A 42,151-nucleotide genomic window follows, 5' to 3' on the forward strand; every position below is an offset into this window, starting at 1 on the left:
GCCGGCCGCGCCGATCTGGTGGCGCTGGCACGGCCGCATCTCGCCGATCCCTATTGGACGCTGCATGCCGCGGTTACGCTCGGCGACCGTGGCGTCAAATGGCCGGATCCCTATCTGCCCGGACGCGACCAGCTCTACCGGCTGGCCGAGCGTGATGCTGCCGCGGGGCTAAAAGTATGAGTGCTTTTCGCTTGCTACGTCGACGCTGTACCCCCACCCCTAGCCCCTCCCCACAAGGGGGAGGGGGACTATGTTGCGTTCGACCCAGCGGAAACCGCATAAGTTTGCGATCGATAGGTGCTGCCTTCTCTCTCCCCCTTGTGGGGAGGGTTAGGGGTCGAGGTACTTGGCGCCAAGTTTCGAGGATTGGCACATGATCGCGGGCAAGCATGCGCTGGTCACTGGCGGCGGCTCCGGCCTTGGCCGGGCCATCGCGCTAGCGCTGGCGGATGCCGGCATCGACGTCACCATCTGTGGCCGGCGCGAGGCGGAACTCGCCAAGGTGGCCGGCGAAAGCGACCGCATTTTCGGCACTGCCGCCGATGTCACCGATGAGGCGGCAATGGCGTCGCTTTACGAGACAGCGCAAGCCGCACGAGGGCCCTTCGACATCGTCGTCGCCAATGCCGGCATGGCCGGCAGCACGCCGGCGCACAAGACAACGCTTGCCGACTGGCAGCGGACGCTCGACGTCAATCTGACCGGCGCCTTCCTGACGGTGAAGCCGGCGCTGGCCGGGATGGCCGCGCGCAAGGCGGGCCGCATCGTTTTCATCGCCTCGACGGCCGGACTCAAGGGCTATCCGTATGTCGCGGCTTACGTCGCGGCCAAGCATGGCGTCGTCGGCCTGATGCGGGCGCTGGCGGCGGAGACTGCGAAATCCGGCGTCACCGTCAATGCCGTGTGCCCGGGTTTTGTGGAAACCGAGATGCTGGAGGAGTCCATCCAACGCATCATCGAAAAGACCGGCCGCTCGGCCGAGCAGGCGCGGTCGAGCCTCGCCTCGACCAACCCCCAGGGCCGCTTCATCCAGCCGCGAGAGGTCGCCGCCGCCGTGCTGTGGCTGTGTGGCGACGCCGCCCAATCGATCACCGGACAGGCAATTTCCATCTCAGGAGGCGAAACATGGTAGCCGGCCCCCTGCCCGCGCCGTCGGGACCCGGCAAGGACCGCTTGCGTCTGTGGATCAGGCTGCTGCGTGCCTCGCGCACGATCGAGGCCGAGCTGCGCGAGCGCCTGAAGAAGGAATTCAACACGACGCTGCCGCGCTTCGATGTGATGGCGGCCCTTTATCGGGTGCCGGAAGGCATGCTGATGAGCGACCTGTCGCGCTTCCTGCTGGTCTCCAACGGCAACGTCACGGGCATTGTCGACCGGCTGGTTTCGGAAGGGCTGGTGGCACGCGCGAGGCGCAATGGCGACCGCCGCACGTCGATGGTGCGGCTGACCGAGGAAGGCACGCAGGCCTTTGCCACCATCGCCGCGGCGCATGAAGGCTGGATCGGCGAATTGCTGGGCAAGGTCAGCGAGGACGACGCGCGCCGGCTGACCGGTATGCTGACCTCGTTCCGCAGCAATTGGGAGGGACGCGAATGACCGAAATGGCCGGGCGCAAGCCGAAGCATTTCATCTGGGAGGTCGAGGGCAGGATCGCAAAGGTCCGGCTCGACCGGCCTGAACGCAAGAACCCGCTGACCTTCGACAGCTATGCGGAGTTGCGCGACACGTTCCGCGACCTCGTCTATGCCGACGACGTCGACGCAGTGGTGTTCCTCTCCAATGGCGGCAATTTCTGCTCCGGCGGCGATGTCCATGACATCATCGGCCCGCTGGTCAAGATGGACATGAAGCAGCTTCTTGCCTTCACCCGCATGACCGGCGATTTCGTCAAGGCGATGCTGAATTGCGGCAAGCCGATCATTGCGGCGGTCGATGGCGTCGCGGTTGGCGCCGGCGCCATCATTGCAATGAGTTCCGATATCCGCATCGCCACGCCGGAAGCCAAGACCGCGTTCCTGTTCACCCGCGTCGGCCTTGCCGGCTGCGACATGGGCGCCTGCGCGATCCTGCCGCGCATCATCGGCCAGGGCCGCGCCGCCGAACTGCTCTACACCGGCCGCACCATGACGGCGGCGGAAGGCGAACGTTGGGGCTTCTACAACAGGCTGGTCGATGCCGCGGCGCTCGAGGCCGACGCGCTCGACATGGCGGCGCGCATCGTCTCCGGCCCGACCTTCGCCCACGGCATCACCAAGACGCAGCTCAACCAGGAATGGTCGATGGGCCTCGACCAGGCGATCGAGGCGGAAGCACAGGCGCAAGCGATCTGCATGCAGACCCGCGATTTCGAGCGCGCCTACAAGGCGTTCGTGGCCAAGGAAAAGCCGGTGTTCGAGGGGGATTGATGACGGTAGGTTTGCGCCCAGGCACCCCCCTCTGTCCTGCCGGACATCTCCTCCGACAGGGGGGAGATCGGCTGCACGTTTTATTTTCGCCAATCTCCAACATTGTCAGGTCGAAGCCGTCGGCAAGGCTGCCAATCTCCCCCCTTGCGGGGGAGATGCCCGGCAGGGCAGAGGGGGGTGCGACGGATCGCGACGAAAACCGAGGGCGCACCAATGCCTGACCGCTCCTTCCTCTCCTGGCCGTTCTTCGAGGATCGCCATCGCGAACTGGCCGAACGTCTCGAGACATGGTGCTCAAAAAACCTGCCGGTCGATCACCATGATGTAGATGCCGCCTGCCGCGAGCTGGTCACTAAGCTTGGCCGGGACGGCTGGCTGAGGCCTACGGCTCTCGACACCGACAATCCGGGACCACTCGACGTCCGCACTTTGTGCATCACCCGCGAGACGCTCGCCCGCCATGACGGGCTGGCCGATTTCGCCTTTGCCATGCAAGGGCTCGGCACCGGCGCGCTCAGCCTGTTCGGCACGCCGCAGCAGCAGCAGTGGCTGGCAAAGACACGCGCCGGCAAGGCGATCTCAGCCTTTGCCCTGTCGGAGCCGCGCTCTGGGTCGGACGTCGCCAATACGGAAATGACGGCGACCCGTGACGGCGAAAGCTATGTTCTCTCCGGCGAAAAGACCTGGATCTCCAATGGCGGCATCGCCGATCTCTATGTCGTCTTTGCCCGCACCGGCGAGGCGCCGGGCGCCAAGGGGCTCTCCGCCTTCCTCGTGCCGGGCGACGTCAAGGGTCTTGGCATTGCCGAGCGGCTGGAAGTGATCGCGCCGCATCCGCTGGCGCGGCTGTCTTTCGACCAGGTTCGCCTGCCCGCCTCGGCGCTGATCGGCAGACCAGGCGACGGCTTCCGCATCGCCATGTCGGTGCTCGACGTGTTCCGCTCGACCGTCGGTGCGGCGGCACTCGGCTTTGCCCGCCGTGCGCTGGATGAAAGCATCAAGCGCGTGGGCGAACGCAAACTGTTCGGCGCCCCGATGGCCGAACTGCAGATGGTGCAGGGCCATATCGCCGACATGGCGCTCGACGTCGATGCAGCAGCCCTTTTGGTCTATCGCGCCGCCTGGACCAAGGACATGGGGGCCGCGCGGGTGACGCGCGAGGCGGCCATGGCGAAACTATACGCGACGGACCACGCCCAAAGCGTCATCGACAGGGCAGTGCAGCTGCATGGCGGCGACGGTGTCCGCAAAGGCCATATCGTCGAAAGCCTGTATCGCGAGATCCGCGCGCTGCGCATCTATGAGGGTGCCTCCGACGTGCAGAAAGTGGTGATTGCGCGGCAGGTGATGGGCGCGGCCTGACGGTAGGAAATTGACGAGCGATTTCGAGACTTGGTTTTTGGGTACCGGGAGGTTTTGAATGCACACGATTCTGCAGCCGGAAGGCTGGGCAAAACCCGTCGGCTACGCCAATGGCGTCGCGGCACGCGGGCGGCTCGTCTTCGTTGGCGGACAGGTCGGCTGGAACGGCCAATGCCAGTTCGAGACCGACGATTTTGTCGGCCAGGTGAAGCAGACACTTCACAACATCGTGGCGGTGCTGGCGGAAGCCGGCGCGGGGCCGCGGCACATCACCTCGATGACCTGGTATTTCACCGACAAGGCCGAATACCTCGCCAACCTACGGGGGATCGGCGAGGCCTATCGCGAGGTGATCGGCCGGCACTTTCCGGCGATGGCCGCCATGCAGGTAGTGGCACTGGTCGAGGACCGCGCCAAGGTGGAGATTCAGGCGACCGCCGTTATCCCGGAGTAAACGCTCATCACTTCGTCATCCACGGGCGGCGCAGGAGCGAAGCTCCGTCGCGGAGACCCTGGGATGACGACGTCGGGAAGGCTTCGGCTAAATCCGAATGTTCGCGATAATCATCGAAGCTGACGATGAAATCCTGGCTGCCACAGGGTAGCTGATCCCTGAGCACCACCACTATTCGCGCAGGCCCGCCTGTCTCAATATCGGCAGCACGTGATCGCAGAAATAGGGCAGCTCCTGCGTGTAGTTGACGAAGGACAGCGCAATGCCCTGATAGCCGTGTCCGGCAATGGCGACCATGTCGGCGGCGATCGTCTCCGGCGTTCCAATCAGCGGGTAGGTGCCGGCGCCGCCGGCGAAACGCTGTCGGTAGCGGTCATACGCATGCGGGTCATGCGATTGCGAGAATTCCTTCTTGCTCGCCATATGGGCATCGACCGCAGCATGGTCGGCCATCTCAACCGCGTAGCGCGTATAGTAGGCCTGCGCCTCTTCCATCGTCGGGCGGCAGACGACATGCGCCACGGTGTAGACGCCGACATCCCGGCCCGCCTTGTCGGCCCGCTCGCTGATATCGGCGACATGCTTGCCGGCATCGCTCATCTCGGAAAAGGTCGTGAAGAGATAGTCGCATCGGGCGGCGGCGAAATCCCGGCCCGGTCCGCCGAAAGCGGCGTTCATCGTCACCGGGCGCGGAACCTGCAGGCTGGCCGGCCGGCTGACGGCTTCCTTGAGGCGATAATAGGTGCCTTCATAGTCGAGCGGCTCGGCCGAGGCATAAAGCTTTTCGAGGATCTCGATCCATTCGGCCGCTTGGTCGTAGCCCTTCTCGACCAGGGGCGTACCGAACATGCCGAATTCCTTCGGGTTCCAGCCGCAGACGATGTTCAAGCCGGCGCGGCCCTGGCTGATATGGTCGACCGTCGCCAGCGCCTTGGCGGCATAGAGCGGATGCACCAGCGGCACGTGCACGGTCATAAACAGGCCGATCCGATCGGTGGCCATGGCAAGGGCCGCCGCCCAGGTGAAGGTCTCGAACGACCATTCGCGCACCTTGTTGCGGCCGCCGAAGCCGCGCCAGCGCGCGATCGGCAGCATGAACTCCAGCCCGGCACGGTCGGCAATCCGCGCCGCCGCCAGATTGTCCTGCCAACTCGCCGTCCAGCGTTCCGGCACATCGGTGATGGCAAGGCCGCCGTCGGCATTGGTCGAAAACACGCCGAGCTTCAGCCTGTTCGGGCCGTGCAAGGGATGTGGTTTGTTCATGTCGCGACCTCCCGGCGAAGATCGCACGCTACGGCTCCGCAAAAATATTTCAAGCATGAAATAGCTTCGCCTTGCGATGGTTTGCGGATATTGATTTGGACAGGACGAAAAAGGGCATGGGCGTTCTCGAGGCTGGTGCGGCCGAAGGTTCTTTCTACGACGCGTAGCCGAACTTGCGCGACACAAGCACGGCCAAGGGCGTATCGGCCGGGCAACAATCCGGTCAAACTTTTTAAGCTTAAAACTTTCGCCTTGAAAACCGCGGCACTTTGGATAAGCATTCCAAAATCGATGGCGATTGCCGTGCCGGAGGGGCTTGCTTGCCAGTCCATCGTGGTGGGAGGGGTTTCAGTCCTTGTCGTTCATAGTGCCCCAGTCATCGTCTAGCGCGCGCTATGCCTTCGATGGTGCGCGCGCCCAGATCCGCGACCTGCACACCGAGAACATCGCCACGGCCTTCCTGCGGATGTGCGTCTGCCGTGAACGTGACCAGATAGCGACCGCGCTCGACCGCATGGTCGCTGCCATGAATTGACGCCCTGCCTGAAGCGGGGCGGCAAAAAACCGTGCGGGAGCAACCCGCCCGATCAACAACAGAGGGAACACAGATGAGCTTCACTCGCCGCAAATTGCTTCTTCTCGCCGCCGCAATCGGCATCGCCGCCAGCCCCGCCACCGCCTATGCCGCCGATGTGCTGAATGTCGGCGCCTACCCGACCAATCCGCCGTTCGAATACAAGAACGAGAGCGGCACCTTCGAGGGCTTTGAAGTCGACATCGTCAACGAAGCGGCCAAGCGCATCGGCATGACCACCGACATCGCCGATCTCGGCTTCCAGGCGCTGTTCGCCGCCACCACGTCGAAGCGCATCGATGTCGCCATCTCGTCGATCACCATCACGGCGGAGCGGCTGAAGTCGCAGTCGTTCACCCAGCCCTATTATGATTCAGACATGGGCATCGCCACCAAGACCGACAGCGCGATTAAGGCCGAAGCCGACCTCAAGGGCAAGATCGTCGGCGTGCTGTCCGGCTCGACAGGCGAGACCTGGGTCAAGGCGCATCAGGAAGCCGACGGCTTCAGCGACGTAAAGGGTTATGATACGCAGCAGAACCTGCTGCTCGACCTCAGCGCCGGACGCGTCGATGCCGCCGTCAGCGACATTCCGGGCATGGAATATTCCTTCACCAAGATGAAGGACCTGGTCGTCAAGGAACGCATCAAGACCGGCGAACAATACGGCCTGATGCTGACCAAGGACCACCCGCTGCTCGACAAGCTGAACGACGCGCTGACCGCGATGAAGAAGGACGGCACGCTGGCCGCGATCCACAAGAAGTGGTTCGGCAGCGACGCGCCCGCCGACTCTTCGACCATGAAGGAAATGCCGCTGCCGAAGGCCTGAGCGGCAATGCATTGACATCGTGCCGGCTTTCCAGGCCGGCACGATTCATTTCACGCCCTGGCGCCGGCTTCCGCCGCAGACACCCCGCCGTCGGTGAGGTCAATTGATTTTAACGCGAGCATTCTTTGCTCTGGGGTTCGGGAACGCTCCTATGTCGCTGCTCGACACCTTCTTCAACCCCGATGTCATCATGTCCAGCCTGCCGGCGCTGCTGCGCGGCTTCCTGAACACGCTGCTGCTCGGCATTCTGAGCATCGGCATCGGCATCCCCATCGGCCTGGTGATCAGCCTGGTGCGACTCTATGCGCCGAAGCCGCTGCGCTGGCTCGCGGTCGGCTACACCGACATCTTCCGCGCCCTGCCGGTGCTGGTCGTGCTGATCCTGATCTACTACGCGCTGCCCTTCCTCGGCATCCGCCTGTCGTCCTGGGCATCGGCGGTGACTGCCTTCGCCTTCATCATGTCGGCCTATTCGGCGGAAGTGTTCCGTTCCGGCATCGAAAGCATTCCGCGTGGCCAGTTCGAGGCGTCGCAGGCGCTTGGCCTGCCGTTCCTGCTGACCTTGCGCAAGGTGGTGCTGCCGCAGGCGATCCGCGTCGTCATCCCGCCGATGACCAGCAACTGCGTCTCGATGTTCAAGGACACCTCGCTCGCCTCCACCGTGGCGCTGCCGGAACTGCTCAAGGAAGCGACCAACGCGCAGTCGCTCTATGCCAACCCCTCGCCGCTGATCGGCGCGGCGCTTGTCTATCTCATCTTCCTCTGGCCGATGGTCCGCCTCGTCAGCCTGCTTGAAGAGCGCTTCAAGACCGAAAAGAAGCGCTGACCTCGCCAACCGATCCCTCCAAGTCCTTCGCAGGAGCCTACCCGTGAACAAGCACCAGACCGACAATGCGAGCGCAACCGCGTTTCCCGTCCACACCATCCGCGCCATGTTCCCCGCCTTGCAACGGGCCGGCGATTTCATCTTCTTGGATAATGCCGCAGGCGCCCAGATCCCGCAGAGCGTACTCGACGCGGTGACCAACCATCTGGTTTCGCACAATGTGCAGCGCGGCGGCCGCTATGGCCGCAGCGTCACCGTCGACCAGTCGGTCGCAGATGCCCGGACAAGCGTCGCGCTGCTGATCAACGCTTACAGCCCAGCGGAAATCTGCTTCGGCATGAACGCCACTTCGTTCATCCGCCTGGTCAGCCTCGGCATCGGCCAGATGCTTCAAGAGCGCGACGAGATCGTCATCACCGACATGGACCACGACGCCAACATCGCGACATGGCTGGCGCTGGAGTCCGCTGGCGCGAAATTCAAATGGTGGCGGATGCGCGAGGACGGCAATCTGCATGTCGACGATCTGCGCCCGCTCGTTTCCGACCGCACCCGTCTGGTCGCGTGCACGGTGACCGCGCACTCGATCGGCTCGATCGTCGATGTCGCCGAGGTGGCCAGGATCGCGCACGCGGCCGGTGCCGAGGTGTTCCTCGACTGCGTGCATTACGGGCCGCACGGGCTGATCGACGTGCAGGCCTGGGACTGCGACTATCTCGTCTGCTCCGGCTACAAGAATTTCTCGCCGCATATGGGCTTCCTGTGGGGCCGTTTCGAAACGCTGAAGCGGCTGCCGACCTTCCGCGAGGATTTCATCCCCGACGAGCCGCCCTACAAGGTCGAGGCGGGCACGTTCATCTACGAGAACGTCTCCGGCATGGATGCGGCCGTGCAGTATCTGGAACTGATCGGCCGCAATCTTGCGCCCTCCAACAACCGCTCGCGGCGCGACAACATCGTTGCCGGCATGAGCGCCATCCGCGACTACGAGCTGGTGCTGGCGCGCGAGATGCTTGCTGTGCTGAAAGGTTGCGGCGCGACCATCTATGGCGTTGCCGACGAGGCCCGCATTGTGGAACGGGTGCCGACCTTCTGCTTCAACATCGGCAAACTGTCGCCGCAGCGGATCGTCGAGGAAATGGCCGAGATGCAGATCGGCATCCGCGACGGCCACATGTACGCGCCGCGACTGATGAAGCGCCTCAATCTCTCGATGGACAGCGGCGCCATCCGCGCCTCGCTGGTCCACTACAACACGGTCGATGAGATCCACCGCTTCGGCGAAGCGCTGCGCACCATCATCGCCAAGCTGTCGTGAGGCGGCCACTCCAGCGTCGTCATCCTGAAGCGAAGCGACGCGGCGAAGGCCCTGGGACGACGAAGAGACGTCAAGCCGCCTTCTTCTTCGCCAACCTCGCCTTGATCGATGCGACGTCGGCGCGCGGCGTGGCCGCGAATAGCGTCCGGGTATAGCTGTGCTTGGGGTCGGCGAAGACCTCGTCGCGCGATCCGTATTCGACCGCTTCGCCGAAATACATCACCATCACATCGTCGGCGATGTAACGCACCACGGACAGGTCGTGGCTGATGAAGACATAGGTCAGCTGGAATTCGTCCTGGAGGTCGGCGAGCAGATTGAGCACCTGCGCCTGCACCGAAAGGTCGAGCGCGGAGACCGGCTCGTCCAGCACCAGCAGGCTCGGGTTGAGCATCAGCGCGCGGGCAATGGCGATGCGCTGGCGCTGGCCGCCGGAGAACATGTGCGGATAACGATTGTAGTGCTCGTGTCCGAGGCCGACCTTCTTCAGCATCTTCATCGCCAGGTCGCGACGCTCGGCGGCCGGCTTGTCGGTGTTGATCAGCAGCGGCTCGCCCAGCACGTCACCGATCTTCTGGCGCGGATTGAGCGATCCGTACGGATTCTGGAAGACGATCTGCACCTTGCGGCGCATCTCCTTCGTCAATGCGTTCCTGGCGATGTCGACCTTGTTGCCGTCGATGAACAGTTCGCCCGCCGTCGCCGGATCGATCAGCGTGATGATGCGGGCAAGCGTTGACTTGCCGCAGCCGCTTTCGCCGACGATGGCCAGCGTCTTGCCCTTGTCCACCTTGAAGGAGACGCCCTTGACCGCATGGACCGTGCGCGGCCCGGTGAACAGGCCACCACCGATGTGGTAGTCGCGAACGATGTTCTTGCCTTCGAGAACGGTGATGCTCATGAGGCGGCTCCCGCAGCCGACGGCGCCGGCTCGAACATCATGTCGGACACGGTCGGCAACCGGTCGCCGACGGCGTTCTCCGGCAAGGCCGACAGCAAGGCCCGCGTGTAATTGCTCTTCGGCGACTCGAACAGCGACAGCACGTCGGCCTCTTCCATCTTGCGGCCCTTGTACTGGACGATAACGCGGTCGGCGGTCTCGGCGACCACGCCCATATTGTGGGTGATCATGATCAGGCCCATGCCGTATTTGGCCTGCAGCGAAACCAGCAGATCGAGGATCTGTTTCTGGATGGTCACGTCGAGCGCGGTGGTCGGCTCGTCGGCGATCAGGAGTTTCGGATTGCAGGCAATGGCGATGGCGATCATGACGCGCTGGCACTGGCCGCCCGACATCTGGTGCGGGAACGAGCTCAGTCGCTCCTCCGGGTCGGCGATGCCGACCAGCTTCATCAGTTCGATGGCACGCGCCCGGCGCTGGGCGCGATCCATGCCCATGTGGAAGCGCAGCACCTCCTCGATCTGGAAGCCGACCGTGAAGCATGGGTTGAGGCTGGCGATCGGCTCCTGGAAGATCATCGAAATGTCCTTGCCGACGATCTTGCGGCGTTCGGACGGGCTGAGCTCCAAAAGATCGACGCCGTCGAAGGCCATGCGGTCGGCCTTGACCGTTGCCGTGTCGGGCAACAGGCCCATTACCGCCAGCATCGCCACCGACTTGCCGGAGCCGGACTCGCCGACGATCGCCAGCACTTCGCGCGGCTCGATCGCGAGATCGATGCCTTGCACGGCCATGAACGGTCCGGCCGCCGTATCGAAGGAAACAGTAAGGTTCTTGATCTCGAGCAGAGGCATGCTCACGACCTCTTCAGCTTGGGGTCGAGCGCGTCGCGCAGGCCGTCGCCGATAAGGTTGATGGCGAAGACGGTGATCAGGATGGCGAGGCCCGGGAAGGTCACCACCCACCAGGCGCGCAGGATGAACTCGCGGGCTTCGGCCAGCATGGTGCCCCATTCCGGCGTCGGAGGCTGCGCGCCCATGCCGAGGAAGCCAAGGGCGGCCGCCTCAAGAATGGCGTTGGAGAAGGACAGCGTCGCCTGCACGATCAGCGGCGCGATGCAGTTGGGCAGGATGGTGACCAGCATCAGCCTCAGATGACTGGCGCCGGCGACCTTGGCCGAGATGACGTATTCGCGAGTCTTCTCGGCCATCACGGCGGCGCGGGTGAGCCGGGCGAAATGCGGCTGCAGCACAAAGGCGATGGCGATCATGGCGTTGACAAGGCCGGGGCCGAGGACCGCGACCAGTACCAGGGCCAAGAGCAGCGACGGGAAGGCCAGGATAATGTCCATGATGCGCATGATCAACGTGTCGACCCAGCCGCGGCAGTAGCCGGCTAGCAGGCCGAGGATCACGCCCGAGATCAGCGCTGAAGTGACGACGACGAAGCCGATGGCGAGCGAGAAGCGCGAGCCGTAGATCAGCCGCGACAGCATATCGCGACCGACGGCGTCGGTGCCGAGCAGGAACTGTGCGTTGCCGCCCTCCTGCCAGGCCGGCGGCGTCAGGAAGAAGTCGCGGAACTGATCGTCGGGCGAATGCGGCGCCAGCAGCGGCGCGAAGATGGCGATCAGGATCAGCAGTGCAAAGACGAAGAGCCCGATCACCGCGCCCTTGTTGACGGAGAAGTAGTGCCAGAACTCGCCGAACATCTGCAGCCTTGCGTCCTGCTGCTTGACGACGGTCACGGCTTCAATGGTGGCTGGGCCTTCGTTGCTCATGTCAGTTGGCCCGGATGCGTGGGTTGATGACGGCGTAGAGCACGTCGACGATGAGGTTCACCGACATGACGATCAACGCGATCAAAAGCAACCCGCCCTGCACGGTGAAATAGTCGCGCTTGGAAATGGCGTCGATCATCCATTTGCCGATGCCGGGCCAGGAGAAGATGCTCTCGGTCAGGATGGCGCCGGTCAAAAGCGTGCCGACCTGCAGGCCGATGGTGGTGACGACCGGAATCAGCGCGTTGCGGAAGGCATGCAGCCCGATGACGCGGCGCGGTGCCAGGCCCTTGGCGCGCGCGGTGCGTACATAGTCCTCGCCGAGCACTTCAAGCATCGCCGACCGCGTCTGCCTGGCGATGACGGCCAGCGGAATGGTGCCGAGCACGACGGTGGGAAGGATGAGGTGCGACAGCGCCGAACGGAAGGCGCCCTTCTGCCCCGAGATCAGCGAGTCGATGGTCATGAAGCCGGTCACCGGCTTGAAGAAATAGAGAAGATCGATGCGGCCGGAAACCGGCGTCCAGTGCAGCGTGCCGGAAAACACGATGATCAGCAGCAGACCCCACCAGAAGATCGGCATGGAATAGCCTGCCAGCGCGGTGCCCATGGTCAGCTGATCGAACCAGGATCCACGGCGGATGGCGGCGAAGATGCCGGCGGCGACCCCCAGGACTACGGCAAAGATCATCGCGAAAATGGCGAGCTCGACCGTTGCCGGGAAGCGCACCAGGAAATCCTTGAGCACCGGCGTCTTGGTGGAAAACGAGGTGCCGAAATCGCCGCTCAGGATGTTGGTCAAATAGGTCAGGTATTGTTGCCATATCGGCAGATCGAAGCCGAATTGGTGCATCAGCGCCGTGTGGCGTTCGGGCGACAGGCCGCGTTCGCCCGCAAGCACCAGCACCGGATCACCGGGCAGGATGCGCACGAAGCCAAAGGCGAGGATGGTTATCCCAATGAAGGTCGGGATGATGAGGGCGAGCTTGCCGAGGATATAACGCAGCATGGCGGGCGAGTGGGGGCGCCACCATGCGGTGACGCCCCCGTTTCGCAACCTTATTCGGCGATATCGACGCCGTCGAAGCGATGGATACCGAGCGGATCCATCGCAAAGCCGGTGACGGTCTTCTGCATCGGCATGAACACCTTGGAGTGAGCGAGCGTCGCCCAGGGTGCCTGTTCCTTGAAGATGACCTGTGCCTTTTCGTACAGCTTGGTGCGCTCGGCCTGATCCGAAACGGTCTTGGCCTTGTTGATGAGCGCGTCGAAGTCCTTGTTGCACCATTCCGCGCGGTTGTTCGAACCGACGGAAGCGCAGCTCAGGAGCACGCCGAGGAAGTTGTCCGGATCGCCATTGTCGCCGGTCCAGCCGACGATGACGGCGCCGTCGTGATCGACCGCGGAAGCGCGCTTGAGGTATTCACCCCAATCGTAGCTGACGATGTTGACGGTGACGCCGACCTTGGCGAAGTCCGACTGGATCAATTCAGCGGTGCGGCGCGCGTTCGGCATGTAAGGGCGCGACACCGGCATGGCCCAGACGTTCATCTTGAGGTCCTTGACGCCGGCCTCTTCGAGCAGCTTCTTGGACGCTTCCGGATCGTACGGATCGTCTTTCACTTCCTTGTTGTACGACCACATGGTCGGCGGGATCGGATTGATCGCCACCTGGCCGGCACCCTGGAAGACGGCGTCGATGATGGCCTTCTTGTTGATGGCCATGTTGAGCGCCTTGCGGACGCGCACGTCGTCGAACGGCTTCTGCTGGGTGTTGTACATCAGCGCGCCGACATTGAGGCCTTCCTGCTCGTCGACCTTCAGGCTCGGTTCAGCCTGCAGGCCGGCGATGTCGGCCGGTGCCGGGTATGACATGATGTTGCATTCGCCGGCCTTCAGCTTCTGCGCGCGCACCGCCGGGTCGGTGGTGATGGCGAAGACCAGATCGTCGATCTTCTGCTTGCCGCCCCAATAGTCCGGGTTGGCCTTGTAGCGGATGGCCGCGTCGGTCTGGTAATCGACGAAGATGAACGGGCCGGTGCCGATCGGCTTCTGGTTGAACAGCTCGGGCGTCTTGTCCGCCTGCAGCTTGTCGGCATATTCCTTGGAGACGATCGAGGCGAAGTCCATGCCCAGCGTCGGAATGAAGGTGATTGCCGGTTCCTTGAGGGTGAACTTCACCGTCAGGTCATCGACCTTCTCGACCTTGGTGATGTTGTCGCCGAACTGGTCATTGTAATACTGATAGGCAATACCCGGGATGTACTGGAACCACGGGCCGTTCTTGTCGACCTGACGTTCGAAAGAGAACACCACGTCGTCGGCGTTGAAGTCGCGCGTTGGGGTGAAATAGTCGGTGGCGGCGAACTTGACGCCCTTGCGCAGCTTGAAGACATATTCCTTGCCATCGTCGGAGATCGTCCAGCTTTCAGCCAGGCCCGGCGAGGTCGTTGTCTTGCCGTGATCGAACTCGACAAGGCGGTTGAAGACGGTGCGCGACGACGCGTCGAAGGTCTGGCCGGCGGTATACGGCGCCGGGTCGAAACCCTCCGGCGAAGCTTCCGCGCAATAGACCAGAGTTTTCGCGTTGGCCACGCCGCCCAGGACGCTTGCAGCCAGCAACGCGGCTGCAAAAGTCAGTTTCTTCTTCATTGAGCACTCCCTGATGTTCTTCCAAGCCCCTCTATCAGGCTCGCGAAGCGCGCATATAAGCACCGTTTTTCCGGCTTTGGAACACCCCGTTTGCTTACCCCTTGGGAAGCAGGAAAAAAATCCGCGATTTTACTAAATGACAGAAAAAATTAGCAGTTTCTTCCATTCACGGGATTATTAACGATCGCATTTTTTTATTGATCACCGATCTGACGATAATCGATGCCGCGCGCGCCTCCGAGCGGCCGAGAGTGCGGCGGGACAGCGGTTGGGAGTGCTGGCGGCAGGAAAGATTTTCGACGGCAAATCTTTCCAGCCTTGCCGCAGGGGCAAGACTTGCACGGTCGCCAATGGAGGCAATACATAGGTGCATAGCGGCGGCAGCGGAGGACGTCTCTGTCAATTCAGGGGCGAGCGCGGCGCGGACGAACAAGAATTGTCGAGGGAGGAACGGGTGGCAAAAGCATCAAGGAAAACGGCGCCGGCGAAAGCGGCAGCCAAGGCGGCTCCAAAAGCAGCCGGCGGCAGAGCCAAGCCGAAAGCACCCGCTGCCAAAGCCGCCGCGGCCAAGCCGAAGGCAGCCACCGTGCCGGCGAAGGCAAGCACAAAGCCGGCAGCCAAAGCCTCGACCAAGAAAGCCTCGAACAAGACTGTTGCCGGAAAGACAGTGTCCGCGGCAACGCCGGCAGCTGCCAAGCCGGTGGCGAAGGCTGCTGCGGCCAAGGCCCCGCCGGCAGCGAAGCCTGCCGCCGCCAAGCGATTGCCGAATGCACTGACGGCGCTTGCCGCCGGCCTGCCGGAAAAGCCGTGGCTCAAGAGCTATCCGAAAAACGTCCCGGCCGAAATCGGCGCCCTGCCATACAGCTCGATCGGCGATTTCCTCGTCGCTGCCTGCAAGCAGTTTTCGGCCCAGCCCGCCTTCACCTGCATGGACAAGTCCATCAGCTACACCGATGTCGAGCGGCTGTCGGCGGCCTTCGGCGCCTATCTGCAATCGAAAGGCCTCCAGAAGGGCGCGCGCGTCGCGCTGATGATGCCGAACGTGCTGCAATATCCGGTGGCGATGATGGCCGTCCTGCGCGCCGGTTATGTCGTGGTGAACATCAACCCGCTCTACACGCCGCGCGAGCTCGAACATCAGCTCAAGGACTCCGGTGCGCAAGCCATCGTCATCCTGGAGAACTTCGCCAACACCTTGCAGGCGGTGATCGCCAGGACGGCGGTCAAGCATGTCGTGGTCGCTTCGATGGGCGACATGCTCGGCAGCCTGAAAGGCACCATCGTCAATTTCATCGTTCGCCGCGTGAAGAAGATGGTCCCGGCATGGTCGCTGCCCGGCCATGTCAAGTTCAATGCCGCAATGAAGGCCGGCGCCGGTATGGGTTTTAAGCCGGCCAAGGTGGCAGCCGACGATGTCGCGTTCCTGCAATATACGGGCGGCACGACGGGCGTCTCGAAGGGAGCCACGCTGCTGCACAGCAATGTGCTCGCCAACGTCGCGCAGAACGCGCAATGGATGGAGGACGCCTATACGATCAAGCCGAAACCCGCGCACCCCAACTTCATCTGCGCGCTGCCGCTCTACCATATCTTCGCACTGACGGTGAACGCGCTGATGGGCATGCAGCAAGGCGCCCGCAATGTGCTCATTCCCAACCCGCGCGACATTCCCGGCTTCGTCAAGGAGTTGCAGAAGTACCCCGTGCACATCTTTCCGGGCCTCAACACGCTGTTCAACGCACTGCTCAACAATGAGGATTTCCGCAAGCTCGACTTCAAGCCGCTGATCCTGACGCTGGGCGGCGGCATGGCGGTGCAGAAGGGCGTCGCGGAACGCTGGAGAACGCTGACCGGTTGTTCGGTCACCGAAGGCTACGGCCTTTCGGAAACCTCGCCGGTGGCCACAGCCAACAAGTTCACCTCCGGCGACTTCACCGGCACGATCGGCCTGCCGTTGCCCTCGACCGAGATCGCCATCCGCGACGATGACGGCAACAACTTGCCGCTCGGCGAGGTCGGCGAAATCTGCATCCGCGGGCCGCAGGTGATGGCGGGCTACTGGAACCGGCCCGATGAGACCGCCAAGGTGATGACCAAGGACGGCTACTTCAAATCCGGCGACATGGGCTTCATGAACGAGCGCGGCTACACCAAGATCGTCGACCGCAAGAAGGACATGATCCTGGTCTCGGGCTTCAACGTCTATCCGAACGAGCTCGAGGAAGTCGTGGCGATGCATCCGGGCGTGCTCGAAGTGGCGGCGATCGGCGTGCCGGACGAGCATTCCGGCGAAGTGCCGAAGCTGTTCGTGGTCAAGAAGGATCCCGCTCTCACCGCCGAGGCGCTCACCGCCTTTTGCCGCGAGAACCTGACCGGCTACAAGCGGCCCAAATACATCGAATTCCGCACCGAGCTGCCGAAGACACCGGTCGGCAAGATCCTGCGGCGAGCGCTGCGCGAATGACGGCAGCCGACGGCCCTGAGGCCGTGAATGCACCCTGCAGTCCAGACCCGGCAGAGTTTATCAGGGCGAACATGCGCATCGCCCCGGTGCCATCGCTCCCCGAGATCCGGCTCTATACGCCGCATCCGGCCAGTGGCCTGAGGCGGCTTACCGATCCGCACCAAAGCTCCGACGCCGATGACGACACGATCGAGGCGGACGACGATGGACCCGAGCCGCGGCCGCCCTACTGGGCCTATGCCTGGGCCGGCGGCGCGGTGCTTGCGCGCCACATATTGGACCACCCGCAAATGGTGGCCGGTCGCCGCGTGCTCGACCTCGGCGCGGGTTCCGGCCTTGTCGGCATTGCCGCCGCCAAGGCTGGCGCGCGCGAAGTTATCGCCGCGGAGATCGACCGCAACGGTGTTGCTGCGCTCGCCCTCAACGCGGCGGCCAACGGCGTCGCCATCACCGTGATCGGAGACGATGTCACCAGGGGTTCGCCACCCATGGTCGACCTCGTGCTTGCCGGCGATGTCTTCTATGGACAGGACGTCGCCGATCGAGTCATGCCTTTTCTCGAACGCTGCCTGAATGCCGGCATCGAGGTCCTAGTCGGCGACCCCGGCCGCGCCTATTTGCCACGATCACGGCTGCACCTGCTCGCCGAATACAAGGTGCCGGATTTCGGCCAGACGAAAGACAGCGCGCTGGAGCCGAGCGGTGTGTTTTCCTTTGAAGCGGATGACCGCTGTCGCTGAGATCAAAACCCAGTCACTCGGAATGACCGAGTTCGACCTCAACGCAGACGATCATCCAATCAAAGGCACGTTCAGAAAGCGGTCGTGACGGCGCTAACTTCTAAGCTCAGCGTCCCCTAATTCGCCACTGTACTTTTCGCCATACAGATGTATCCGCTCAAGTCGCTCGAAGCAGCTCTCCGCGAGCAGAGCGCGCCGTCGCCCGCTCAATAACGTCGCCTACGTCACGGTCGTCCTCACGCGCCATGCCAAGTCTAACAGATGCGGTTGCGCCGACGATCTTCTTGCCACGGGCCTCTATCGCACCACCGCTGATCTGCTGGCGTAGGCGCCCCCCAAAAGGAGGTTTTCCGTGATGGCCCGCGGTAACCGGAGTAGGAATCTATGCTCTCAAACCAGCATCGACTGCTGAGCGGAGATACCCGCCGTCGCGCCGTGCGATGTTGCCGTAGTGACCGAGGCCATGAGGGGGTTTGCGAGGTCGCCGGCGGCGTAGATGCCGGGCATGCTGGTTTCGCGGCGCTCGTCGACCTTGAGGGCGATGCCGAGGGGTGTATTGACCGTGGCGAGGCCCAGTGATTCATGCAGGCTTGCGGACGGCTTGTTGCGCGGATGCGCGAACAGGATGTCGACCGCGACATTGGGGCCGGTATCGAGCTTGACGGTGGCGCTATGGGCCCCGTGTTGGGCGATCCCGGTGATCCGGCCATCGACGACGGGTATGTTGCGGCGCGCCAGATCGGCCCGGATATCGGGCGGAATGTCATGACCATCGGCGAAGAGCGTCAACGTGTCGGTCCAATCGTGGAACAGCCTGACCTGATTCATCGACTGTGGGCCGGACCAGACGAGGCCCCAATGCTGGCCGGCGACTTCAAAGCCATCGCAATAGGGGCAGGGCACGATGGATGTGCCCCAGCCTTCGGCAAAGCCTGGAACATCAGGCATTTGGTCGGCAACGCCATAACTCAGGATCAGGCGGCGCGCGCCGAGGCTTTCGCCATCGCCAGTGAGGACGGTGAAATCGTCGATGGCGCCGGAGATGCTGTCGGCCCGGGCATTGACCAGCTTGATCGTGGGATAGCGCGCCAGCTGCTGCCGCGCCTCGGCCAGGATGTCCAGCGGTGGCTTGTGATCGTGGCCGAGCAGACCATGCGAGTGGCCGGCGAAGCGGTTGCGCGGCAGGCCGGTATCGAGAACGGTGACCTTGCGGCGGGCACGGCCGAGCTGCAGGGCGCCGGCGAGACCGGCAAAGCTGCCGCCGATGATGATGACGTCATCCATGGTGATAAGCTCCGTGTCTTGGATGGAGGGGGTTGGGCTGGGCTTGGCGCGAAATAGCGTCCAGCGATACGCGCTCAAGACAGGCAGCGAGCAGGGCTACGGCATCGCCGAGACAGTCGCCCATCACTGTGTTGACCGGCCGGACGATGCCGCATTCGATATCTCTGGGCGGCCTCGGGAAACTTGATTTGGAGGACAGCGTAAAATCCAATCTTTGGCTTGCATATTTCTGAAACTGCGTGGTATCGTAATTCAAGAATTACGATACTGTCAAGGACTGTAATCGCCATGACCGAAAACAGCCAGGCCCGGCGCGGCCGGCCCGCCAACGAGGCGCTTGGCCAAACGATAGTCGACGCCGCGTGCGAACTCTTTGTGGAATTGGGTTTTCAAGCGACGACATTGGACAAGGTCGCCCAACGGGCGAAGATATCCAAGCTCAGCATCTATCGGCACTTCGAGAACAAGGAGGCGCTGTTTAGCGCGGCCATCGCGGCCCACTGCCATCAGTTTGCACCACTGGCTCTTTCTGAAGGCGTCGACGGTTCGGCCGAAGATCAGCTCATGGCGATGGGATCATCCCTGCTTCGCACGCTGTTGAGCCCGGACGCCCGCAGTGTCGAAGCCATGATCATGGCCGACAAGACGAATCAAAAGTCGTTAAGCAAGCTCCATTACGAAGCCGGCCCAGCCCATGTCATCGCCCAAATCGAGGCCCTGTTGCGTCAGTTGCACTCGAAGGCGGTTCTGAACGTGCCCGATCCTCTCCGGTCCGCCCGCTTGTTTGCCGCGCTTATCAAAGGATCCGATCTCCTGATTATCGCACGCTTCGATGAGGCGAGAGCAGAGGACGACAACGAAATCGAATCCTATTGCCGGTCGGCCGTCGCCATGTTCATCGCCGCGCACGGTGGCAACGACCACGCAGGATACTAATCCCGCACATCTTATGTCGCGGGGTGAAGTGAGGAACGGCAGCTAACCGTCGGTTTCGACTAACTGCAGACGTTCGGCTCACCACCCCATCTCAGCCGTTGGCGGGAAAGTCCAAGTTGATTTGCCAAGTCTAGCCCGGTCAGATCGTTTCCTTGACCCGTGCCGAAAGAAAGTCGGGCAGATCGGCAACCGAATCAAGAACAATGTCGGCAATCCCGGCCAGCGATTCGCGGGTGCCGGTGCCGGAGAGCACGCCGACCGCCAGCCCGCAGCCGCCGGCCCGCGCCATTTCGAGGTCGTGCCTATTATCGCCGACCATGGCGATTTCCGCCGGCTTCAGCCCGGTGAGATCGCTGAAGGCCAGGATGGTGTCGGGCGCCGGCTTCGGGTTGGCCACCGCGTCGTAGCCATAGGCCGCGTCGAACAGCTGGGCGACGCCGAGCGTGACCAGCGTCTTTTCCGCGCCGCTGGTCGAATCGTTGGTAGCGACGCCAAGCCGGTAGGATTTCCTGTGCAATGCCGTCAGCGTGTCGACGATGCCCGGCAGCGCCACCGCCATCGCCGAGCCCTGCACCGAGGTGATCTCGTTGAAGCGGGCAACCGCAAGCATCTGGTCCTCGTTGGACAGGCGCGGGAACCACAATTCGACGACGTCGAGATTGGTGCCGGACGCAAAGATGGAATCAGGTTTGAAGCGCTTGTTGGCGAAATCGAAGCCGGCGGCGGCCAGCAGTCTGTCGGCTTTCCAGCGATCGCCTTCCGACGCATCCATGGCCATAAAATCGGCGACGCCGAGCCAGGTCGCGTTGAAGTCGACAAGCGTTCCATCCTTGTCGAACAATATTCCCTTGATGTCTGCCAAACTTTTCACTCCGAGCCACGCAAATGGTGGATGAATCCCACAAGGCCAGCGGTCGATGCGTCCCGGTTAGCGGCGCTTTCCTTGCCCTCCACGACAGGCAAAAGGCCGGTGGCCAGTTCCTTGCCGAGCTCGACGCCCCATTGGTCGAAGGAGTTGATGTTGAAGAGCGTCCCCTCGACGAAGACGCGGTGCTCGTAGAGCGCGATCAGCCGGCCGAAGGTGCGCGGGTCGAGTTTGCGGTAGAGAATGGTCACCGAGGGTCGGTTGCCGGAGAAGACACGATGCGGGGCGATCTTGTCGACCTCGGCCGGCTTCATGCCCTTGGCCAGCATCTGGGCGCGGGCCTCGTCCAGCGTGCGGCCCCTCATCAGCGCTTCCGACTGGGCCAGGCAGTTGGCGAGCAGCAGATCGTGCTGATGCTTGAGATCGGGCTCGTGACCGACGGCCGCCGCCAGGAACTCGACCGGGATGAAATCGGTGCCCTGGTGCAGTAGCTGAAAGAAGGCATGCTGGCCGTTGGTGCCGGGCTCGCCCCAGACCAGCGGCCCGGTCGGCGTCGCCGCCGCCGTGCCTTCGAGGGTGACGCTCTTGCCGTTCGATTCCATGTCGAGCTGCTGCAGATAGGCCGGCAGCCTGGATAGGCGCTGATCATAAGGGATGACGGCGCGCGCTGGATATCCGCAGACCACCCGATGCCACCAGCCGACCAGCCCCAAAAGGGTCGGCAGGTTCTCCTGCACGGGCGCGGTGCGGAAATGCTCATCCATCTCGTGCGCGCCATCGAGGAAGGCGCGAAAATTCCGCGGGCCAACAGCGATCATCACCGGCAGGCCGATCGCGCCCCAGAGCGAATAGCGGCCACCGACCCAGTCCCAGAAGCCGAAGACACGATCCGGCGCGATGCCGAACTTGGCCACCAGGTCGAGCGCGGTCGAGACAGCGGCGAAATGCTTGCCGACCGCTTCCTTGCCGAGCGCCTCTTGGACCCATTTGCGCGCCGTCTGCGCATTGGTCATCGTCTCGACGGTGGTGAAGGTCTTGGAGGCGATGATGAACAGCGTGGTTTCGGCGGACAGGCCCTTCAGCGTGTCGTGGATATGGGCGCCGTCGATGTTGGAGACGTAATGCGCGCGCAGCCCGTCATGATAAGGCGCCAGCGCCAGCGTCGCCATGGCCGGGCCGAGATCGGAACCACCGATGCCGATGTTGACGATGTCGGTGATCTTCTTGCCGGTGGCGCCGGCCGCCTTGCCCGAGCGTACGGCATCGGCAAAGGCGCTCATGGCATCAAGCACGGCCATGACGTCCGCCTTGACGTCCTGGCCGTCAACGGTGACGCCCTTGCCGGTCAGGTTGCGCAGTGCCGTGTGCAGCACGGCGCGGTCCTCGGTGAGGTTGATCTTCTTGCCGGCGAACATGGCGTCGCGACGGCCTTCGAGATCGGCCGCCTTGGCGAGCTTTTCCAGCAAGTCCATGGTGAGCGCGTCGACCGCGCATTTCGACCAGTCGAGCAGAAGGTCGCCGTCGGTGGCGGAGAATGTAACGAAGCGCTTGGGATCGGCGGCGAAGGCCTGGCGCATGCTGGCGGGCGCCGCCGCGCGATGATCGCGTAACGCGGCGAGCTGTTTTTGAAAGGACGATTGATCCACTGCCAAACTCCGAGACCTAGAGCCATCATTACGGACCGGATGTTTCCGGCGCGTGTCGTCGCGACAATCTATCGAGCCTAATTCCAGCCATTTCAATGCGCAGCGATGACGCACGAAGTCATCGCCGGGATGAGGCGCCGCGTCACCCCGCGATGGTGCAGCGCAGCATCAAAATGGCGTGAAGGATCACTGGCATAAATCCCAACGATCAGAAAAATTGATTGGCGCAACCCCTTGTGCCACGGTTACGTTCGGCTGGTCCAGCCAAGCGAAAAAGGCTGGCCATCGAGGAACATCTCCCATGCCACAGCGTAACGACACGGCCATATGGTCCGGCCTGTTCCGGATTTCGGCGGAATCGGGCCAGACCCTGCAGGCACAGATCCGCCAAGCCATCGTGGCCGCCATTCTCGACCGCCAGATCGCCGCTTCGATGCCGCTTCCTTCGTGCCGTATCCTGGCCGAAAAACTCGGCGTGGCGCGCGGAACCGTGGTGCTGGCGTTCCAGCAGCTGGTCGACCAGGGCTTCCTGGTGGCGCGCGAGCGGCGTGGTCATTTCGTCAATCCCGATGTGCTGGCAACGCCTGCCAAGCCACACCAGAAGGCGCCCGATCAGGCCAACGAGATCGACTGGAAGGCACGCCGCAAGATCGCCGCCAGCGACATGCCGCCGCCGGCCAAGCACGAGAACTGGATCAAGTCGTCCTACCCCTTCGTCTACGGCCAGTTCGACCCGGCGCTGTTCCCGACCGCCGAGTGGCGCGAGTGCAACCGCATGGCGCTGGCCGTGCTCGAGATCCGCAACTGGGCGTCCGATATGGTCGACCGCGACGATCCGCTGCTGATCGAGCAGATCCAGGCGCGGCTGCTGCCGCGACGCGGCATCTTCGCCAATCCCGACGAGATCATCGTCACGCTGGGCGCCCAGAACGCACTCTACATGCTGGCGACGCTGCTGATGTCCAAGGGCTCCAAGGTGGCGATGGAGGATCCCGGCTACCCCGACGCACGCTCGATCTTCCGCCTTGCGGGCGCCGAGATAGAGCCGGTGCCAGTCGACCAGTCCGGCATCGTAACCGCTTCTATTCCCAATGATTCCGGTTTCGTCTTCGTCACGCCCAGCCATCATTGCCCGACCATGGTGCCGCTGTCGGCGGAACGGCGACAGGATCTTCTGGCGCGGGCCAACCGCTACAACCAGATCATCATCGAGGACGGCTATGACAGCCAGCTTCTCGACGAAGCACCGCAGCAGGCTCTGAAGAGCCTCGATCGCTCAGGCCGTGTCGTCTATGTCGGCTCGATGTCGAAGACGCTGGCTCCCGGCTTGCGGCTTGGCTACATCGTGGCGTCTGCCGGCCTGATCTCCGAGCTCAGGGCGCTGCGCCGCTTCATGCTGCGTCATCCGCCGGCCAACAACCAGCGCGCCGTAGCGCTCTTCCTGTCGCTCGGCCATCACGAGGCCCTTGTGCGGCGGCTGTCGTCGGCCTTCGACGAGCGCCGCAAGCGTCTGGTCCATGCGATTTCCGCCTTCCTGCCGGAATGGCGCTCGACCGATTCGGCCGGCGGCACATCGCTGTGGCTCGAAGGGCCGCGTGGCACCGATGCGCGCGGACTGGCCGAGGCAGCAGCCTCGCGCAGCGTCATCATAGAACCGGGCGACCGTTTCTTCGATCGCACTGACAAGCCTTCGCGTTTCATGCGGCTGGGCATCTCATCGATAGCGCTGCAGCACATCGAGCCGGGCATCCGCGAACTGGCCACCGCCGCCGGACGCAGGCCTGCGGCCGCCTGATCCATCGCCATCTCCCTGGGGCCGCGCAGGCGCGGCTCCGACTCCATTAGCTCTGGCATATGCAACCGGACCGACTGGCCCATAGTCTGGGCCAATGCCGGCGGCATAGTCGGAGACATAAGGGGAAGAAGCAGCCGATGGTGGACCAACCGCCGCGCCCTGCTTCTCGGAAAGGTGGAGTGTCTCCATGTCAGTTCTTGAAAAGCGGGAAGCGGCGGCGGATCAACGTTCGCGGCGCTCCGGCGGGCGCGAAGCGCGCCGCGCCATGCGGGCAGCGCCCTTGGCCGACGACATCAAGCCAGTGCGCGCCGGCCTCGAAGGCGGCAGTTACGGACCGCTGACCCAGAACGACCAGGAACGCATCCACGAAGCGGTGCTGACGCTCCTGGAAACGGTCGGTTTCGCCAATGCCATTCCCTCCTGCATCGAAGCCTTGACCGAGGCCGGCGCCACCTATGGCGACGATGGCCGCATCCGCTTCCCGCGCGGGCTCGTGCTCGAGACGATCAAGAAGGCGGCACGGCATTTCACCCTGCACGGCCAGGATCCCAAGCACGACATGCTGATCAAGGGCAAGCGCGTGCATTACGGCACGGCCGGAGCCGCCGTGCATCTGGTCGATGTCGAAAAGCGCGAATACCGAGAGTCGCTGCTGCAGGACATCTATGACGCCGCCCGCCTCGTCGAAGGGCTCGACAACATCCATTTCTTCCAGCGCCCGATGGTGCCGCGCGACATTCCAGATCCACTCGAAATGGACTTCAACACGCTCTATGCCTGCGTGATGGGCACGTCGAAGCATGTCGGCACCTCGTTTACGGTGCGCGAGAATGTGCAGCCGGCGCTGGAGATGCTTTATGCCATTGCCGGCGGCGAGGAAAACTTCCGCGCCCGGCCGTTCGTGTCGAACTCCAACTGCTTCGTCGTGCCGCCGATGAAGTTCGCCGAGGACGCCTGCGGCGTGCTCGAGGCCTGTGTCGAGGGCGGCATCCCGATCCTCCTGCTCTCGGCCGGCCAGGCAGGCGCCACGGCGCCGGCGGCGATTGCGGGTGCCGTGGTGCAGGCGGTAGCCGAAGTGCTGGCTGGTCTCGTCTATGTCAACGCCATCAAGCCGGGCCATCCGGCGATTTTCGGCACATGGCCGTTCGTGTCGGATCTGCGCACCGGCGCCATGTCCGGCGGTTCGGCCGAGCAGGCGGTGCTGACCGCGGCCTGCGCGCAGATGGCGCAATACTACGATTTGCCTGGCGGTTCGGCCGCCGGCATGACTGATTCGAAACTGCCCGATATCCAGTCCGGCTACGAAAAGGGCATCACCGACGTGATGGCCGGTCTCGCCGGGCTCAACCTTGTCTACGAATCGGCCGGCATGCATGCCTCTCTGCTCGGCTTCTGCCTGGAAAGCCTGATCATCGACAACGACATGCTCGGCCATTGCCTGCGCTGCGTGCGCGGCATCGAGGTGACCGACGAAGCGCTGTCGATCGATACCATCGCCGATGTCTGCCTGAAGGGTCCAGGCCACTATCTCGGCAACGAACAGACGCTGCGGCTAATGCAGACGGAGTATTTTTATCCCGCCGTCGGCGATCGCTTTTCTCCCAAGGAATGGAACGAGAAGGGCCGGCCCGACATCCTGCAGCGGGCGATCATCGAGAAGAAGCGCGTGCTTGCCGAGCGCTTTCCGCGCCATGTGCCGAAGCAGATCGACGACCGGCTGCGCGCCCGCTTTGGCGAGATGATCAAGCTGCCGCGCGGCAGCATGGGCGGGTAAGGAACGCTCGCCGGAACAGTTATTCGGCGCTCAGCCCGTAGCGCTCGACGACCTCGGCATCGATCAGCTTGGCGTGCAGCGCCATCAGCACGATTTGCGCATCGAAGCTGTCGCCGGCCTGCACCGCGGCCTCGACCCGGCGCTCCACGTCCTGCCGTTGCTCCAAGCCGTGGGAGCTTTCGAAGATTTCGGGCCCGGCAACGCAATAGCTGAACAATTGCGCCACTTCCGCATAGGCCTGGCTGGGCGGCTCGTCGGACCAGCGATCCTTCATCAGATTGACGATGGTCAGTTTCACGCCTTCCGGCACGAGGGCAGGATGCAGGTCGGCGCCACGCAATGCGACGTCGAGCTGCCTCAAGTCGCTCGAGCGGCCGAACATTCCGAGGAAGCCGAGAGAAGAGCGCCGTCCCGCCATGGTTCCAATCCGTTTCCAACCAATTAGGTGGTTCGCAAGCGGATTACAAAAGGGGATGGCATTATCCCCCCGCCGCCAGCAACAAGACACCGGCAAGAGCAGACGCGGCAAGCGTCGGCAGCATTCCGAGTTTCAGTTTCAGGATGGCGATCATAGCGGCAACGGAAAGCAGTGCCGCGCGCCAGTCGATCGACGAAAGCACCGGCACATTCATGCCAAGGCCGATGTTGCGGACTTCGTGGAAGATGACATGCAAGGCAAACCATAGAGCGAGATTCATGATGACGCCGACAACAGCGGCGGTGATCGCGCCCAGTGCGGCCGACAAGGCCTTGTTGCCGCGCAGGGCCTCGATATAGGGCGCGCCGAGGAATATCCAGAAGAAGCAGGGCGTGAACGTTACCCACAGGGTGAGCAACGCCCCCAGCGATCCGGCAAGCAACGGGTCCAGCGACCCGGCGTGGCGGAACGCGGCGATGAAGCCGACAAACTGCAACACCAGGATGAGCGGACCTGGCGTCGTTTCGGCAAGCCCAAGACCATCGACCATTTCACCGGGGGCGAGCCAGCCGAAGGACTGGACGGCTGCCTGTGCGACATAGGCGAGGACCGCATAGGCGCCACCGAAGGTGACGACAGCCATCAGGCTGAAGAACCCCCCTATCTCGGTCCAGACGCTTGCAGAGCCGGTGAACCACCAGATCACAAGAACGGGCCCAAGCCACAGCGGCAGCCAGATCGCGACGGTGCGCGGTGCATGCCATCTGGTCGGCTCGACATGGGCCAGTTCGCCGCGTTCGAACATCAGGTCGACCGCTCCCTTGAAGTCGCCAACATCGCCCTTGCCATGGGCGGAGCCGGAAAACAGGCCGGGAGCAACGCGGTCTCCCAGCCATCCAGTCAGGCCGGCGAGCAGGACGATGAGCGGGAAAGGCACATTCAACGCATAGATGGCGATGAACGCCGCGACCGCGATCGACACCGTGACGCGGTTCTTCAGGGCACGCCGCCCGATCCGGATCACTGCCTCGATGACAATGGCGAGCACCGCCGCCTTCACCCCGAAAAACAGCGCTTCGACGAGCGGCATGTCGCCGTAGAGCACGTAAAGGCTGCTCAAGACGAGCATGACGAGCGCGCCCGGCACGACGAACAGGATGCCGGCGACAAGGCCACCGGCCGTCCTGTGCAGCAGCCAGCCGATGTAGATGGCGAGTTGCTGGGCTTCCGGCCCAGGCAGCAGCATGCAGTAATTCAGCGCATGCAGGAAACGCTGCTCGCCGATCCAGCGCCGCTCCTCGACCAGTTCCTTGTGCATCAGCGCGATCTGCCCGGCCGGTCCGCCGAAGCTGAGCAGTCCGATCTTCGCCCAGACCTTCGTGGCTTCGGTGAAGGTCGGCGCAGCCGGAACCGGCACGTCTCCCGCCGCATCCGCCGGTACAAGAGCGCTCATGTCGGTTTACCCGTCCCGGCGGCCGGCCAGTTGTGCGTTTCTTCAGTGGCGTCGCGACACCAGCGGAAGAATGCGTCGTAGAGCAGCATGCCTGCTTCCAGTTGCTCCAGGTCGTCGCGGAACATACGCGACAGGCCAAGCGAGGCAGCCAGAAAGCCGGCGGCCTGGGGCACCAGATCGAGCCTTGCGGTATCCGCCGCGCGCACGATTACGGCAAGGCGATCGAGCGCCTCGGACTCCAGTCCGAACTCCTCGATCATCGTGTCGAAGGTGCAGCGTTCGCCGCGATGGCTCCAGAACACATTGTCGATGTCGAAAGGCACGGCCTGAAAGCGGTCGGCCACATCAGGCACTTCGGCCGCCTCGACAAACAGGAAGATCGCGTGAGGATCGACGAAACGCCGGATCAGCCAGGGGCAAGCGATGCGGTCGACCTTCGGGCGTGTCCGCGTCACCCATATAGTGCGACCCTTTTCGTCGCGCGGCGGCAATCTGTCGGTGCGGACCAGAAGCCCCCCGGCATCGCGCCAGGCTTCAAAGCCGCCTTCAAGGGATTCGGCGGAGATTCCCTCATGGCGCAGCCAGGCGGCTACCCCTTGCGAGAGTTTCCGCCCTTTCTGGCAAACGATGGCCACCAGCTTGCCGGCGAACGCGGGCGCCCAGGTCGAAACGGTTTTGAAATCGCGCCGGCACGAAGCGGGCAACAGGCGCGGATCGGCGTCGAAATCTTCGTCTATGCGAACATCGATGATCACCGGCGCACCCGGCAGCCCGATCAGACGGGATAATTGCGGTACAGTGATAGCGGTTGTTGACGGCATGGCGTCCACCTCCTGGAAGAGAAGCCTGGACGCGAACGTTGGGCTGACGCCTCACGGGGTCGTCGCGATGCACCCCTTGTCATGATGGTGGATACATCGCGCGGACTTGTCAAGGATGGTGACCGTTCTCGACCTGCTGGTCGGAACTGGCGGCCTGATTGATCAGGCCGCCAGTCGTCGATGCAGCGTCTGTGATTGTCGGCAGGAATAATTGATGATTATCCCTTGGAATTAAAGGGTGATTATCCCGGAATAATCAATGATTATCCCTGGGGACGCCGCTGGTGTGCGCGACGTCCTGGTATTTCACCGCCGGCTCCAGCACCATTCCCTCCGAGAACTGCGCGACCATGCCGCGCTGGATCTCCTGCCAGGGCGTCTGGTGCTTGGGATAGTGATAGCCGCCGTTGTTCTGCAGTTCGGCGCGGCGGCGGGTGATCTCGTCATCGGTGACGAGGATATCGGCCGTGCCCTTGCGCAGGTCGACGCGGACACGGTCCCCCGTTTTCAAGAGCGCCAGCCCGCCGCCGATCGCCGCTTCCGGCGAGGCGTTGAGGATCGACGGCGAACCAGACGTGCCCGACTGGCGACCGTCACCGATGCAGGCAAGCGCGTGGATGCCCTTCTTGATCAGGTATGCCGGCGGCTGCATGTTGACGACCTCGGCACCGCCGGGATAGCCGACCGGGCCAGCGCCGCGCATGAACAGGATGGTGTGTTCATCGATGCCTTGCGCCGGATCGTCGATGCGGGCGTGGTAGTCTTCCGGCCCGTCGAAAACCATGGCGTTGCCTTCGAAAGCCTCGGGATCCCTGGGGTTGGACAAATAGCGCTCGCGGAACTCCGGCGAGATGCCGCTGGTCTTCATGATCGCCGAATCGAACAGATTGCCCCTCAGGTTGATGAAGCCGGCATTGGCTTTCAACGGCTCGGCCACGGTGCGGATGACTTCGATGTTCTCGTTGACCACCCCTTTGCAGTTGTCGCCGATCGATTTGCCGTTGACGGTGATGGCTTCGGGGAAAGGCAGCAATCCGCCCTTCATCAATTCGGCCACAACGGCCGGCACGCCGCCCGCGTGGTGATAATCCTCGCCGAGATATTCGCCGGTCGGCTGCAGATTGACGATGAGCGGGATCTTGAGCCCGACCTTCTGCCAGTCGTCATTGTCGAGCGGCACGCCGAGATGGCGGGCAATCGCATTGAGATGGATCGGTGCGTTGGTCGAGCCGCCAATGGCCGAGTTGACAACGATGGCGTTCTCGAAGGCCTGGCGCGTCATGATATCGGACGGCTTCAGATCCTCGTGCACCATCTCGACAATGCGCTTTCCCGTCTCATAGGAAATCTGGCCGCGCTCGCGGTATGGTGCGGGAATGGCGGCCGAGCCAGGCAATTGCATGCCAAGCGCCTCGGCCAGCGAGTTCATCGTCGTGGCGGTGCCCATGGTGTTGCAATAGCCGGTGGACGGCGCCGAGGAGGCGACGATATCCATGAACTCGTCATAGCCGATCTCGCCAGCCGATAGCCGCTGGCGCGATTCCCAGACGATGGTGCCGGAGCCGGTTCGCTTGCCCTTGTGCCAGCCATTGAGCATCGGGCCGACCGACAGCGCGATCGCCGGGATGTTAACGGTGGCGGCCGCCATCAGCAGGGCCGGCGTCGTCTTGTCGCAACCGATGGTGAGCACGACGCCATCGAGCGGATAGCCGTAAAGCACCTCGACCAGGCCGAGATAGGCAAGGTTGCGGTCAAGAGCGGCGGTCGGGCGCTTGCCGGTCTCCTGGATCGGATGGCAGGGAAATTCGAAAGGAATGCCGCCCATCGAGACGATGCCTTCGCGCACGCGCTTGGCAAGTTCGATATGATGCCGGTTGCAGGGCGAAAGATCGGAGCCGGTCTGGGCGATGCCGATCAGCGGCTTGCCGGACATCAGTTCGGCGCGTGTCAGTCCGTAATTCAGGTAGCGCTCGAGATAGAGCGCCGTCATGCCCGGGTTGTCGGGATTGTCGAACCACTCCTGCGAGCGAAATTTTTTCTTGTGGGTGGGGGCGCCTGCCATTGGTGGTCTCCGTATTTGTAAGACAAATCGATATGGCAACGCGCGAGAGCAGGCAAGAGGGCGTGCGGTCGCAACCGGACTTTGGTGTGATAGACAGGCGCCCGGCCGTGCGTTAGGGCTTCATTCAGTCTTGTCCGGGAGGTTTTCATGGCTTTGGTGATCGAAGGCGAGGAGCGCATTGCCGCTCCCCTGCAAAAAGTGTGGGAAGCGCTGAACGATCCCGAGGTCTTGAAGGCGACCATTCCCGGCTGCCAGAGCCTGGAGATGAAATCGCCGACCGAAATGGCGGCGACCGTGGTGGTGAAGATCGGACCGATCAAGGCGACGTTCAACGGCGAAGTGACGCTGAAGAACCTGAAGCCGCCGCACTCCTACACGATCCAGGGTGAGGGCAAGGGTGGCATTGCCGGTTTCGCCAAGGGCGGTGCGGACGTGACGCTGGCATCAGATGGGCCCGATACCACGGTTTTGAAATACGCCGCCAAGGCCGATGTCGGCGGCAAAATCGCCCAGCTCGGCAGCCGGCTGATCGAATCGACCTCGAAGAAACTCGCCGGACAGTTTTTTTCCAGCTTCGGCGAGAAGGTCGGCGCGGCTTAGGCTGAGGTCTGCCTGAACAATGCTTGGGCTTGTTTAGGGTTGGCGTCGACCGAGCGGAAACCTACTCGAACACAATACTCGGCACGGCGGCAGCAGCCGCATCACGTTCTTCGTTGACCCGGTCCCAAACCTTCGAAGCGATGTCGCGGTAGATTTTCGCCTCGGCGCCGTCGGGCTTCGAGACGACAACCGGCGTGCCGGCATCCGAGCTTTCGCGGATGCCCATCTCGAGCGGCACTTCGCCGAGGAAGGTGACGCCGAGACGCTCGGCCTCGCGGCGAGCGCCGCCATGGCCGAAGATGTCGTAGCGTTTGCCGGTGTCGGGGGCGACGAAATAACTCATGTTTTCGACGATGCCGAGCAGCGGCACGTCGACCTTCTTGAACATGTTGAGGCCTTTTCGCGCGTCGATCAGGGCCAAATCCTGCGGCGTCGAGACGATGACGGCGCCGGCCAGCGGCACCTGCTGGGCCATGGTCAGCTGCGCGTCGCCGGTGCCGGGCGGCATGTCGACGACGAGCACGTCGAGCCGGCCCCACTCGACCTCGCGCAGCATCTGCGTCAGTGCCGACATCACCATCGGGCCGCGCCAGATCATCGGCGTTTCCTCATCGACGAGGAAGCCCATCGACATCACCTTCAGGCCGTAATTCTCCATCGGTTTCAGGATCTTGCCGTCGACGGTCTGCGGCCTGCCATGGATGTTGAGCAGCCGCGGCATGGATGGGCCGTAGATGTCGGCATCGAGCACGCCGACGCGCAGGCCGTTGGCGGCGAGGCCAAGCGCGATGTTGACGGCGGTGGTCGACTTGCCGACGCCGCCCTTGCCGGAGGCAACCGCGATGATTGCCTCGATACCGGGCACGCCGCGCTTTCCCGAACTGTGCGAGGCAGGCGCGTGCGGCGCGGCACGCGGCGTGGCAGCGGGCGGAGCCGGCCTGGGTGCGGGGCGCGACGGGACCGGAGCCTCCATGCCGCCGCCCTTCTTTTCGGCCGTCAGCGCGACGACGGCGCTGGCGACACCGGGGATCGCTTTGACGACACGTTCCGCCGCGGCACGCAGCGGCTCCATTTCCTGGGCGCGGGCGGCGGGAACGGTAATCGAGAAGAAGACCTTCCCGTCGGCGATGAAAATCTCCGAAACCATGCCGAGGTCGACGATGTTGCCGGTGAAATCCGGCCCGTTGACCGTCTTCAGGCGCTCGATGACGATTTCCTTGGTGACGTTCTGCTGGACGGCGGACATGATTTTTTCCTTGGACGTTCAGGGCTTCAGATAATGCAGTTTCCGGACAGAACCAAGCCGTGGAGCAACAGGTGCCTCGGCGTGCCCGGAAAAACGATGAAGCCTGTCTGATCGCCGACCGAACGCATCCGCGGAAAACGGCGGCCAAAGTGGCCGATCATTCCATAAAGTCGACGGTCGCCAATCTGCTGGTGCGACCTATCTGCATGACCATGGTGAGCACGACAACCAGGGAAGGAGATCATCATGCTCGCAAACTTCAACGCAACGGCCAACCTCGCGGTGAAGGATCTCGCGAAAGCCAAGGCTTTCTATGAGGGAACGCTTGGTCTGAAGCAGGTGCACGATGAGGGCGGTGAACTGATCGTGTATAAAAGCGGCGACACAGCCATTAACGTCTATCATTCCCAATATGCCGGAACCAACAAGGCAACAGCGGTGACGTGGACCGTTGGCGACGAGATCGGCAATGTCGTCAAGGCGCTGAAGTCGAAGGGCGTCAGCTTCGAGCACTATGAGATGCCGGGCTTGACGCTAGAGGGCGATATCCATGTCGGCTCCGGAATGAAGGTCGCCTGGTTCAAGGATCCAGACGGCAACATCCTGAACCTTGTGGATAGGTAGATGTCTTCACGTCACCTCGCCAGCCCAACCGCCAGGTAGGTGAGCGCCGAAATCACAGCGGTCGCCGGCAAGGTGACGATCCAGGCAATGACGATGTTGCTGGCAATGCCCCAGCGCACCGCCGAGACCCGGCGGGCGGCGCCAACGCCGATGATGGCGCCGGTGATGGTGTGCGTGGTCGAAACGGGAACCCCGAGCCAGGTGGCGGCAAACAGCGTGATGGCACCACCGGTCTCGGCGCAAAAACCCTGCATCGGATTCAGCCGGGTGATCTTCGAACCCATGGTGTGGACGATGCGCCAGCCGCCGAACAGGGTGCCGAGCGCCAGCGCCGACTGACAGGTGAGGACGACCCATAGCGGCACATAGAACGTCGCGCCGAGCACGCCCTGCGAATAGAGCAGCACGGCGATGATGCCCATGGTCTTCTGGGCGTCGTTGCCGCCATGCCCGAGCGAATAGAGCGAGGCGGAAAAGAACTGCAGGACGCGGAAGGAACTGTCGACGGCGAATGGCGTCTGGCGCACGAAGAGCCAGGAAACGGCGAGGATCAGGACAAGCGCCAGGATAAAGCCGGTCGCCGGCGAAACGACGATCGCGGCGACAGTCTTGCCGAGTCCCGTCCAGACGATGGCACCGACGCCTGCCTTTGCCACACCGGCGCCGACCAGACCGCCGATCAATGCATGCGAGCTGCTCGACGGGATGCCGGCGATCCAGGTGACGATGTTCCAGACGATGGCGCCGACAAGGGCTGCAAAGATCACAGCCGGGGTGACGATGGTGACGTCGACGATGCCCTTTCCCACTGTCTCGGCGACGTGGAGGCCGAAGAACATGAAGGCGATGAAATTGAAGAAGGCCGCCCACAACACCGCATATTGCGGCCTCAGCACGCGGGTGGAGACGATGGTGGCGATGGAGTTGGCCGCGTCGTGCAGGCCGTTGAGAAAATCGAAGAACAGCGCGACGGCGACCAGGCCGACCAGCACGGGAAAGGCGATGGTGGCTTCCATCACCTAGACATTCTCAATGACGATGCCGCTGATCTCGTTGGCGACGTCCTCGAAGCGGTCGACCACCTTTTCCAGCTCGCCATAGATCTCGCTGCCGATCATGTAGGCCATCGGGTCGCTGCGGCCGTGCTTCCTGAAGAGATCCTTCAGCCCTTGCTCGTGCAGATCGTCGGCCCGGCTTTCGACGCGCATGACCTCTTCGGCGATGGCATTGAGGCGCACCGTGTGCGCCCCGACCTTGCTGAGCAGCGGGATCGCCTCGGCCACCAGCTTGGCGGCGGCGACGATGACGCCGCCCATTTCCTGCATCAGCGGGTCGAATTCCCTCTTTTCGAACAGCTTCACCGTCTTGACGGTCTTGTGCATCATGTCGATGGCATCATCCATCGACTGGATCAGGTCCTTGATGTCGCCGCGATCGAAAGGCGTGATGAAGGAGCGCCGCACCGCCAGCAGGACTTCCGCGGTGATATGGTCGGCCTCGTCCTCGAGATCGATGATTTTCTGGCCCCAGCGGTCGATGTCCTTGCCCTGGAGAAGCTGCTCCAGCGCCTCGGCGCCACCGACCACGGTGCGGGAATGTCGTTCGAACAGTTCGAAGAAGCGATCTTCGCGCGGCAAAAGCTTGCGGAACCAGCCCAGCATGGTCGATCTCCCAGGTTTCATCCACATAGCGCCGCATTCAGCCGGGGGGAACAGGTAGCCGGCTTAAAGATGTGGATGCAGGCCAATTGCGCATGGCGCTTGCGATGAAACGCAATTTCCCCGACCTTGCGCCGAACGACCGGAAAGATCGCATGATCGACAAGCTGGAATTCTTCATCGCGCTGGCCAGGGAGGAGCATTTTGGCCGGGCGGCGGAGTTGTGCGGCGTGACCCAGCCGACGCTGTCGGCCGGCATCAAGCAGTTGGAGGGCCAGCTCGGTGTGATGCTGGTTTTGCGCGGCTCGCGCTTCCAGGGGCTGACGCCGGAGGGCAAGCAGGTGTTGGTCTGGGCGCGCCGCATCGTCGGCGACACCCGCACCATGCGCGAGGAGATGCGCGCCGCGCGCTACGGTCTGTCGGGCCGCATCCGCATCGCCGCCATCCCGACGGCGTTGGCCATGGTGGCGCGGCTGACGACGCCGTTCCGGGCAAAGCATCCGGGCGTCACCTTCTCGGTGCTGTCGCGGACCTCGATCGAGGTGCTGTCGCTGCTCGGCAATTTCGACATCGATGCCGGCATCACCTATCTCGACAATGAGCCGCTGGGGCGGGTCACCAGCGTGCCGCTCTATGACGAGCGCTATCAACTGATCACCGCGATGGGAAATCCCTATTCCGATCGCGACAAAGTGACATGGGCGGAGCTCTCAAGCCTGCCGCTGTGCCTGTTGACGCCTGATATGCAGAACCGCCGCATCATCGACCAGCATCTGGCCGAAGCCGGCGTGCAGGTGCGGCCGACGCTGGAATCCAACTCGATGATCGTGCTGTTTTCGCATATCCGCACCGGCAAATGGTCGTCGATCATGCCGCTCAACCTTGCAGAAACATTCGGCTTTTCCGAGCCGATCCGGGCCATCCCGATCGTCGAACCGGACGCCAGCCACACGGTCGGCCTGGTGGCGGCGCCGCGCGAACCGCACACGCCGCTGGTCTCGGCGCTGTTGGACGAGGCAATGGCGCTGGCGGACGATTTCCACGCCCACCGCTAGGCTAAACAATGCTGGATGAGCGAACTCGATAGAAATTTTCTATCGAGTAACGAAACAGCTTTATTGATTCAGCGGGTTTCCTCTGATTTTGTAACGACTTAGCGATAAAAAGCTATCGACCAGGGAGGGCGCTGCGTGACGATGCAGCCTGCAAGTACCGAGATCACATCGCGCACGGCCGCGATCATCCAGGAGCTGAAGGGCCTCGAAGGCCCGCTGCTGCCGATCCTTCATGGTATCCAGGAAGAGTTCGGCCATGTGCCCCAGGATGCGCTGCCGGTCATCGCCGAGGCGCTGAATATCTCCAGGGCCGAGGTGCACGGCGTCGTCACCTTCTACCATGATTATCGCAGCCATCCGGCCGGCCGGCATGTGCTGAAGCTCTGCCAGGCGGAATCCTGCCAGTCGATGGGTTCGGACGCCATCGCCGCCAAACTGAAGCAGTTGCTTGGCGTCGGCTTCCATGAGACGGCCCGCGACGGTTCGGTGACGCTGGAGCCGGTCTATTGTCTGGGCCTGTGCGCCTGTTCGCCCGCCGCAATGCTCGATGGCCAGGTGATCGGGCGGCTCGATGAGGAAAAGCTCGACGAGATCGTTGCCGAGGTGCGCTCATGATCCCGCGTATCTACATTCCCGGCGATTCCGGCGCGCTGGCGCTGGGTGCCGAAAAAGTCGCCAAGGCGATCGCAAGTGAGCTTGCCGAACGCGGCATCGAAGCCAAGATCGTGCGCAACGGCTCGCGCGGGGCTTATTTCCTCGAACCGATGGTCGAAGTGGCGACCGCCAACGGCCGCGTCGCCTATGGACCGGTCAAGCCCTCCGACGTCAAAAGCCTGTTCGACGGCGGCTTCCTCACCGGCGGCCATCACAAGCGCTGGCTGGGCGCGCCTGACAAAATCCCCTTCCTGGCCAAGCAGACGCGGCTGACCTTCGCACGTTGCGGCGTCACGGATCCGCTTTCGCTCGAATCCTACAAGAAGCATGGCGGGTTGAATGGACTGACGAATGCGCTGGGACTGACGCCTGCCGCCATTGTCGCCCAAGTGACCGAATCCGGACTGCGCGGGCGCGGTGGCGCCGGCTTCCCGACCGGCATCAAGTGGAAGACGGTGCTCGATACGTCGGGCGACCGCAAATACATTGTCTGCAACGCCGACGAAGGCGACTCGGGCACCTTCGCCGACCGCATGATCATGGAGGGGGATCCCTTCGTGCTGATCGAAGGCATGACAATCGCCGGAATTGCCACGGGCGCGACCAAGGGTTTCGTCTATGTCCGCTCGGAATATCCGCATGCGGTGGCGGTGATGAACAAGGCCGTCGAGATCGCCCGCAAGGCCGGTGTTCTTGGCGCCAGCGTGCTGGGTTCGGCCTATGCTTTCGACATGGAGATCCGGGTTGGCGCAGGCGCCTATGTCTGCGGCGAGGAGACGGCGCTGCTGGACTCGCTCGAAGGCAAGCGTGGCATGGTCCGGGCAAAACCACCGCTGCCGGCTCACAAGGGGCTGTTCGGCAAGCCGACGGTGATCAACAACGTCATCTCGCTGGCCTCGGTGCCTGTCATCATGGACAAGGGTGCGACCTTCTACAAGGATTTCGGCATGGGCCGCTCGCGCGGCACGATTCCGATCCAGATCGCGGGCAATGTCAAATATGCCGGCCTGTTCGAAGCCGCTTTCGGCATGACGCTGGGCGAGATCGTCGACGAGATCGGCGGCGGCACGGCCACCGGGCGCCCGGTCAAGGCGGTGCAGGTCGGCGGACCTCTCGGCGCCTATTTCCCGCGCGCGCTGTTCGACACGCCATTCGATTATGAGGCCTTCGCGGCCAAGGACGGGCTGATCGGCCATGCCGGCATCGTGGTGTTCGACGACACCGCCGACATGCTGAAACAAGCGCGCTTCGCCATGGAGTTCTGCGCCATCGAAAGTTGCGGCAAGTGCACGCCGTGCCGCATCGGCTCGACGCGCGGCGTCGAGACCATCGACAGAATTGCCGCGGGCATCGAACCGGAGAAGAACCTCGCTCTGGTCACCGACCTCTGCAACACGATGAAGTTTGGTTCGCTCTGCGCACTGGGCGGCTTCACGCCCTACCCTGTCATGAGCTCGATCACCCATTTCCCCGACGACTTCAAGCCTGCGCCCGTGCGCGTGGCTGCTGAATAGGAGCTGGCAGATGAACATCAAGGCCGACTTCCCATTTCTCGTCGAAGAGATCGACTATGGAACCCCGGAATCGAAGGCGCAGAAGCGGGTCACGCTGAATGTCGACGGCCGCAGCATCACCGTCCCGGAAGGCACCTCGATCATGCGTGCCGCGATGGAAGGCGGGGTCGAGATCCCGAAGCTTTGCGCCACCGACATGCTGGACTCCTTCGGTTCGTGCCGTGTCTGCCTCGTCGAGATCGAAGGGCGCGGCGGCACGCCGGCATCCTGCACGACACCCGTCGGCGAGGGCATGGTGGTGCGTACGCAGACAGAGCGGCTCGACGCCATTCGCCGCGGCGTCATGGAACTCTACGTCTCCGACCATCCGACCGGCTGGAACGAAAAGGCCGGAACCGGCGCCAGCGAATTCGATGCGGTGGCGAAGTCGATCGGGCTGACCGAGAACCGCTACGGCATCGAGGGTCGCAACCACGTCAAGCCGGAAGACGGCGTGGCGCCCGGCCATGGCTCGCTGGCGGTCGATTATATCGCGCGCGACGAATCCAATCCCTATTTCACCTATGACGCCTCGCAATGCATCGTCTGCTCGCGCTGCGTGCGGGCCTGCGAGGAGGTCCAGGGTACCTTCGCGCTGACCATCGAGGGCCGTGGTTTCGAATCCAGGGTCTCGGCGGGCATGCATGAGGCATTCATCGATTCGGAATGCGTGTCCTGCGGTGCCTGCGTGCAGGCTTGTCCGACCGATGCGCTGCGCGAGAAGACGGTGCTTGCCAAGGGCCTGCCGGAACGCTCGGCTGTCACCACCTGCGCCTATTGCGGCGTCGGCTGTTCGTTCAAGGCCGAAGTGAAGGGCGACGAGGTTATTCGCATGATGCCCTACAAGGAGGGCAAGGCGAACCACGGCCATTCCTGCGTGAAGGGCCGTTTCGCCTATGGCTACGCCACCCACAAGGACCGCATCCTGTCGCCGATGATCCGCGAAAAGATCACAGATCCGTGGCGCGAAGTGAGCTGGGAAGAGGCGATCGCCCATACGGCGAAGGAATTCCGCCGCATCCAGTATCAGTACGGACGCACCGCGATCGGCGGCATCACCTCGTCGCGCTGCACCAACGAGGAAACCTACCTCGTCCAGAAGATGGTGCGGCAGGGCTTCCGCAACAACAATGTCGACACCTGCGCGCGCGTCTGCCATTCGCCAACGGGCTACGGGCTCGGCCAGACATATGGCACCTCGGCCGGCACGCAGGATTTCGACTCCGTCGATTACACCGACGTCGCCGTCGTCATCGGTGCCAATCCCGCCTCGGCCCACCCGGTATTCGCCTCGCGACTGAAGAAGCGGCTGCGCCAGGGCGCCAAGCTGATCGTGCTCGATCCGCGCCGCACCGAGATGGTCAAGTCGGCACATATCGAAGCGGATTATCACCTGCCGCTGAAGCCCGGCACCAATGTGGCCGTGCTGACGGCCCTGGCGCATGTCATCGTCACCGAAGGCCTGTTCGACGAAGCCTTCATCCGCGAACGCTGCGACTGGACGGAATTCCAGGATTGGGCATCCTTCGTCGCCTTGCCGGAAAACAGCCCCGAAACCGTCGGCAAGCTGTCCGGCGTCGATCCCGAACTTATCCGTGGTGCTGCGCGTCTCTACGCTACCGGCGGCAACGGCGCGATCTATTACGGCCTGGGCGTGACGGAACACAGTCAGGGCTCAACCACGGTGATGGCGATCGCCAACCTCGCCATGGCCACCGGCAATATCGGCCGGCCAGGCGTCGGCGTGAACCCGCTGCGCGGCCAGAACAATGTCCAGGGCTCCTGCGACATGGGCTCCTTCCCGCACGAACTGCCCGGCTATCGCCATATCTCCGGCGAAGCCGTGCGCGACATCTATGAGACCCTGTGGGGGGTGAAGCTGGACGACGAACCCGGCCTGCGCATCCCCAACATGCTGGACGCCGCCGTCGACGGCAGCTTCAAGGGCATCTACATCCAGGGCGAGGACATTCTGCAGTCCGATCCGGACACCAAGCATGTCGCCGCCGGCCTCGCCGCGATGGAATGCGTCGTCGTGCACGACCTCTTCCTCAACGAGACGGCGAACTACGCGCATGTCTTCCTGCCGGGCTCGACCTTCCTGGAGAAGGACGGCACCTTCACCAACGCGGAGCGCCGCATCAACATGGTGCGCAAGGTTCTTGAGCCGAAGGCGCGCTACGCAGATTGGGAGGCGACGCAGGAGCTTGCACGCGCGATCGGGCTGGACTGGAACTATCGGCATCCTTCCGAGATCATGGACGAGATCGCGATGACGACGCCAAGCTTCGCCGGCGTCTCCTTCGAATTGCTCGACCGCGTCGGATCCGTGCAATGGCCCTGCAACGAGAAAGCGCCGCTCGGCACCCCGATCATGCATATCGATGGGTTCGTGCGCGGCAAGGGCAAGTTCATCCGCACCGAATATGTGGCGACGGACGAAAGGACCGGACCGCGCTTCCCGCTGCTGCTCACCACCGGCCGCATTCTGTCGCAGTACAATGTCGGCGCGCAGACCAGGCGCACCGACAACATCATGTGGCACGCAGAGGACCGGCTGGAGATCCACCCGCACGACGCCGAGAATCGCGGACTGCGCGACGGCGACTGGGTCCGGCTGACCAGCCGCTCGGGCGAGACGACGTTGCGCGCGATGATCACGGACCGGGTGTCGCCCGGCGTCGTCTACACGACGTTCCATCATCCGGACACGCAGGCCAACGTGATCACCACCGATTTCTCCGACTGGGCGACCAACTGTCCGGAATACAAGGTGACGGCGGTGCAGGTCGGCGCCTCGAACGGGCCGTCTGAATGGCAGCGCGACTATGACGAGCAGGCCAAGCAGAGCCGTCGCATCGCGAAGCTGGAAGCGGCGGAATAGTCTTGAGCGCGCGCCGCAAAGCCACGACGCAGGTATCGCGGCTGGCGCGCCGCGCGGTCGGGACGACGGCTGCCGACCGCATGGTGCCGGAAGAGACGCCGGTGGCGTTCTCCTTTGCCGGCACCACGCACGCCGTGATGATGGCGAGCCCGGCCGATTTCGAGGATTTCGCGCTCGGTTTCTCGCTGACCGAAGGCATCATCGCCCTGCCCGACGAGATCGAGGCCATCGAGGTCGAGGATCATGGCGCCGGCATCGATATCCAGATCAGGCTGAAGGACACCGCCAACACGCGCTTCGAGGCGCGGCGCAGACGACTGGCCGGCCCGGTCGGCTGCGGGCTCTGCGGCATCGAATCGATCGAGGAAGCGATGCGCTCGGTCGACGAAGTCGGTGCGTCGAAACTTACACTTGATGCCGACGATATCGTTCGCTCGGTCAAGCTTCTGTCGAAAGTGCAGCCGCTTCACACCGAGACCGGAGCCGTGCACGCCGCCGGCTTCTATGTACCGGGCAAGGGCATCGTCATGGCGCGCGAGGATGTCGGCCGTCACAATGCGCTGGACAAGCTGGCCGGCGCGCTTGCCAGGGCCGGCATCGATGGCGCATCCGGTGCTGTCGTGGTGACGTCGCGGGTGTCGGTCGAAATGGTGCAGAAGACGGCGGCGATCGGCTCGGCCTTGATCATCGCCGTCTCGGCGCCGACCGCACTTGCCATCCGCACGGCGCAAGAGGCCGGCATGACGCTGGTGGCGCTGGTTCGCGGCGACGATTTTGATATTTTCACCCACCCCGGCCGGGTGGTTTGCGGAGTTGCCAAGCATGTCGCATGACGAAGAACACATCATGAGCACCCGCGAGAAGCTGGTGCGCATGGCAAACCAGATCGCCGATTTCTTCCACTCCAAGCCACGCGAGGAAGGCATTGCCGGCGTCGCAGAGCACATCAACAAGTTCTGGGAGCCGAGGATGCGGCTGCAACTGTTCCAAATGCTGGACGCCGGCACCGAGAACTTCAACGAGTTGGTGGTGGCCGCCTCCGTCAAGATCAAGCGGCCGATCACCCCGGCTGAAGCCGACCTCAAACTCGGGCTCAAGGCCTTCCCCGCCGACGTCGCCGCCTCGCAAAAGTAGCCGTCGAGTCTTGCCGGCCTATATTCGCTGTCGCTAGAGCGGGATGAAATTACGGTGAGTCGATAAGGGATTCCCAAATCGATTGGAATTTGATTCAACCTTCTGGCTGGAGCTGGAG

The 42,151-nt window shown here is 63.2% G+C and carries 40 protein-coding genes (1 of these 40 running past the window's edge); 23 read left to right on the forward strand and 17 right to left on the reverse strand.

Annotated elements, in window-relative coordinates; all coding sequences use genetic code 11:
• The 6 genes from NKH02_RS02295 to NKH02_RS02320 all read left to right on the forward strand — a co-directional run.
• Positions 1–180, forward strand: partial view of a bifunctional salicylyl-CoA 5-hydroxylase/oxidoreductase gene (locus tag NKH02_RS02295; RefSeq protein WP_352876009.1) — the 3' end only. 2,109 nt of this gene lie to the left of the window's left edge; only the last 180 of its 2,289 coding nucleotides appear in the window; its start codon lies off the left edge, out of view; its stop codon occupies positions 178–180.
• 193 nt (positions 181–373) lie between these two features.
• Entirely contained in the window at positions 374–1,132 is a 759-nt protein-coding gene (locus tag NKH02_RS02300) for an SDR family NAD(P)-dependent oxidoreductase (RefSeq protein ID WP_352876012.1), read from the forward strand.
• On the forward strand, positions 1,126–1,596 hold the full coding sequence (locus NKH02_RS02305; protein WP_352661046.1) for a MarR family winged helix-turn-helix transcriptional regulator: 471 nt from the start codon (positions 1,126–1,128) through the stop codon (positions 1,594–1,596). Before NKH02_RS02300 ends, NKH02_RS02305 begins: the two co-directional genes overlap by 7 nt.
• Positions 1,593–2,405: an enoyl-CoA hydratase family protein gene (locus tag NKH02_RS02310; protein ID WP_352872051.1), complete on the forward strand. Its 813-nt coding sequence runs from the start codon at positions 1,593–1,595 to the stop codon at positions 2,403–2,405. Before NKH02_RS02305 ends, NKH02_RS02310 begins: the two co-directional genes overlap by 4 nt.
• 213 nt (positions 2,406–2,618) lie before the next feature.
• Complete coding sequence (locus NKH02_RS02315) at positions 2,619–3,767, forward strand: acyl-CoA dehydrogenase family protein (protein WP_352876015.1); 1,149 nt, start codon at positions 2,619–2,621, stop codon at positions 3,765–3,767.
• Positions 3,768–3,825: 58 nt separating this feature from the next.
• Entirely contained in the window at positions 3,826–4,221 is a 396-nt protein-coding gene (locus NKH02_RS02320) for a RidA family protein (protein WP_352876017.1), read from the forward strand.
• A 171-nt stretch (positions 4,222–4,392) separates the two neighbouring features.
• Here the strand turns inward: NKH02_RS02320 and NKH02_RS02325 are convergent, their stop codons facing one another.
• Together NKH02_RS02325 and NKH02_RS02330 are read right to left on the reverse strand one after the other, a co-directional pair.
• Positions 4,393–5,484, reverse strand: a complete 1,092-nt coding sequence (locus NKH02_RS02325; RefSeq protein ID WP_352876019.1) for an LLM class flavin-dependent oxidoreductase — start codon at positions 5,482–5,484, stop codon at positions 4,393–4,395.
• Complete coding sequence (locus NKH02_RS02330) at positions 5,481–5,816, reverse strand: hypothetical protein (protein WP_352876021.1); 336 nt, start codon at positions 5,814–5,816, stop codon at positions 5,481–5,483. The genes NKH02_RS02325 and NKH02_RS02330 overlap by 4 nt, the downstream gene beginning before the upstream one ends.
• A gap of 23 nt (positions 5,817–5,839) precedes the next feature.
• Here NKH02_RS02330 and NKH02_RS02335 point away from each other — a divergent pair, with 23 nt between their 5' ends.
• From NKH02_RS02335 to NKH02_RS02350, 4 genes are all read left to right on the forward strand, one after another.
• Positions 5,840–6,019 carry a hypothetical protein gene (locus NKH02_RS02335; RefSeq protein WP_352872046.1) on the forward strand — a complete coding sequence of 60 codons (180 nt, stop codon included), beginning with the start codon at positions 5,840–5,842 and terminating at the stop codon, positions 6,017–6,019.
• 73 nt (positions 6,020–6,092) lie between these two features.
• On the forward strand, positions 6,093–6,890 hold the full coding sequence (locus tag NKH02_RS02340; protein WP_352876024.1) for an ABC transporter substrate-binding protein: 798 nt from the start codon (positions 6,093–6,095) through the stop codon (positions 6,888–6,890).
• A 151-nt stretch (positions 6,891–7,041) separates the two neighbouring features.
• Entirely contained in the window at positions 7,042–7,716 is a 675-nt protein-coding gene (locus NKH02_RS02345) for an amino acid ABC transporter permease (RefSeq protein WP_126067529.1), read from the forward strand.
• Between the two features lie 43 nt (positions 7,717–7,759).
• Positions 7,760–9,034 (forward strand): cysteine desulfurase-like protein, encoded by a 1,275-nt coding sequence (locus NKH02_RS02350; RefSeq protein ID WP_352872044.1) that lies wholly within the window; start codon positions 7,760–7,762, stop codon positions 9,032–9,034.
• A 70-nt stretch (positions 9,035–9,104) separates the two neighbouring features.
• On the opposite strand, the gene NKH02_RS02355 is transcribed toward NKH02_RS02350, so the two are convergent.
• The 5 genes from NKH02_RS02355 to NKH02_RS02375 form a co-directional block, all read right to left on the reverse strand.
• Complete coding sequence (locus NKH02_RS02355; protein ID WP_352872043.1) at positions 9,105–9,935, reverse strand: dipeptide ABC transporter ATP-binding protein; 831 nt, start codon at positions 9,933–9,935, stop codon at positions 9,105–9,107.
• Positions 9,932–10,789, reverse strand: a complete 858-nt coding sequence (locus tag NKH02_RS02360; RefSeq protein WP_352872075.1) for an ABC transporter ATP-binding protein — start codon at positions 10,787–10,789, stop codon at positions 9,932–9,934. Before NKH02_RS02360 ends, NKH02_RS02355 begins: the two co-directional genes overlap by 4 nt.
• A gap of 2 nt (positions 10,790–10,791) precedes the next feature.
• Entirely contained in the window at positions 10,792–11,646 is an 855-nt protein-coding gene (locus NKH02_RS02365; protein WP_352629965.1) for an ABC transporter permease subunit, read from the reverse strand.
• 70 nt (positions 11,647–11,716) lie between these two features.
• Positions 11,717–12,724: an ABC transporter permease subunit gene (locus NKH02_RS02370; protein WP_352876027.1), complete on the reverse strand. Its 1,008-nt coding sequence runs from the start codon at positions 12,722–12,724 to the stop codon at positions 11,717–11,719.
• A 50-nt stretch (positions 12,725–12,774) separates the two neighbouring features.
• Positions 12,775–14,367 (reverse strand): ABC transporter substrate-binding protein, encoded by a 1,593-nt coding sequence (locus NKH02_RS02375; RefSeq protein WP_352872041.1) that lies wholly within the window; start codon positions 14,365–14,367, stop codon positions 12,775–12,777.
• 454 nt (positions 14,368–14,821) lie between these two features.
• On the opposite strand from NKH02_RS02375, the gene NKH02_RS02380 reads away from it, so the two are divergent.
• Both NKH02_RS02380 and NKH02_RS02385 read left to right on the forward strand, forming a co-directional pair.
• A complete protein-coding gene (locus tag NKH02_RS02380) occupies positions 14,822–16,831 on the forward strand; it encodes a long-chain fatty acid--CoA ligase (protein WP_352876030.1) in 2,010 nt (669 codons plus the stop codon).
• On the forward strand, positions 16,828–17,571 hold the full coding sequence (locus NKH02_RS02385) for a class I SAM-dependent methyltransferase (protein ID WP_352876033.1): 744 nt from the start codon (positions 16,828–16,830) through the stop codon (positions 17,569–17,571). The genes NKH02_RS02380 and NKH02_RS02385 overlap by 4 nt, the downstream gene beginning before the upstream one ends.
• A gap of 390 nt (positions 17,572–17,961) precedes the next feature.
• Here NKH02_RS02385 and NKH02_RS02390 read toward each other — a convergent pair whose 3' ends face one another.
• Complete coding sequence (locus NKH02_RS02390; RefSeq protein WP_352876036.1) at positions 17,962–18,855, reverse strand: NAD(P)/FAD-dependent oxidoreductase; 894 nt, start codon at positions 18,853–18,855, stop codon at positions 17,962–17,964.
• Positions 18,856–19,143: 288 nt separating this feature from the next.
• Here NKH02_RS02390 and NKH02_RS02395 point away from each other — a divergent pair, with 288 nt between their 5' ends.
• Entirely contained in the window at positions 19,144–19,791 is a 648-nt protein-coding gene (locus tag NKH02_RS02395) for a TetR/AcrR family transcriptional regulator (RefSeq protein WP_352876039.1), read from the forward strand.
• 139 nt (positions 19,792–19,930) lie between these two features.
• On the opposite strand, the gene NKH02_RS02400 is transcribed toward NKH02_RS02395, so the two are convergent.
• A complete protein-coding gene (locus NKH02_RS02400) occupies positions 19,931–20,653 on the reverse strand; it encodes an HAD family hydrolase (RefSeq protein ID WP_352551039.1) in 723 nt (240 codons plus the stop codon).
• A 5-nt stretch (positions 20,654–20,658) separates the two neighbouring features.
• Positions 20,659–22,308 (reverse strand): glucose-6-phosphate isomerase, encoded by a 1,650-nt coding sequence (gene pgi / locus NKH02_RS02405; protein WP_502913764.1) that lies wholly within the window; start codon positions 22,306–22,308, stop codon positions 20,659–20,661.
• A gap of 295 nt (positions 22,309–22,603) precedes the next feature.
• Here pgi and pdxR point away from each other — a divergent pair, with 295 nt between their 5' ends.
• Positions 22,604–24,097 (forward strand): MocR-like pyridoxine biosynthesis transcription factor PdxR, encoded by a 1,494-nt coding sequence (pdxR, locus tag NKH02_RS02410; RefSeq protein ID WP_352872033.1) that lies wholly within the window; start codon positions 22,604–22,606, stop codon positions 24,095–24,097.
• Between the two features lie 187 nt (positions 24,098–24,284).
• Positions 24,285–25,871, forward strand: a complete 1,587-nt coding sequence (locus tag NKH02_RS02415; protein ID WP_352876045.1) for a trimethylamine methyltransferase family protein — start codon at positions 24,285–24,287, stop codon at positions 25,869–25,871.
• Between the two features lie 19 nt (positions 25,872–25,890).
• Here the strand turns inward: NKH02_RS02415 and NKH02_RS02420 are convergent, their stop codons facing one another.
• From NKH02_RS02420 to NKH02_RS02435, 4 genes are all read right to left on the reverse strand, one after another.
• The gene (locus tag NKH02_RS02420; RefSeq protein WP_352876048.1) at positions 25,891–26,289 is read right to left on the reverse strand and encodes a hypothetical protein; all 399 of its coding nucleotides are present in this window, start codon (positions 26,287–26,289) and stop codon (positions 25,891–25,893) included.
• Between the two features lie 61 nt (positions 26,290–26,350).
• Positions 26,351–27,742 (reverse strand): chromate efflux transporter, encoded by a 1,392-nt coding sequence (gene chrA, locus NKH02_RS02425; RefSeq protein ID WP_352872028.1) that lies wholly within the window; start codon positions 27,740–27,742, stop codon positions 26,351–26,353.
• Positions 27,739–28,563, reverse strand: a complete 825-nt coding sequence (locus NKH02_RS02430) for a chromate resistance protein ChrB domain-containing protein (RefSeq protein WP_352876050.1) — start codon at positions 28,561–28,563, stop codon at positions 27,739–27,741. Before NKH02_RS02430 ends, chrA begins: the two co-directional genes overlap by 4 nt.
• 256 nt (positions 28,564–28,819) lie before the next feature.
• Entirely contained in the window at positions 28,820–30,625 is a 1,806-nt protein-coding gene (locus tag NKH02_RS02435) for an IlvD/Edd family dehydratase (protein WP_352876053.1), read from the reverse strand.
• A 147-nt stretch (positions 30,626–30,772) separates the two neighbouring features.
• Between NKH02_RS02435 and NKH02_RS02440 the strand changes: the two genes are divergently transcribed.
• A complete protein-coding gene (locus tag NKH02_RS02440; protein ID WP_352876055.1) occupies positions 30,773–31,225 on the forward strand; it encodes an SRPBCC family protein in 453 nt (150 codons plus the stop codon).
• 61 nt (positions 31,226–31,286) lie between these two features.
• Here NKH02_RS02440 and NKH02_RS02445 read toward each other — a convergent pair whose 3' ends face one another.
• On the reverse strand, positions 31,287–32,471 hold the full coding sequence (locus NKH02_RS02445) for an Mrp/NBP35 family ATP-binding protein (RefSeq protein ID WP_352876057.1): 1,185 nt from the start codon (positions 32,469–32,471) through the stop codon (positions 31,287–31,289).
• Between the two features lie 246 nt (positions 32,472–32,717).
• On the opposite strand from NKH02_RS02445, the gene NKH02_RS02450 reads away from it, so the two are divergent.
• A complete protein-coding gene (locus NKH02_RS02450) occupies positions 32,718–33,095 on the forward strand; it encodes a VOC family protein (protein ID WP_352876060.1) in 378 nt (125 codons plus the stop codon).
• Between the two features lie 11 nt (positions 33,096–33,106).
• Here the strand turns inward: NKH02_RS02450 and NKH02_RS02455 are convergent, their stop codons facing one another.
• Together NKH02_RS02455 and NKH02_RS02460 are read right to left on the reverse strand one after the other, a co-directional pair.
• Positions 33,107–34,111: an inorganic phosphate transporter gene (locus tag NKH02_RS02455; protein WP_352876085.1), complete on the reverse strand. Its 1,005-nt coding sequence runs from the start codon at positions 34,109–34,111 to the stop codon at positions 33,107–33,109.
• 3 nt (positions 34,112–34,114) lie between these two features.
• Positions 34,115–34,756 (reverse strand): DUF47 family protein, encoded by a 642-nt coding sequence (locus NKH02_RS02460; protein WP_352876063.1) that lies wholly within the window; start codon positions 34,754–34,756, stop codon positions 34,115–34,117.
• A gap of 152 nt (positions 34,757–34,908) precedes the next feature.
• Between NKH02_RS02460 and NKH02_RS02465 the strand changes: the two genes are divergently transcribed.
• The 6 genes from NKH02_RS02465 to NKH02_RS02490 all read left to right on the forward strand — a co-directional run bounded on the left by NKH02_RS02465 (position 34,909) and on the right by NKH02_RS02490 (position 42,033).
• Entirely contained in the window at positions 34,909–35,808 is a 900-nt protein-coding gene (locus tag NKH02_RS02465; protein WP_352876086.1) for a LysR family transcriptional regulator, read from the forward strand.
• Between the two features lie 141 nt (positions 35,809–35,949).
• Positions 35,950–36,423: a formate dehydrogenase subunit gamma gene (locus NKH02_RS02470; protein WP_502913765.1), complete on the forward strand. Its 474-nt coding sequence runs from the start codon at positions 35,950–35,952 to the stop codon at positions 36,421–36,423.
• On the forward strand, positions 36,420–37,976 hold the full coding sequence (locus NKH02_RS02475; RefSeq protein ID WP_352876068.1) for a formate dehydrogenase beta subunit: 1,557 nt from the start codon (positions 36,420–36,422) through the stop codon (positions 37,974–37,976). Before NKH02_RS02470 ends, NKH02_RS02475 begins: the two co-directional genes overlap by 4 nt.
• 10 nt (positions 37,977–37,986) lie before the next feature.
• Complete coding sequence (gene fdhF, locus NKH02_RS02480) at positions 37,987–40,899, forward strand: formate dehydrogenase subunit alpha (protein WP_352876071.1); 2,913 nt, start codon at positions 37,987–37,989, stop codon at positions 40,897–40,899.
• Positions 40,900–40,901: 2 nt separating this feature from the next.
• Complete coding sequence (gene fdhD, locus NKH02_RS02485) at positions 40,902–41,732, forward strand: formate dehydrogenase accessory sulfurtransferase FdhD (protein ID WP_352876074.1); 831 nt, start codon at positions 40,902–40,904, stop codon at positions 41,730–41,732.
• Positions 41,722–42,033 carry a formate dehydrogenase subunit delta gene (locus NKH02_RS02490; protein ID WP_352872016.1) on the forward strand — a complete coding sequence of 104 codons (312 nt, stop codon included), beginning with the start codon at positions 41,722–41,724 and terminating at the stop codon, positions 42,031–42,033. The genes fdhD and NKH02_RS02490 overlap by 11 nt, the downstream gene beginning before the upstream one ends.
• Positions 42,034–42,151 lie beyond the last annotated feature (118 nt).

Source organism: Mesorhizobium sp. M1396 (assembly GCF_040317725.1).
Taxonomy (GTDB): domain Bacteria; phylum Pseudomonadota; class Alphaproteobacteria; order Rhizobiales; family Rhizobiaceae; genus Mesorhizobium.

Excerpts from the sequence above, each read along its gene's own strand:
- NKH02_RS02430 (WP_352876050.1), bottom strand. The coding sequence starts at position 28,563 with ATGCCGTCAACAACCGCTATCACTGTACCGCAATTATCCCGTCTGATC.
- NKH02_RS02320 (WP_352876017.1), top strand. The coding sequence starts at position 3,826 with ATGCACACGATTCTGCAGCCGGAAGGCTGGGCAAAACCCGTCGGCTAC.
- pdxR (WP_352872033.1), top strand. The coding sequence starts at position 22,604 with ATGCCACAGCGTAACGACACGGCCATATGGTCCGGCCTGTTCCGGATT.
- fdhF (WP_352876071.1), top strand. The coding sequence starts at position 37,987 with ATGAACATCAAGGCCGACTTCCCATTTCTCGTCGAAGAGATCGACTAT.
- NKH02_RS02420 (WP_352876048.1), bottom strand. The coding sequence starts at position 26,289 with ATGGCGGGACGGCGCTCTTCTCTCGGCTTCCTCGGAATGTTCGGCCGC.
- NKH02_RS02330 (WP_352876021.1), bottom strand. The coding sequence starts at position 5,816 with ATGGACTGGCAAGCAAGCCCCTCCGGCACGGCAATCGCCATCGATTTT.
- NKH02_RS02455 (WP_352876085.1), bottom strand. The coding sequence starts at position 34,111 with ATGGAAGCCACCATCGCCTTTCCCGTGCTGGTCGGCCTGGTCGCCGTC.
- NKH02_RS02340 (WP_352876024.1), top strand. The coding sequence starts at position 6,093 with ATGAGCTTCACTCGCCGCAAATTGCTTCTTCTCGCCGCCGCAATCGGC.
- NKH02_RS02440 (WP_352876055.1), top strand. The coding sequence starts at position 30,773 with ATGGCTTTGGTGATCGAAGGCGAGGAGCGCATTGCCGCTCCCCTGCAA.
- NKH02_RS02490 (WP_352872016.1), top strand. The coding sequence starts at position 41,722 with ATGTCGCATGACGAAGAACACATCATGAGCACCCGCGAGAAGCTGGTG.
- NKH02_RS02305 (WP_352661046.1), top strand. The coding sequence starts at position 1,126 with ATGGTAGCCGGCCCCCTGCCCGCGCCGTCGGGACCCGGCAAGGACCGC.
- chrA (WP_352872028.1), bottom strand. The coding sequence starts at position 27,742 with ATGAGCGCTCTTGTACCGGCGGATGCGGCGGGAGACGTGCCGGTTCCG.
- NKH02_RS02415 (WP_352876045.1), top strand. The coding sequence starts at position 24,285 with ATGTCAGTTCTTGAAAAGCGGGAAGCGGCGGCGGATCAACGTTCGCGG.
- NKH02_RS02470 (WP_502913765.1), top strand. The coding sequence starts at position 35,950 with ATGCAGCCTGCAAGTACCGAGATCACATCGCGCACGGCCGCGATCATC.
- NKH02_RS02445 (WP_352876057.1), bottom strand. The coding sequence starts at position 32,471 with ATGTCCGCCGTCCAGCAGAACGTCACCAAGGAAATCGTCATCGAGCGC.
- NKH02_RS02395 (WP_352876039.1), top strand. The coding sequence starts at position 19,144 with ATGACCGAAAACAGCCAGGCCCGGCGCGGCCGGCCCGCCAACGAGGCG.
- NKH02_RS02315 (WP_352876015.1), top strand. The coding sequence starts at position 2,619 with ATGCCTGACCGCTCCTTCCTCTCCTGGCCGTTCTTCGAGGATCGCCAT.
- NKH02_RS02390 (WP_352876036.1), bottom strand. The coding sequence starts at position 18,855 with ATGGATGACGTCATCATCATCGGCGGCAGCTTTGCCGGTCTCGCCGGC.
- NKH02_RS02310 (WP_352872051.1), top strand. The coding sequence starts at position 1,593 with ATGACCGAAATGGCCGGGCGCAAGCCGAAGCATTTCATCTGGGAGGTC.
- NKH02_RS02325 (WP_352876019.1), bottom strand. The coding sequence starts at position 5,484 with ATGAACAAACCACATCCCTTGCACGGCCCGAACAGGCTGAAGCTCGGC.
- NKH02_RS02300 (WP_352876012.1), top strand. The coding sequence starts at position 374 with ATGATCGCGGGCAAGCATGCGCTGGTCACTGGCGGCGGCTCCGGCCTT.
- NKH02_RS02465 (WP_352876086.1), top strand. The coding sequence starts at position 34,909 with ATGATCGACAAGCTGGAATTCTTCATCGCGCTGGCCAGGGAGGAGCAT.
- NKH02_RS02475 (WP_352876068.1), top strand. The coding sequence starts at position 36,420 with ATGATCCCGCGTATCTACATTCCCGGCGATTCCGGCGCGCTGGCGCTG.
- NKH02_RS02450 (WP_352876060.1), top strand. The coding sequence starts at position 32,718 with ATGCTCGCAAACTTCAACGCAACGGCCAACCTCGCGGTGAAGGATCTC.
- NKH02_RS02460 (WP_352876063.1), bottom strand. The coding sequence starts at position 34,756 with ATGCTGGGCTGGTTCCGCAAGCTTTTGCCGCGCGAAGATCGCTTCTTC.
- NKH02_RS02355 (WP_352872043.1), bottom strand. The coding sequence starts at position 9,935 with ATGAGCATCACCGTTCTCGAAGGCAAGAACATCGTTCGCGACTACCAC.
- NKH02_RS02345 (WP_126067529.1), top strand. The coding sequence starts at position 7,042 with ATGTCGCTGCTCGACACCTTCTTCAACCCCGATGTCATCATGTCCAGC.
- NKH02_RS02375 (WP_352872041.1), bottom strand. The coding sequence starts at position 14,367 with ATGAAGAAGAAACTGACTTTTGCAGCCGCGTTGCTGGCTGCAAGCGTC.
- NKH02_RS02370 (WP_352876027.1), bottom strand. The coding sequence starts at position 12,724 with ATGCTGCGTTATATCCTCGGCAAGCTCGCCCTCATCATCCCGACCTTC.
- NKH02_RS02385 (WP_352876033.1), top strand. The coding sequence starts at position 16,828 with ATGACGGCAGCCGACGGCCCTGAGGCCGTGAATGCACCCTGCAGTCCA.
- NKH02_RS02365 (WP_352629965.1), bottom strand. The coding sequence starts at position 11,646 with ATGTTCGGCGAGTTCTGGCACTACTTCTCCGTCAACAAGGGCGCGGTG.
- NKH02_RS02435 (WP_352876053.1), bottom strand. The coding sequence starts at position 30,625 with ATGGCAGGCGCCCCCACCCACAAGAAAAAATTTCGCTCGCAGGAGTGG.
- NKH02_RS02360 (WP_352872075.1), bottom strand. The coding sequence starts at position 10,789 with ATGCCTCTGCTCGAGATCAAGAACCTTACTGTTTCCTTCGATACGGCG.